Genomic DNA, 56,057 nt, shown 5'->3' on the forward strand with positions numbered 1-56,057 from the left:
GGATACCTTGGCTGAGTTGGGTCGCCAGCTGGGTGCCGACGTACCGGTATTCGTACGCGGGCGTTCGGCCTGGGCGGAAGGCATCGGTGAGCGGCTCACGCCTCTACCATTGCCTCGACGAACGTATGTGGTGCTGGATCCGCACGAATCGGTGCCAACCGTCGCACTTTTCCAGGCATCTGAATTGACACGAAATGCACCGCGGGCGACAATTTCATCCTTTGCTTCTGGCGAAACGACGGAAAATGCCTTTGCACCAGTAGTACGCGCGCGTCATCCGCGGGTGGCCGCGGCGCTCGACTGGCTGGGCAGTTTTGGTCAGGCGCGACTCTCCGGTAGCGGTGGGTGCGTGTTTCTGGAAGTGAAATCATTCGAGCGGGCGGTATCGATCGCCGGGCAATGTCCGGCAGCCTTCACGGCCCATGTGGCGTCAGGTGTCGATGTTTCCCCATTGCAGCAAGCTCTGGCGCGCCATCGGGCGCGTACCGGGTGAAACAATAATTCGGCAATCGCTGGCGGCATGGCGAAGCCAAACGAGTACGAACAAAAGCACAATCGAACACACCTAATACTGGGGCGTCGCCAAGCTGGTTAAGGCACGGGATTTTGATTCCCGCATACGCAGGTTCGAATCCTGCCGCCCCAGCCATTCCTGATGGCTTGAGTTCTGAGGTAATACTGTGGACACGTCCACCCCGATGATGCTGTTTACCGGCAATGCGCACCGCGCGCTGTCGGAGGATGTTGCCCATCGCCTGGGCGTACCGCTGGGCAAGGCGCTGGTCAGCACGTTCAGCGACGGCGAAGTGCAGATCGAAATCGAGGAAAACGTTCGGCGGCAGGAAGTGTTCGTGATCCAGCCCACCGGTGCACCGAGCGCGGAAAATCTGTTTGAGTTGCTGGCGCTGGCCGATGCGCTGAAGCGCGCTTCAGCCATGAGTGTGACGGCGGTGATTCCGTATTTCGGCTATGCGCGGCAGGATCGTCGGCCCCGCTCGGCGCGCGTGCCGATTACCGCCAAGCTGGCCGCCCGGATGATTGGCGCCGCAGGTATCGATCGGGTACTGACGGTGGATTTGCACGCCGACCAGATTCAGGGTTTTTTCGATATTCCGGTCGACAATGTGTATGCCTCACCGGTGCTATTGGCGGATATCTGGCGCCACCACAGCATGGACGACGTGATCGTGGTCAGTCCGGACGTGGGCGGCGTGGTGCGCGCTCGCGCACTGGCCAAGCGGCTGGATGATGCGGATCTGGCCATCATCGACAAGCGTCGGCCGAAGGCCAATGTGGCGACGGTGATGAACATCATCGGTGACGTGAACGGCAAGACCTGTGTGCTGATCGACGACATCGTCGACACCGCCGGTACGCTGTGCGCGGCAGCCGCTGCGCTGAAGGAGCGTGGTGCCCGCAAGGTGGTTGCCTACTGCGTGCATCCGGTGCTTTCGGGCGCGGCAGTCAGCAATATCGAAGGCTCCCAGCTCGATCAGCTGATTGTCACCAATACGTTGCCGCTGAGCCCGCAAGTGCAGGCCTGCGCCAAGATTCGCCAGCTCTCGGTTGCCGAACTGCTGGCAGAAACCATTCGCCGAATCGCCTTTGGCGAGTCGGTGAGTTCGCTGTACGTGGATTGATTCACACGAGTTGATTCACACTATCCGGCTTCAAACGCGGTGACATCGGTCACCGCACCATCGACTTTTCTGGTCGCGGGAAAGTCAATCGGCCGCTGCGAAGCGGTCATTACCCAACTAAGGCAATATCAACATGGCTAAGACACACGAAATCAAGGCGCAGAGCCGCAAGGACGAGGGGAAAGGTGCGAGCCGCCGCCTGCGTCATGCGAGCTTTGTGCCTGCCGTCGTTTACGGCGCTGGCAAGGATCCGGAGAGCATCCAGATCGAACACAACACCATCCTGCTTGCCGCCAAGCATGAGTGGTTCTTCTCCTCGGTGCTCGACCTCAACGTCGATGGCAAGGTGCAGAAGGTGCTGGTGCGTGACTGGCAGAAGCACCCGTTCAAGCAGCTGATGATGCATATGGATTTCCTGCGCATCAACGAGAACGAAGTCATTCGCGTCAACGTTCCGCTGCACTTCCTCAATCAGGAATCCTCGCCCGCCGGCAAGACCTCCGGTGTGGTTATTTCGCACAACCTGACGGAAGTCGAAGTCTCCTGCCTGCCGAAGGATCTGCCGGAGTTCATCGAGCTCGACCTGGGCAAGCTGAAGGAAGGCGACATCATCCATCTGTCGCAGCTGACGCTGCCGGCGAACGTCGAGATTCCGGCGTTGGCGCTGGGCGAAGATCACGATATCGCCGTGGTCACCGTGATGTTCGTGCAGGAAGAAGTGGACGAAACGCCGGAAGCCGCTGAAGGCGACGCTGCTGCTGCCAAGCCGGCCGCCGCCAAGCCTGCTGGCGACGCCAAGAAGGACGACAAGAAGTAAGCCGTTGCAGCCCCGCACCTTCGCTGGTGCGGGGCTGCACTGCTTGCCTTCCGTCATGGCGGGTCTGCGACTCATTGTCGGGCTGGGCAATCCCTGTGCCGAATACCTCCGAACCCGGCACAACGCCGGGTTCTGGCTTGTTGATGCCCTGGCGAATGCCCAAGGCCAGCGTTTCGGTTTCGACGGCAAGCTGCATGGCGAAGCCTGCAAGGTAAGCATTGGCAACGAGTCGGTCTGGTTGTTGAAGCCGGCGACATTCATGAATAAAAGCGGCATCGCGGTCGTCTCAGCGCTGCGCTACTACAAGATCGAGCCGGAGCAGTGTCTGGTGGCGCATGACGATCTGGATCTGCCTCCTGGCATCGTGCGGCTCAAGTTCGACGGTGGTCACGGCGGCCAGAATGGTTTGCGCGACATCATGGCGCATCTCGGACACGGCAAATTTCATCGCCTGCGTGTGGGTATCGGTCATCCCGGACATCGGGATCAAGTCACACCTTGGGTGCTGGGCCGGCCATCGGCGGCGGATGAAGATGCGATGCTTGTCGGCATTGGCCGTGCGCTGGATGTGTTGCCGCTGGCGGTCAGCGGTGAGTTCGAGAAGGCAATGCATCAGCTGCACAGTGCAGAAAACGTCGAGTCGAAAAAATAGGCTTCACTCAATAGCAGACGCGATACGCAAGCCGAGCCACCGGATCGATTTGCGCCTCACGTTTCACGGTACGGAATCATCATGGGCATCAAATGCGGCATCGTCGGCCTGCCTAACGTTGGCAAATCCACCCTGTTCAATGCGCTGACCAAGGCAGGTATCGAGGCGGCGAACTATCCGTTCTGCACCATCGAGCCCAACGTGGGCATCGTGGAGGTGCCGGATGCGCGACTGGCTCAGCTTTCCGAGATCGTCAAGCCGCAAAAAGTGGTATCGGCCGTGGTCGAGTTCGTCGACATTGCCGGACTGGTGGCGGGTGCATCGAAGGGCGAGGGGCTGGGCAACCAATTTCTGGCCAACATCCGCGAGACCGATGCCATCGTCAACGTGGTGCGCTGTTTCAACGATGACAACATCATCCACGTGGCCGGTCGCATTGATCCGCTCGACGACATCATCGTCATCGGCACCGAGTTGGCGCTGGCGGATCTGGCCACGGCCGACAAGGCGTTGCAGCGTGAGACAAAGAAAGCCCGCGCTGGCGACAAGGACGCCAAGCTGATGGTCGCCGCACTGGAAAAAGTGGTGCCACATCTTGATCAGGGCAATCCGGCGCGCTCCGCACCGCTGTCGGATGAAGAGCGGCTCGCGCTCAAGCCGCTGTCGCTGCTGACCATCAAGCCGGCGATGTACGTGGCCAACGTGGCCGAGGACGGCTTCGAGAACAATCCGCTGCTCGACAAGGTGCGCGAACACGCGGCGATCGAGGGTGCGCCGGTGGTTGCTGTCTGTGCGGCGATCGAGTCGGACATGGCCGAGCTGGATGATGCCGACAAGGCGGAATTCCTGCAGGAAATGGGCCTGCAGGAGCCGGGTCTCAATCGGCTGGCGCGCGCCGCATTCGGGCTGCTTGGGCTGCAGACTTACTTCACTGCCGGCGTCAAGGAAGTGCGCGCCTGGACCATCCATATCGGCGATACCGCGCCGCAGGCGGCGGGCGTGATCCATACCGATTTCGAGCGCGGATTCATTCGTGCGCAGACAATCGGCTTCGACGATTTCATTCGCTATCGCGGTGAGCAGGGCGCCAAGGAAGCGGGCAAGATGCGCGCCGAGGGCAAGGACTATGTCGTCAAGGATGGCGATGTGCTGAACTTCCTGTTCAACGTTTGATCTGCCTCAGTCGTAGGTAAATTCTTTTCGATCATCTGCCGGAGTTTTCATGTCAGGCCAGCAGCACGAAGTAACGTTCCGTTTTCTCGCCCAACCCACCGACGTGAATTTCGGCGGCAAGGTGCATGGTGGTATGGCGATGAAATGGATCGATCAGGCCGGCTACGCCTGCGCGGTAGGCTGGAGCGGGGCGTATTGCGTCACCGCGTCGGTCAGTGGCATCCAGTTTGTGGCGCCGATCCTGATTGGCGACCTGGTGACCGTGCGGGCGCGATTGATTCATACCGGCACATCGAGCATGCACATGGCGGTGGATGTGCTGGCGCGCGATCTGCGCAAGGATGAACAGCGTCTGGCGACCAGTTGCGTGATGGTATTCGTGGCGCTGGATAGTCCCGATGGCAAGCCCACGGCTGTGCCGCGCTGGGAGCCGCGCGACGACAACGAGCGCCGCCTGCAGCTGCAGGCAAAACAGCTGCTGGAATTGTCCAAGGGAATGGAGCAGCTGATCGATATCCAGGCGTCGTCAGCAGGCTGATTTCTGCGTTGGCTGGGCTGAAATAGTGCGCCAATCATGCGTATCCGAGTGCGCAAGGTGTTGACAGCTCAAGGCCCGATCCACACAATACGCGTTCTTTGTTGGAGGGATACCCAAGCGGCCAACGGGGGCAGACTGTAAATCTGCTGGCTTACGCCTTCGGTGGTTCGAATCCACCTCCCTCCACCAGCTTGGATACCACTCTGAAAGTTCGAGAGTGGCGAAAAGTTAAAGTTTTCGACAAAGCGACCTTGGTCGCGATGAAGAGAAAAGATTCAACAGGGTTGCATGGAAGCAATCTTGATCGCGACGCGAAAGCGGCGCGGCCCGGATGAAGGAGCTGGGTTGGTTGGTTCGTGGCGGACCAGGCGATCGATCTTTTTTATCAAGCGAGTTCCGCGCAGGGCGGGAGTAGTTCAATGGTAGAACATCAGTTTTCCAAACTGATTACGCGGGTTCGATTCCCGCCTTCCGCTCCATTGGCTCTCGCGCTGCGTTAAAAAACGCTCATGTAGCTCAGTCGGTAGAGCACTTCCTTGGTAAGGAAGAGGTCACAGGTTCGATTCCTGTTATGAGCACCATTTCACTGCGACCGTAGAAGCTTCGGCCATATACGGACGGTTTTTTCCTTCAATTGATTGACTCCATCGGGGTTTAGCGCGCATGGCAAAGGGTAAATTCGAACGCACCAAGCCGCACGTCAACGTCGGCACGATTGGTCACGTGGATCACGGCAAGACGACGCTGACGGCGGCGCTGACGAAAGTCGGTGCAGAACGTTTCGGTGGCGAGTTCAAGGCCTATGACGCGATTGACGCGGCGCCGGAAGAGAAGGCACGTGGCATCACGATCTCGACCGCACACGTGGAATACGAGTCGCCGCTGCGTCACTACGCGCACGTCGACTGCCCGGGCCATGCGGATTATGTGAAGAACATGATCACGGGTGCGGCGCAGATGGACGGTGCGATCCTGGTGTGTTCGGCCGCTGACGGCCCGATGCCGCAGACGCGCGAGCACATTCTGCTGTCGCGTCAGGTGGGCGTGCCGTTCATCGTGGTCTACCTGAACAAGGCGGACATGGTCGACGACGCCGAGCTGCTCGAGCTGGTCGAAATGGAAGTGCGCGAGCTGCTGACCAAGTACGACTTCCCGGGCGACGACACCCCGATGATCCACGGTTCGGCCAAGCTGGCGCTGGAAGGCGATCAGAGCGAAATCGGCGTGCCGTCGATCATCAAGCTGGTCGATGCGCTGGACAGCTACATCCCTGAGCCGGTGCGCGTGATCGACAAGCCGTTCCTGATGCCGGTCGAAGACGTGTTCTCGATCTCCGGCCGTGGCACCGTGGTGACCGGCCGTATCGAGCGCGGCATCATCAAGGTCGGCGACGAAATCGAAGTGGTCGGTATCCGCAACACGCAGAAGACCACCGTGACCGGCGTGGAAATGTTCCGCAAGCTGCTGGATCAGGGTCAGGCAGGCGACAACGCCGGTCTGCTGCTGCGCGGCCTGAAGCGTGACGACGTCGAGCGCGGCCAGGTGTTGGCCAAGCCGGGCACGATCACCCCGCACACGGACTTCGAGGCCGAGGTGTATGTGCTGTCGAAGGACGAGGGTGGCCGTCATACGCCGTTCTTCAAGGGCTACCGTCCGCAGTTTTACTTCCGTACCACCGACGTCACCGGCGCTTGCGAGCTGCCTGAGGGCGTGGAAATGGTGATGCCGGGTGACAACGTGAAGATGGTGGTGAGCCTGATCCACCCGATCGCGATGGACGAAGGCCTGCGTTTCGCCATCCGTGAAGGCGGTCGTACCGTCGGCGCCGGTGTCGTGGCGAAAGTTCTGAAGTAAGCTGCACTTATGAAGAGTCCGGCATGGATGCCGGGCTTAGCTCTGCCATCAGGGATGATGGCTAAAACTAAATCTCTTCACGGGGCGAGCGGACTCAAAGCCGCTCGCTGTCGTGTTTAAAGTTCAAGTCATGTACGCCAGTAGCTCAATTGGCAGAGCAGCGGTCTCCAAAACCGCAGGTTGGGGGTTCAAGTCCCTCCTGGCGTGCCACTTTCCCGAGGATCGATGACGGGTGACGATGGCAAGGCCGCCCGCATGGGCCGGCATGCTGCTGACACTTGATCACTGTGCATGAATACCAAGGCAGAACAGCAGCCCAAAGGCACGAATGCCGCCGATGTTGCCAAGCTGGTGCTGGCGGGGCTGATACTGGTTGGCGGCATCTTTGCCTATTCCTGGTTCGGCAACGACGCCAGCATCCCATCGTCCGTGCGCTTGCTTGGCGTGCTGGCAGCGCTGGTCATTGCGCTGGCCATTGCGGCATTTACGGCGCTGGGCCGGCGGGTGCGCAATTTCATCGGCGAATCGCAGTTCGAATTGCGCAAGGTCGTCTGGCCGACCAAGGACGAGACAATCAAGACCACCGGCATCATCATTGTCGTGGTAGTGGTTCTTTCGTTGTTGCTGGGTCTGATCGATCTGATTCTGAAGTCGGTCATCCTCGACTGGCTGCTCAAGTTGGGTACCTGAGGTGGAAAACATGAGCAAGCGTTGGTACGTGGTGCACGCCTATTCGGGTTTCGAGAATCAGGTGAAGCGTTCCCTTGACGAGCGCATCAAGCGCGCCGAGATGGAAGAGAAGTTCGGCGAAGTGCTGGTGCCGACCGAAGAAGTCATCGAAATGCGCGGCGGCCAGAAGCGTCGCAGTGAGCGCAAATTCTTCCCTGGCTATGTATTGGTGCAGATCGAGACGAATACCGAAGGCAAATCGCCGCGGATCGACGACGAATGCTGGCATCTGATCAAGGAAACGCCGAAGGTGATGGGCTTCATCGGCGGTACGGCTGATCGTCCGCTGCCGATCAAGGACAGCGAAGCCGAGGCCATCCTCAGCCGGGTTCGTGAAGGTGTCGAGAAGCCGCGACCCAAGGTGCTGTTCGAGCCGGGCGAGATGGTTCGCGTCACCGAAGGTCCGTTCAACGATTTCAACGGTGTTGTCGAGGAAGTCAATTACGAGAAGAGTCGCCTGCGCGTTGCGGTGCTGATCTTCGGTCGGTCGACCCCGGTTGAGCTGGAATTCGGTCAGGTCGAGAAAGCCTGATCAAAGCCGGCTTGATCAAGCCGGTCTGATCACCAAAGGCGTGTCTTGGCACGGGGCTTGCTGAAAGCCTTATCAATCTCTATACTGCGCGGTTCACGTCGAGGTCTCACGATCTCGGCGTGCCCGTGTTTCAGGGTTTGCAAGAGGCGAACCTTCCTTCCATCCATGGATCGGTGAACAGCGAGGAGCCGCAAGGCGCCTGGACTCGCGAGGAAAAACGCAATGGCAAAGAAAGTAACTGGTTATATCAAGCTGCAGGTCAAGGCTGGTCAGGCCAATCCGTCGCCGCCGGTGGGTCCCGCCCTCGGTCAGCGCGGCCTGAACATCATGGAGTTCTGCAAGGCGTTCAATGCTGCCACGCAGAAAATGGAGCCTGGTGCGCCGATTCCGGTCGTCATCACCGCTTACTCCGACCGCAGTTTCACCTTCGCGATGAAGACTTCTCCCGCCACTTTCTGGCTGAAGAAGCTGACCAACACGGCCAAGGGTTCGCCCAAGCCGAATACCGACAAGGTTGGCAAGGTCAGTCGGGCGCAGCTCGAAGAGATCGCCAAGCAGAAGAGCGCGGATCTGACAGCGGCTGAACTCGAAGCTGCGGTTCGTACGATCGCCGGTAGCGCCCGTTCCATGGGCTTGGTAGTGGAGGGTTAAGACATGACGAAGCTCACAAAACGTATGAAGGCCGCGCAGGGTGCGGTGCAGCTGGGCAAGTTCTATGGCCTGGATGAAGCGCTGAAGATCATCAAGGACAACGCCAAGGCCAAGTTCGCCGAGTCGGTGGACGTGGCTGTGCGTCTGGGTATCGACGCGAAGAAATCCGACCAGGGCGTGCGCGGCTCCTCGCTGCTCCCGCACGGCACCGGCAAGACCGTCAAGGTTGCCGTGTTCTGCCCACCGGGTGAGAAGGCCGAGGCCGCCAAGGCCGCTGGTGCTGACGCGGTTGGCATGGATGATCTGGCTGAGCGCATGCAGGCTGGCGATCTCGACTTCGGTCGCGTGATTGCCACGCCGGACGCGATGCGCGTGGTCGGCAAGCTCGGCCAGCTGCTCGGTCCGCGTGGTCTGATGCCGAATCCGAAAGATGGTTCGGTCACCGCCGACGTCGCCACGGCCGTCAAGAACGCCAAGGCCGGCCAGGTGAAGTTCCGCAACGACAAGGCGGGCATCATCCACGCCACCATCGGCAAGGCCAGTTTCGAGGCTTCGCAGCTTGCGGACAACCTCAACACGCTGATCGTCGATTTGCTGAAGGCCAAGCCGTCCACGGCGAAGGGTGTGTTCCTGCAGAAGGTTGCATTGTCCAGCACGATGGGCGTTGGCGTTGCCGTCGACACCTCCACGCTGACCACAGCGGCCAAGTAAAAGAATCAAGTCCTGTGCCGGTGTATTCCGGTGCAGGCAGTTTTTGAGGGCAGTTCCGACTTCGCATGAAGGCCGGGACGGCTGTCAAAGACCGCAGGTGTGACCAGCGCACGACGACGACGGGCAGGAGGCTCGCAATGGCAAGGAATCGCCGTTATCGGTAGCGAGGTCGCTTAATCGGATTGTTCAAATCCGGCCAGCGTAGATGGTGCTGCCCATTCTGGAATCGTTCGATTTGTTCTGGAAAGGCCGACACCCGGGGCGCCCGCGCCCCCGACGTCAAGGACGGCGTCGCCCAGGACCGCAAGCGGCAGGAGCCGTAAGCGGAGTTCATTTGGAGGAGTGATATGGCTCTAAATCTTTCTCAGAAACAAGAAGTAGTTGCCGAACTGGCAGAAGTTGCCTCGAAGGCTCACTCCTTGATTGCTGCCGAATATGCGGGCACCACGGTCGCGCAGATGACCGCGATGCGCAAGCAAGCCCGCGAATCCGGCGTGTACTTGAGAGTCGTCAAGAACACGCTCGCTTCGCGCGCTGTGGCTGGTACCGAATTCGAGGTCGTCAAAGACTCTCTGGTTGGTCCGCTGCTTTATGCATTCTCGACAGAGGAACCCGGTGCTGCCGGTCGTCTGATCAAGGAATTTTCCAAGAGTAACGACAAGCTGAAGGCGAAAATCGTCTCGGTCGAAGGCAAGCTGTTTGCGGCTGAGCACGTTGATGTGCTGGCCTCGCTGCCGACCCGCGAACAGGCGCTTTCCATGCTGGCACGCGTGCTGGCCGAGCCTGCTGCGATGTTCGCCCGCGCCATCAAGGCCGTGGCCGACAAGCAGGACGGTGGTGGCGAAGTTGCCGTCGAAGCGCCGGTCGAAGCCGAGCCCGCTTAAGTTCGATTTCTATTCAAACTGAAACCCATTTCCAGAGGTAAATAAAATGTCCCTGTCCAACGAACAGATCGTTGAAGCCGTTGCCGCCAAGTCGCTCATGGAAGTGATGGAGCTGGTCAAGGCGATTGAAGAGAAGTTTGGCGTGTCCGCTGCTGCCCCGGTTGCTGCTGCCGGTCCGGCCGCTGCCGCTGCTGCCCCTGCTGAAGCGCAGACCGAGTTTGACCTGATCCTGAAGTCCGCGGGCGCCAAGAAGGTCGACGTGATCAAGGCCGTCCGTGCCATCACGGGCCTGGGCCTGAAGGAAGCCAAGGACCTCACCGAGGCCGGTGGCGTCCTGAAGGAAGCCGTGTCGAAGGAAGACGCCGAGAAGTTCAAGAAGGATCTCGAAGCTGCCGGCGCCACTGTCGAACTGAAGTAATCGGCGTTTGCGCGCCGATAGTTCGACTTGACGTCAAGCAAGCCTGGGGGCGAAAGCCCCCGGGCTTTGCCTGTTAACGGTGAACTTCACCGAGTCCGTGACATCGAAACCGTGTTCAGGCATCAACACGTAAGCGTCAAGAATCACCAGTAATACCGTCAGAAGTCAGCACTGAGAGATCGACAGCTTCAGTCGCGATCTTTGATTCATGCCTTTTGACGTGCCGGCGGACAAGTCATCGTTTTCCGGTCACCAGCGGCATCCACAGTTCTTACCATTTAGCCGGTGTGTGCACCACCGGCGTCACTGCGAACCGAGGCGCTCCCGATCATGGCCTACTCGTTTACCGAGAAGAAACGCATCCGCAAGGACTTTGGCAAGCGTCCGCCCGTATTGGGCGTACCCAACCTGCTGACCATCCAGACCGATTCCTACCGCGAGTTCCTGCAGGAACATATCGCGCCCAAACAGCGTGGCGAAAAGGGTTTGCACGCTGCGCTGAAATCGGTGTTCCCGATTACCAGCTACTCGGGCAATGCCGCGCTGGAATATGTCGAGTATCGCCTCGGCGAGCCGGCGTTCGACGAACGCGAGTGCCGCAACCGCGGCATGACCTATGGTGCGCCGCTGCGCACCACCGTGCGCCTGGTCATTTATGACAAGGACAGCCCGGCCTCGAAGAAAGTGGTCAAGTACATCAAGGAGCAGGAGGTCTACATGGGCGAAATTCCGCTCATGACCGACACCGGCACCTTCATCATCAACGGCACCGAGCGCGTGATCGTCTCGCAGCTGCATCGTTCGCCGGGCGTGTTCTTCGATCACGACCGTGGCAAGACGCATAGCTCGGGCAAGCTGCTGTTCTCGGCGCGCGTGATTCCTTACCGTGGCTCGTGGCTCGATTTCGAGTTCGATCCGAAGGATGCGCTGTTCACCCGTATCGATCGTCGCCGCAAGTTGCCGGTGACCGTGTTGCTGCGCGCGCTCGGCTACAACAACCAGGAAATGCTGGGCATTTTCTTCGAGCACAACGTGTTCCACCTCGGCAAGAAGGGTGGTACCACGCTGGAGCTCGTCGCCGAGCGTCTGCGTGGCGAAACGCTGAGCTTCGACCTGGCCATTGGCGGCACGGTGCTGGTGGAAGCCGGCAAGCGCATTACGGCGCGTCACGTGCGTCAGCTGGCGGCCGAGAACATCACGGCGCTGGAAGTGCCGGACGACTATCCGGTCGGCCGCATCGTGGCGACCGATATCATTGATCCGGCCACCGGCGAGCTGTTGGCGTCGGCGAACGACGAGATCACGGCCGAGCAGCTGGAAAATTTCCGTAAGGCCGGTATCGAGATCGTGCCGACGCTGTACGTCAACGATCTGGATCGTGGCGCCTACATCTCGCACACCCTGCGCATCGACAACACCAAGACGCCACTCGAGGCGCTGGTGGAAATCTATCGCATGATGCGTCCGGGCGAGCCGCCGACCAAGGATGCGGCACAGAACCTGTTCTTCAACCTGTTCTTCACCTTCGATCGCTACGACCTGTCGGGCGTCGGCCGGATGAAGTTCAACCGTCGTGTGGGTCGCAAGGAAATCCTCGGCCCAGGCGTGCTGTACGACCACAAGTTCTTCAGCGAGCGCAAGGAAGAAGCGTCGCAGAACCTGGTCAAGGAGCAGGGCGAGACGTCCGACATCCTCGACGTGCTGAAGGTACTGATCGACATCAAGAATGGCCACGGTACCGTGGATGACATCGATCATCTGGGCAACCGTCGCGTGCGTTCGGTTGGCGAAATGGCCGAGAACACCTTCCGCATCGGTCTGGTGCGCGTGGAGCGTGCGGTGCGCGAGCGCCTGTCGCTGGCCGAGGCCGATGGCCTGACCCCGCAGGACCTGATCAATGCCAAGCCGGTGGCAGCGGCGGTGAAGGAGTTCTTTGGCTCCTCGCAGCTCAGCCAGTTCATGGATCAGAACAATCCGCTGTCGGAAGTCACGCACAAGCGCCGCGTTTCCGCGCTTGGGCCAGGTGGTCTGACGCGTGAGCGTGCCGGCTTCGAAGTGCGCGACGTGCATCCGACCCATTACGGCCGCGTCTGCACCATCGAAACACCGGAAGGCCCGAACATCGGCCTGATCAACTCGCTGGCTGTGTACGCCCGCACCAACTCCTATGGCTTCCTCGAGACGCCGTACCGCAAGGTTGCCAGCAGCAAGGTCACCGACAAGGTGGATTACTTGTCGGCGATCGAAGAGGGCGATCACGTGATCGCGCAGGCGAACTCGCCGCTCGACAAGCATGGCGGTTTCATTGAGGACTTCGTGTCCTGCCGCTTCCGCGGTGAGTCCGAGCTGCGTCCGGCGTCCGAAGTCGATTACATGGACGTCTCGCCGATGCAGACCGTGTCGGTCGCCGCGGCGCTGGTGCCGTTCCTCGAGCACGACGATGCGAACCGCGCGCTGATGGGCGCGAACATGCAGCGTCAGGCCGTGCCGACGCTGCGTTCGCAGACTCCGCTGGTCGGTACCGGCATCGAGCGCGCCGTGGCGCGTGACTCGGGCGTCATTGCCACCGCCAAGCGCGGCGGCGTGATCGACCAGGTCGATGCGGCCCGTATCGTGGTGCGCGTGAACGAGGAAGAAGTTGGCGACAACGATGCCGGCGTGGATATCTACACGCTGACCAAGTACACCCGCTCCAACCAGAACACCAACCTCAACCAGCGTCCGCTGGTGAACGTCGGTGACGTGGTGGCGAAGGGCGACACGCTGGCCGACGGTTCGTCGACCGATCTGGGCGAGCTCGCGCTCGGCCAGAACATGCTGATCGCCTTCATGCCGTGGAACGGCTACAACTTCGAAGACTCGATCCTGCTCTCCGAGCGCGTCGTGCAGGAAGATCGCTACACCTCGATCCATATCGAGGAGCTGTCCTGTCCTGCGCGTGACACCAAGCTGGGCGCCGAAGAAATCACCGCCGACATCCCGAACGTGGGCGAGCAGGCGCTGGCCAAGCTCGACGAGTCGGGCATCGTTTACATCGGTGCCGAAGTGAAGGCGGGCGACATTCTGGTGGGCAAGGTCACGCCGAAGGGCGAGAGCCAGCTGACGCCGGAAGAGAAGCTGCTGCGTGCGATCTTCGGTGAGAAGGCGTCCGACGTTAAGGACAGCTCGCTGCGCGTGCCGCCGGGCATGGACGGCACCGTCATCGACGTGCAGGTTTTCACCCGCGACGGCATCGAGAAGGACAAGCGCGCCAAGCAGATCGAAGAGACCGAGATCAAGCGGGTCCGCAAGGATCTGGACGATCAGTTCCGCATCCTCGAAGGTGCGATCTACAGCCGCATGCGCACCGCGCTGGTCGGTAAGTCCGCGATGAGCGGTCCGGGCGGCCTGAAGCGCGGTACGGAAATCACCGATGCCTACCTCGACGGTCTGAAGAAGGACGACTGGTTCAAGGTCAACGTCAAGGACGAGGATGTCACCGAGTTCCTCGAGCGCGCGGCCGATCAGGTCAAGCGCCACAAGGAGGAGTTCGACAAGCGCTTCAAGGAGAAGCAGGGCAAGATCACGCAGGGCGACGATCTGGCTCCGGGCATGCTGAAAATGGTCAAGGTGTTTTTGGCCGTGAAGCGCCGCATCCAGCCGGGCGACAAGATGGCTGGCCGTCACGGCAACAAGGGTGTCGTTTCCAACGTGGTGCCGGTCGAGGACATGCCGTATTCCGCCGATGGCGTGCCGGTCGACATCGTGCTGAATCCGCTGGGCGTGCCGTCGCGCATGAACATCGGTCAGATTCTGGAAGTCCATCTGGGCTGGGCCGCCAAGGGCCTGGGCAAGAAGATCCAGAAGATGCTCGAGGCACAGGCAAAGGTGGCGCAGGTCCGCGAATTCCTCGATCAGATCTACAACCACCATGTGGCCGGTGCCGTGCAGCACGTCGACCTGAAGTCGCTCACCGACAAGGAAATCTTCACCCTCGCTACCAATCTGCAGGAAGGCGTGCCGATGGCGACGCCGGTGTTCGACGGTGCCGAAGAGTCCGAGATCAAGGCGATGCTCAGGTTGGCTGATTTGCCCGAGTCCGGTCAGACCATGCTGTACGACGGCCGCACCGGCGAGGCGTTTGATCGCCCGGTCACCGTGGGCTACATGCATTACCTGAAACTCAACCATCTGGTCGACGACAAGATGCATGCCCGTTCCACCGGTCCGTACTCGCTCGTTACCCAGCAGCCGTTGGGCGGCAAGGCGCAGTTCGGCGGCCAGCGCTTCGGCGAGATGGAAGTGTGGGCACTGGAAGCTTACGGCGCGGCATACACGCTGCAGGAAATGTTGACGGTGAAGTCCGACGACGTGCAGGGCCGCAACCAGATGTACAAGAACATTGTCGACGGCAACCACGAGATGTCGGCCGGCATGCCGGAATCCTTCAACGTGCTGGTGAAGGAAATCCGCTCGCTCGCCATCGATATCGATCTGGAAGAGATCAAGTGACCCGCGCGCATACAGGAGCCAAGCAATGAAAGACCTGCTCAATCTGTTCAATCAGCAGCGCGCCACACCGGATTTTGATGCAATCAAAATCGCGCTGGCGTCGCCTGAGCTGATCCGTTCGTGGTCATTCGGCGAAGTCAAAAAGCCGGAAACCATCAACTACCGCACCTTCAAGCCCGAGCGTGACGGCCTGTTCTGCGCCGCCATCTTCGGACCGGTGAAGGACTACGAGTGCCTGTGCGGTAAGTACAAGCGCATGAAGCATCGTGGTGTGGTCTGCGAGAAGTGCGGCACGGAAGTGACGCTGGCCAAAGTGCGTCGCGAGCGCATGGGCCATATCGAGCTGGCCAGCCCGACCGCGCACATCTGGTTCCTCAAGTCGCTGCCGTCGCGCATCGGCCTGATGCTCGACATGACCCTGCGTGACATCGAGCGCATCCTGTACTTCGAAGCCTTCGTGGTGATCGATCCGGGCATGACGGCGCTTGAGCGCGGCCAGCTGCTCAGTGAAGACCAGTATCTGGAAGCGACCGAAGAGCACGGCGACGAGTTCGATGCCCGCATGGGTGCCGAGGCCGTCTTCCACCTGCTGAAGTCGCTCGACCTGCCGGGCGAAGTCATCCGCCTGAAGGAAGAGATCACCTCCACCAATTCCGAGACCAAGCTGAAGCGGCTGACCAAGCGCGTCAAGCTGATCGAGGCGTTCCTGGAATCCGGCAACAAGCCGGAGTGGATGGTGCTGACCGTGCTGCCCGTGCTGCCGCCGGACCTGCGTCCGCTGGTGCCACTGGACGGTGGTCGCTTTGCGACCTCCGATCTAAACGATCTGTACCGTCGCGTGATCAACCGCAACAACCGCCTGAAGCGTCTGCTCGAACTCAATGCGCCGGACATCATCGTGCGCAACGAAAAGCGCATGCTGCAGGAATCGGTCGATGCGCTGCTCGACAACGGTCGTCGCGGTCGTGCCATCACCGGCACCAACAAGCGTGCACTGAAGTCGCTGGCCGACATGATCAAGGGCAAGCAGGGCCGGTTCCGTCAGAATCTGCTCGGCAAACGCGTGGACTACTCCGGTCGTTCGGTGATCGTGGTCGGTCCGACCTTGCGTCTGCATCAGTGCGGTCTGCCGAAGAAGATGGCGCTTGAGTTGTTCAAGCCCTTCATCTTCGCCAAGCTGCAGGCGCGTGGCGAAGCCACCACCATCAAGGCGGCCAAGAAGCTGGTCGAGCGCGAAGAAGCGCAGGTGTGGGACATCCTGGAAGAGGTGATCCGCGAGCATCCGGTGCTGCTGAACCGCGCGCCGACCCTGCATCGTCTGGGCATTCAGGCGTTCGAGCCGAAGCTGATTGAAGGCAAGGCCATCCAGCTGCATCCGCTGGTCTGTACGGCATTCAACGCCGACTTCGACGGCGATCAGATGGCCGTGCACGTGCCGTTGTCGATCGAGGCACAGCTCGAAGCGCGCGCGCTGATGATGTCGTCCAACAACATCCTCAGCCCCGCCAACGGTGAGCCTATCATCGTGCCGACGCAGGACGTGGTGCTGGGTCTGTATTACATGACCCGCGAGCTGATCAACGTCAAGGGCGGCGGCATGGTGTTCTCCGGCATCGCCGAAGTGCGCCGCGCCTACGACAACCGTGCCGTTGAATTGCACGCCAAGGTCAAGGTTCGCCTGAAGCTGGTGAACATTGCCGAAGACGGCACCCGCACCAACGAAACCAAGATCGTCGACACCACCGTCGGCCGTGCCCTGCTGGCCGAGATTCTGCCCGAGGGTCTGCCGTTCGAGCTGGCCAATACCGAGCTGACCAAGAAAGCGATCTCGCGTCTGATCAACTCCAGCTATCGTTTGCTGGGCTTGAAGGAAACGGTCGTGTTCGCCGATAAGCTGATGTACACCGGCTTCCGTTTCGCAACGCGTGCCGGCATCTCCATCGGCATCGACGACATGCTGATTCCGGACGAGAAGAAGCCGATCCTGGAAGAAGCCGAGAAGGAAGTCGTCGAGATCCAGCAGCAGTATCAGTCGGGTCTGGTCACAGCTGGCGAGCGCTACAACAAGGTGGTCGACATCTGGTCCCGCACCAGTGAGCTGGTGGCGAAGGCCATGATCGACGGCATTGGTACCGAAAAGGTCAAGGACGTCGACGGCAAGACGGTCAATCAGAAGTCGATGAACTCGCTGTACATCATGGCCGACTCCGGCGCCCGTGGTTCCGTGGCGCAGATTCGTCAGCTGGCTGGCATGCGCGGTCTGATGGCCCGTCCCGATGGCTCGATCATCGAGACGCCGATCAAGGCGAACTTCCGCGAAGGTCTGAACGTGCTGCAGTACTTCAACTCCACCCACGGTGCTCGTAAGGGCCTTGCGGATACGGCGTTGAAGACAGCGAACTCCGGCTACCTGACCCGTCGCCTCGTCGACGTGGCGCAGGACGTGGTGATCACGATGGACGACTGCGGCACCGAGAACGGTGTGATCATGCAGCCGATCGTCGAAGGCGGCGATGTGGTCGAGCCGCTGCGCGAGCGCGTGCTTGGCCGCGTGGTGGTCGAGGACGTCTACGGCCCCGGCGACGACGATCAGCCGATCGTTACCCGCGACACGCTGCTCAACGAGGCACTGGTCGAGAAGCTGGACAAGGCTGGCGTACAGATCATCAAGGTCCGTTCGCCGATCACCTGCGCCGCGGCGCACGGTGTCTGCAAATTCTGCTATGGCCGTGATCTGGCCCGTGGTCACCTGGTCAACATGGGTGAAGCCGTGGGCGTGGTTGCCGCACAGTCGATCGGCGAGCCCGGTACCCAGCTGACCATGCGTACGTTCCACATCGGCGGCGCGGCTTCGCGTGCGGCGGCGGTGGACAACGTGACGGTGAAGACCACCGGCTCGCTGAAGTTCAACAACCTCAAGTCCGTGCAGCACAAGCAGGGCCATCTGGTGGCCGTGTCGCGTTCAGGCGAGCTGAGCGTGATCGACACCAGCGGCCGTGAACGCGAGCGCTACAAAGTGCCGTACGGCGCCATCATCGCGGTCAAGGACGGTGCGCCGGTCAAGCCGGGCCAGACCGTTGCCAACTGGGATCCGCATACCCATCCGATCGTCACGGAAGTGGCCGGTGTGGTGCGCTTCATCGACTTCCTCGATGGCGTCACCGTGCAGAGTCAGACCGACGACCTGACCGGCCTGGAGTCGGCGGTGGTCACCGATCCGAAGCGTCGCGGTGCGCAGGCGAAGGATCTGCGCCCGATCGTGCGCCTGGAAGACAGCAAGGGCCGCGAGCTCAAGCTGCCGGGTACGGACATCGCCGCGCAGTACTTCCTGCCGGCCGGTGCCATCGTGTCGATCCAGAACGGTGCGGAAGTGGGCGTGGGCGACGTGGTGGCACGTATCCCGCAGGAAACCTCCAAGACCCGCGACATCACCGGTGGTCTGCCGCGCGTGGCCGACTTGTTCGAAGCGCGCAAGCCGAAGGAGCCGGCGATCCTCGCGGAGCGTTCGGGCATCATCAGCTTCGGCAAGGACACCAAGGGCAAGCAGCGTCTGATCATCAAGGACGTCGACGGCAACGAGCACGAGGAGCTGATTCCCAAGTGGCGTCAGGTCATCGTGTTTGAAGGTGAGCATGTCGAGAAGGGCGAAACCGTTGTCGACGGCGAGCCAAGCCCGCATGACATCCTGCGCCTGCTGGGTGTGGAGCCGCTGGCTTCGTACCTGGTCAAGGAAATTCAGGACGTGTATCGCCTGCAGGGCGTGAAGATCAACGACAAGCACATCGAAGCGATCATTCGCCAGATGCTGCGCAAGGTCGAGATCGTCGAGCCAGGCGAAAGCCATTACCTGCGTGGCGAGCAGGTTGAGCGGGTGCGCATCAATGGCGAGAATGATCGTGCGATCGCCAAGGGTGAGCGTCCGGCCGAGTATCAGTCGGTGCTGCTGGGTATCACCAAGGCGTCGTTGGCCACCGAGTCGTTCATCTCGGCCGCTTCGTTCCAGGAGACTACCCGCGTATTGACCGAGGCAGCCGTTCGCGGTACGCGTGACACCTTGCGCGGCCTTAAGGAAAATGTTATTGTCGGGCGCTTAATTCCGGCAGGAACGGGCCTGGCTTACCATGCAGCGCGTCGTCGCCAGGGCGGTTTGACCGATTCGGAACTGGACGCGTTGTCCGGCTCCACCCCGGTCGTATCCTTTGCCGAGGCTCCGGCCGGTAATGATGATGGTGCCGAGTAAGCCTGCTCAAGGCCTTGCTCGCTGAAATACGAAATGAGGCGCATGGATGCGCCTCGTGTTCGGGTCATGGATGGCTGGGTATCTTGGTTGCCTCTGGTGGCCTGCCCATGTTAAATTTCCGCTTCTTGGCAGACCGAGCTTGTTCGGGCTGCCTTTATGTTTTCAGGATCAGCTTCGCATGACGACAGTCAATCAATTGGTGCGCAAATCCCGCAGCCCCAAGACCTATAAGAGTGGGTCGCCGGCGTTGCAGAGCAGCCCGCAGCGTCGCGGCGTCTGCACGCGCGTATACACAACTACCCCGAAAAAGCCGAACTCGGCCTTGCGCAAGGTCGCCAAGGTGCGCCTGACCAACGGCTTCGAAATCATCAGCTACATCGGTGGTGAAGGTCATAACCTGCAAGAGCACTCGGTGGTTCTGATCCGCGGCGGTCGCGTCAAGGATCTGCCTGGTGTGCGCTACCACACGGTGCGCGGCAGCCTCGATTGCGCTGGTGTCACCAAGCGTCGTCAATCGCGTTCGAAGTACGGCGCCAAGCGCCCGAAAAAGTAAAGGACTAGAAACATGTCGCGTAAAGGTTCACATCCCGCCCGTCTGATCCTGCCGGATCCCAAGCACGGCAGCCAGCTCATCGCCCGTTTTATCAACATGGTGATGAAGAGCGGCAAGAAGTCGGTCGCCGAAAGCATCGTCTACGGCGCACTGCAGCACATTGGTGAGAAGAACGGCGAGCCGGTAGCGCTGGTCGAGAAAGCACTGAACAACATCGCGCCTGCCGTCGAGGTGAAGTCACGTCGCGTCGGTGGTGCCACGTACCAGGTGCCGGTCGAAGTTCGTCCGGGTCGCCGCATGGCGCTGGCGATGCGTTGGGTGATCGACGCGGCGCGCAAGCGCGGCGAGACCTCGATGCCGCGCAAGCTGGCTGCCGAGCTGCTGGAAGCCTCGGAAAGCCGTGGTGGTGCTGCCAAGAAGCGTGAAGAAACGCATCGTATGGCTGAAGCCAACAAGGCGTTCTCGCACTACCGTTGGTAAGCGCTGCTGGTCGTCTGCAGACGCTGCAGGTTTTTTGAGGTCAACTCCGTGGCACGCACCACTCCCATCGACCGTTATCGTAATTTCGGCATCATGGCCCACATTGATGCCGGGAAAACCACGACAACGGAGCGCATCCTGTTCTACACCGGTGTCAGTCACAAGATTGGCGAAGTGCATGATGGTGCGGCAACGATGGATTGGATGGAGCAGGAGCAGGAGCGGGGCATCACCATTACGTCGGCGGCAACGACGGCGTTCTGGAAAGGCATGGATCGCTCTATGCCGGAGCATCGTTTCAACATCATCGATACGCCGGGACACGTTGACTTCACGATTGAAGTTGAGCGATCCCTGCGCGTTCTTGATGGCGCCGTCTTTGTGTTGTGCGCCGTGGGTGGTGTGCAGCCGCAGTCCGAGACTGTCTGGCGTCAGGCCAACAAGTATTCGGTGCCGCGCTTGGCGTTCGTCAACAAGATGGACCGCACTGGTGCCGACTTCGACAACGTGGTCAGCCAGCTGAAATCCCGCCTAGGTGCCAATCCGGTGCCCATGCAGGTGCCGATCGGCTCCGAAGAGGGGTTCGAAGGCGTTGTCGATCTGATCAAGATGAAAGCGGTTATCTGGGACATGGAGTCCCAGGGTATGAAGTTCGATTATCGGGAAATCCCGGCCGACCTGAAAGATGCTGCTGACCAGGCGCGCAACTTCATGGTCGAGGCGGCGGCGGAAACGTCCGAAGAGCTGATGAACAAGTACCTGGAAGAGGGTGATCTGGCTGAGGAAGACATTCTCGCCGGCATCCGCGCAGGTACCCTTGCAGCAACGCTGATCCCGGTTTTCTGCGGTACGGCGTTCAAGAACAAGGGCGTGCAGGCCATGCTCGACGCGGTGGTGCAGTTGCTCCCTTCGCCGGCCGATCGCCCGCCGGTCAAGGGTCTGGACGAAGACGAGCAGGAAATCACCCGCACCGCCGGTGATGACCAGCCGTTTGCCGCACTGGCATTCAAGATCATGACGGATCCATTCGTCGGGTCGCTGACCTTCTTTCGCGTCTATTCGGGCGTGCTGAAGTCGGGCGATGCGGTATACAACCCGATCAAGAGCAAGAAAGAGCGTATCGGTCGCCTGCTGCAAATGCATGCGAACGAGCGTCAGGAACTGAAGGAAGTCTGCGCTGGTGACATCGCTGCAGCAGTCGGCCTGAAAGATGTAACAACCGGCGATACGCTATGTGCTCAGGATCATCTGATCACGCTGGAGCGGATGGTTTTTCCGGAACCCGTCATTGCGATGGCGGTTGAGCCGAGAACCAAGTCCGACCAGGAGAAGATGGGTATCGCGTTGGGCCGCCTCGCGTCGGAGGATCCATCCTTCCGCGTGCGCACTGACGAGGAGTCCGGCCAGACCATCATCGCTGGCATGGGCGAGTTGCATCTGGATATCCTGGTCGACCGCATGCGCCGCGAGTTTGGTGTCGAGGCGAATGTCGGCAAGCCACAGGTGGCCTATCGCGAGACCATTCGCAAGCAGGTCAAGCAAGAAGGCAAGTTCATTCGCCAGTCCGGTGGCAAGGGCCAGTTTGGCCACGTGGTGCTGGAAATTGTTCCGCAGGAACGCGGGCAGGGCTATGTGTTCGAGAATGCAATCGTCGGCGGTGTGATTCCGAAGGAATACATCCCGGCTGTCGACAAGGGTATCCAGGAAGCGATGACCTCCGGTCCGCTGGCGGGTTTTCCGGTTGTCGACATCAAGATCCGTCTGATCGACGGTTCGTATCATGAGGTCGATTCCAGCGAAATGGCGTTCAAGATTGCCGGTTCGATGGGCTTCAAGGAAGGTTTCCACAAAGCCAGTCCGGTTTTGCTGGAGCCGGTCATGAAGATTGAGGTGGTGACACCCGAGGATTACATGGGTGATGTCATGGGTGATCTGAGCCGCCGTCGTGGCGTGCTGCAGGGATCCGAAGACACCAACTCGGGCAAGGTGATCAATGCAACGGTTCCGCTGGGTGAGATGTTCGGCTACGCCACGAGTCTTCGTTCGCAGACCCAGGGTCGGGCCACGTACACCATGGAATTCGATCACTACGCCGAAGCGCCGACCAACATTGCCGAGCAGGTCATGAAGCGGGCCTGATGATTCAGTTTTTGCACCATCGTTTTTGCATTCGTCCTTGAATGCGAAGATCAAGAAGCGACCATTCATGGCCGCACTTTTTATAAAATTCCGTTCTTAAAAGTTCCGTGTTTTCAAATTAGAGGTTTTTCGGTCATGGCAAAGGGTAAATTCGAACGCACCAAGCCGCACGTCAACGTCGGCACGATTGGTCACGTGGATCACGGCAAGACGACGCTGACGGCGGCGCTGACGAAAGTCGGTGCAGAACGTTTCGGTGGCGAGTTCAAGGCCTATGACGCGATTGACGCGGCGCCGGAAGAGAAGGCACGTGGCATCACGATCTCGACCGCACACGTGGAATACGAGTCGCCGCTGCGTCACTACGCGCACGTCGACTGCCCGGGCCATGCGGATTATGTGAAGAACATGATCACGGGTGCGGCGCAGATGGACGGTGCGATCCTGGTGTGTTCGGCCGCTGACGGCCCGATGCCGCAGACGCGCGAGCACATTCTGCTGTCGCGTCAGGTGGGCGTGCCGTTCATCGTGGTCTACCTGAACAAGGCGGACATGGTCGACGACGCCGAGCTGCTCGAGCTGGTCGAAATGGAAGTGCGCGAGCTGCTGACCAAGTACGACTTCCCGGGCGACGACACCCCGATGATCCACGGTTCGGCCAAGCTGGCGCTGGAAGGCGATCAGAGCGAAATCGGCGTGCCGTCGATCATCAAGCTGGTCGATGCGCTGGACAGCTACATCCCTGAGCCGGTGCGCGTGATCGACAAGCCGTTCCTGATGCCGGTCGAAGACGTGTTCTCGATCTCCGGCCGTGGCACCGTGGTGACCGGCCGTATCGAGCGCGGCATCATCAAGGTCGGCGACGAAATCGAAGTGGTCGGTATCCGCAACACGCAGAAGACCACCGTGACCGGCGTGGAAATGTTCCGCAAGCTGCTGGATCAGGGTCAGGCAGGCGACAACGCCGGTCTGCTGCTGCGCGGCCTGAAGCGTGACGACGTCGAGCGCGGCCAGGTGTTGGCCAAGCCGGGCACGATCACCCCGCACACGGACTTCGAGGCCGAGGTGTATGTGCTGTCGAAGGACGAGGGTGGCCGTCATACGCCGTTCTTCAAGGGCTACCGTCCGCAGTTTTACTTCCGTACCACCGACGTCACCGGCGCTTGCGAGCTGCCTGAGGGCGTGGAAATGGTGATGCCGGGTGACAACGTGAAGATGGTGGTGAGCCTGATCCACCCGATCGCGATGGACGAAGGCCTGCGTTTCGCCATCCGTGAAGGCGGTCGTACCGTCGGCGCCGGTGTCGTGGCGAAAGTTCTGAAGTAAGCTGCACTTATGAAGAGTCCGGCATGGATGCCGGGCTTAGCTCTGCCATCAGGGATGATGGCTGAAATAAAAGCACGTAACAAAATTATTGCCGGACCACTTCACTAAGTGGAAATTTACCGGTATACTCCGTAGCTCACTTGCTCATCTCGCTACTGGGATGGGTACACCGCGAAATGAGGCGCAGGATGTGCTTCGAGTTCGCAGGCCGGGATGGCCCTCGCAATACCGTGATCGCAGGGGAGACTCTGGTGGTCGTTGTTTTGCTTGATTTTCAAGGTTTTCGCCTAGCGACTCTAAGTGAGTCCGCTTGGCGTTTTTGAGTTGAAGTCACGAGCAATCGCGACTTCCGATGTGGCGGTAAAGGTAAAGGGTTGTGCGAAATGGTGAGAAGCCGTTTCGTTTCACATTACGTTCTTTCGACAACAGGACACGGTTATGGCGAACCAGAAGATTCGGATTCGATTGAAGGCGTACGATCATCGTTTGATCGACCGCTCAGCCAGCGAGATCGTCGAGACAGCCAAGCGCACTGGCGCAACGGTTCTCGGCCCCATCCCACTGCCGACCAAGATCGAGCGTTACACCATTCTGGTGTCTCCGCACGTCGACAAAGACGCACGCGACCAGTACGAAACCCGTACTCACAAGCGCGTGTTGGACATTGTTGACCCGAACGACAAAACCGTGGACGCGCTCATGAAGCTTGATCTCGCCGCTGGCGTCGATGTTCAGATCAAGCTCGGTTGAGCGATAGACAGGATACGAAGATGAGTATCGGATTGGTTGGCCGCAAATGCGGCATGAGCCGACTCTTCACTGAAGATGGTCGTTCGATTCCGGTGACGCTGATTGAAGCGACGCCGAACCGGGTGACCCAGTTGAAGACGGAAGATAACGATGGCTACAGCGCTGTCCAGGTCGCGGTTGGCACCAAGCGTGCAAACCTGCTGACGCAGCCGCTGAAAGGTCATTACGCCTCGGCCAAGGTTGAGCCAGGTCGTGGTTTGTGGGAATTCCGCGTGTCTGCCGATGATCTCGGCAAGTATGCCGTGGGCAACGAGATCAAGGCGGATGAAGTTTTCACCGTCGGTCAGATCGTAGACGTTGCCGGCGTGTCGAAAGGCAAGGGCTTCCAGGGCACGATCAAGCGCTGGAACTTCAAGATGGGTGACGCCACCCACGGTAACTCGCTGTCGCATCGCGCTCCGGGCTCCATCGGTCAGCGCCAGACGCCAGGACGCGTGTTCCCAGGCAAGAAAATGTCCGGCCACATGGGTGCGGTAAACCGTACGCAGCAGGGTCTGGAAGTGATCAAGGTCGACGCCGAGCGTCATCTGATTGCGGTGAAGGGTGCGGTACCGGGTGCAACCGGTGGCGACGTCATCATCCGTCCGACGACGAAGAGCTGAGGAGTACGCCATGGAACTTAACGTTATTGGCGCAAAGCCGCTCAGCGTATCGGACGAAGTGTTCGGTGCCGAGTTCAAGCAGGCCCTGATCCATCAGGTGGTTGTTGCCTACCAGGCTGCTGGCCGTGCCGGTACCCAGTCGCAGCTTTCGCGCGGCGAGATGTCCGGTACCACCAAGAAATTCAAGAAGCAGAAGGGCGGCGGTGCGCGCCACGGCGATTACCGTGCTCCGATCTTCGTTGGCGGTGGCCGTACGTTTGCTGCCAAGCCACGTAGCTATGAGCAGAAGGTCAACCGCAAGGCGTATCGCGTTGCGATCCGTTCGATCCTGGCCGAGCTCAACCGTGCCGGTCGTCTGAAAGTGGTCGAGAGCTTCGGCATCGACAACCCCAAGACCACCACGATGGTTGCCAAGCTGGCCGAGCTGAAAGTGACTGGACGCGTGCTGCTGGTGTCGGAAGATGCCTCGGAGAACGTGTTCCTGGGCGCGCGCAACATTCCGTACATCCATGTGCTGGACGTGATGGCGCTGAACCCGGTCAGCCTGGTCGGTTCGGATCATGTGGTGATGACGGTTGACGCCGTGAAGAAGATCGAGGAGTGGCTGGCATGAACAACGAACGCATTCTCGATACGCTGCGCGCTCCGCACATCTCGGAGAAGTCGGCCCGTCTGGCCGAGCACAACCAGTACGTATTCGTGGTTGCTCCTACCGCAACCAAGGCCGACGTCCGCGTTGCCGTGGAGAAGCTGTTTGACGTCACCGTCAAGCAGGTGAACCTGGTCAACACCAAGGGCAAGGTCAAGGCTTTCCGTCAGCGCGCTGGCAGCCGCCAGGGCAAGCGCAAGGCTTATGTGCGTCTTGCCGATGGTCAGACCATCGACGTTTCCGCCAAGGCCTGAGCCAGGAGTTCTTTGAGATGACATTAATTACTCACAAGCCGACCTCGCCGGGACGCCGTGACGCAGTAAGCGTTCGCACCGAAGGTCTGTACAAGGGCGCACCGTATGCGCCGTTGACCGAATCGCAGTCGCGCACCGGTGGTCGTAACCATCATGGTCGCATCACTGTTCGTCACCGCGGTGGCGGTCACAAGCAGCATTACCGCATCATCGACTTCAAGCGTGACAAGGAAGGCGTGGCGGCGAAGGTCGAGCGGATCGAATACGATCCGAATCGTACTGCACACATCGCGCTGCTTTGCTACGTCGACGGCGAGCGTCGTTACATCATTGCGCCGAAGGGTGTGGCGGTTGGTGACGTGCTGCTATCCGGTCGTGAAGCGCCGATCAAGTCCGGCAACTGCATGCAGCTGCGCAGCATTCCGATGGGTAGCACGATTCACTGCATCGAGCTGCGTCCGGGCAAGGGTGCGCAGATCGCCCGCAGCGCCGGGGCATCGGTGCAGCTGGTTGCTCGCGAATCTGGTTACGCCACGCTGCGTCTTCGCTCTGGCGAAATGCGCCGGGTGCCGGTCGAGTGCCGCGCCACCATCGGTGAAGTCGGTAACGGCGAGCACAGCCTGAAGAAGCTCGGCAAGGCCGGCGCAAAGCGCTGGCTCGGTATTCGCCCGACCGTTCGCGGTGTGGTGATGAACCCGGTCGATCATCCGCACGGTGGTGGTGAAGGCAAGACTTCAGGTGGTCGTCATCCGGTCAGCCCATGGGGCACGCCGGCCAAGGGCTACAAGACCCGTAACAACAAGCGCACGCAGCAGTTCATCGTGCGTCGTCGCAAGTAATAGGAAACCGACATGCCGCGTTCTCTAAAAAAAGGTCCGTTTGTCGACCTCCACCTCGTAAAGAAGGTGGAAGCTGCGGTTTCCGCCAATAACAAGCGCCCGATCAAGACCTGGTCGCGTCGCTCGATGATCCTGCCGGAAATGGTTGGCTTGACCATCGCAATTCATAACGGCCGTCAGCACGTACCCGTACTGATCAACGAGAACATGGTCGGGCACAAGCTCGGCGAGTTCGCGGTGACCCGTACGTTCAAGGGCCATGTCGGCGACAAGAAGGGCAAGTGATGAGCACTGAAGCCAAAGCGATCTTGCGTGGCGCCCGCATTTCGGCGCAAAAGGCACGCCTGGTAGCTGACCTCGTCCGCGGGCTTCCCGTCGGCCGGGCCAGTGACGTGCTCACCTACACCAACAAAAAAGCCGCCATCCTTGTTCGCAAGGTGCTGCTGTCGGCCGTCGCCAACGCTGAGAACAATCTCGGTGCTGATGTTGACGAGCTGAAAGTGTCCAGCATCTTCGTTGATGAGGGTCCGGCGATGAAACGTATGCATGCCCGCGCCAAAGGCCGTGGATCACGCATTCTCAAGCGCACCAGCCACATCACTGTGGTTGTTGGCAACTAACCGAGGATAGAGACGATGGGTCATAAAGTTCATCCCACCGGTATCCGCCTCGGCATTGCCAAGGACTGGAACTCCAAGTGGTTCGCCAACAAGCGTGATTACGCGACGTACCTTGTCGCCGACATCAAAGTGCGCGACATGCTGAAGAAGAAGCTGGCTGCTGCCGGTATCTCCCGCATCCAGATCGAGCGTCCGGCCAAAACCGCACGTGTGACGATTCATACCGCCCGTCCGGGCGTGGTGATCGGCAAGAAGGGTGAGGATATCGAGAAGCTGCGCAAGGAAGTCAGCGACATGATGGGCGTTCCGACGCACATCAACGTCAGCGAAGTGCGCAAGCCGGAGTTGGACGCGCAGCTGGTTGCCGAGTCGATCGCGCAGCAGCTCGAGCGTCGCATCATGTTCCGCCGCGCCATGAAGCGTTCGGTCGGTAATGCGATGCGCCTCGGTGCCCTGGGTATCAAGATCAACGTGTCCGGTCGTCTGAACGGTGCCGAGATTGCCCGTTCCGAGTGGAGCCGTGAAGGTCGCGTGCCGCTGCATACGCTGCGTGCCGACATCGATTACGGTACCGCCGAAGCGAAAACCACGTACGGCATCATCGGTATCAAGGTCTGGATCTACAAGGGCGAGATCTTTGATCTTGCTGCTGCCAGCCAGGAACAGAAGGATGAGCCGGCATCGTCGCAGCCGCGCCGCGAAGGTGGCGAAGGTCGTCGTAATGATTCGCGTCGCGAGGCCGGTGACGGCCGCCGCGAGCGGACGGCCAAGTAAGGAGAGTTGCCATGTTGCAACCCAAGCGAACCAAATACCGCAAGCAGTTCAAGGGCCGTAACGACGGCTTGGCCCAGTGCTCCAATCTCGTCAGCTTTGGCGAGTATGGCCTGAAGGCAACCACGCACGGCGCGCTTACTGCGCGCCAGATCGAGGCAGCTCGTCGTTGCATCACCCGTTTCGTCAAGCGTGGCGGCAAGTTGTGGATCCGCGTGTTCCCGGACAAGCCGATCACCAAGAAGCCGATCGAAGTGCGCATGGGCGCCGGCAAGGGCAGTGTCGAGTTTTGGGTTGCCCCCATCCAGCCCGGCCGTATGCTTTATGAAATCGAAGGCGTCGACGAATTGACGGCGCGTGAGGCATTCCGTCTGGCGGCAGCGAAGCTGTCCGTGCAGACCCAGTTTGTGACCAGGGCGGTGATGTGATGGCCACCAAAGATATCAACAACCAGTCGGCCGACGAGTTGCAGCAGCATTTGCTGGACCTTCGCAAGGAGCAGTTCAATCTGCGCATGCAGAAAGGTTCCGGTCAGCTCACTCAGCCGCACCAGCTTCGCCGCGTTCGGCGTGACATCGCCCGCACGAAGTTTGTGCTCGGCGGCAAGAAGTAAGGACGGCTGACATGAGCGCTAATCAAGAAGTTCAGGTTCAAGAAACCAAGAAACAGGCACGTACCCTCGAGGGTCGCGTGACCAGCAACAAGATGAACAAGACAGTGACCGTGCTGGTCGAGCGTCAGGTTCAGCATTGGCTGCTCGGCAAGATCATCCGCCGATCGACCAAGTTGCATGCGCAGGACGATATCGGTGCGAACGAGGGCGATGTGGTTCGTATCGCCGAGTGCCGTCCATTGTCCAAGACCAAACATCACCGCGTGGTTGAAATCATCACGCGCGCCAACGTCTAAGGGAGGGTGCAGCCATGATCCAGATGCAAAGCACGCTTTCCGCAGCGGACAATAGCGGCGCGAAAGAACTGATGTGCATCAAGGTGCTCGGCGGCTCCAAGCGCCGTTACGCCGCCATCGGTGATGTGATCAAGGTTACCGTGAAGGATGCGATTCCGCGCGGTAAGGTAAAGAAAGGCGAGGTGTACAATGCCGTGGTGGTTCGCACTGCCAAGGGTGTACGTCGTCCCGATGGCTCGCTGATCCGTTTCGACGGCAATGCAGCGGTGCTCCTCAACAACAAGCTCGAGCCGATTGGTACCCGTATCTTTGGGCCGGTCACCCGCGAGCTGCGCAGCGAGAAGTTCATGAAGATCGTCTCGCTTGCTCCCGAAGTGCTCTGAGCGGAGTTTAAGAAATGAACCGTATCCGCAAAGGTGATCAGGTCCTCGTGATCACCGGTAAAAACAAGGGTCAGCGCGGCGATGTGCTGCGTGTTGCAGACGATCGTGTATTCGTCTCCAACGTGAATCTGGTCAAGCGTCACACCAAGCCGAATCCCCAGGCCAATCAGGCCGGCGGTATCGTCGAACGTGAAGCTTCGATCCATCTCTCCAATGTGCAGCTGTTCAACCCCGCCACGAACAAGGGTGAACGCGTCGGCACCAAAACGCTCGAAGATGGGCGCAAGGTCCGCGTGTTCCGTTCGAATGGCGAGGTCGTGGACGCGTAAGGAACACGATCATGACCCGCCTTGAAAATTTTTATAAAGAGCAGGTAGTTGCCAAGCTCACTGAGCAGTTCGGCTACCAGAACGTGATGCAGGTTCCCCGCATCACCAAGATCACGCTGAACATGGGCGTGGGCGAAGCTGCCGGCAACAAGAAGGTGCTCGAGAACGCCGTGGCCGACATGGCGAAGATCGCCGGACAGAAGCCGATCACGACGAAAGCTCGCGTGTCCGTCGCCTCGTTCAAGATCCGTGACGGCTGGCCGATCGGCTGCAAGGTCACCTTGCGCCGCGCTCAGATGTGGGAATTCATGGATCGTCTGATCAACATCTCGTTGCCGCGCGTGCGCGACTTCCGTGGTGTGTCGGCGCGTGCATTCGACGGCCGTGGCAACTACAACTTCGGTATCAAGGAACAGATCATCTTTCCTGAGATCGACTTCGACCAGGTTGACGCGCTGCGCGGTATGGATATTTCCATTACCACCACCGCCAAGACCGATGAAGAAGCGAAGGCCCTGTTGGCCGCGTTCAGCTTCCCGTTCCGTAACTGATAGGCGCGATATCCATGGCTAAGACATCAATGGTGAACCGCGATATCAAGCGGACCAAGCTCGTCAAGAAGTACGCTGCCAAGCGCGGCGAACTGAAGTCGATCGTGCTGAGCGCCACCGCCTCCTACGAGGAGAAGATGGAAGCGCAGGCGAAACTGCAGAAGCTGCCGCGTGACGCCAGCCCATCGCGCCAACGTACGCGCTGTGCTTTGACCGGCCGTCCGCGCGCCGTGTATGCAAAGTTTGGCCTCGGCCGCAACAAGCTGCGTGAAGCAACTATGCGCGGTGATGTGCCGGGTCTGCGCAAGGCTAGCTGGTAATAAAACTCTTACAGAATCGAAGTCTGCTCACGGCAGATTTCGATTCGACTGGTGGTGTGTTTGCCGCCGTTATATGCGACTACCGCACTTGATACTCGCTAAAACCTGGTAATGCTGATATAGTCGGCGGTCTGCGCAAGGCAGGCTGACGTTCTCGGTCGGCTCACAATCTAATTGATTTCCGGTTTTATCGGATATCGGTGCACTCAGGAAGGACTTTTCATGAGCATGACTGATCCCATCGCCGATCTGTTTACGCGCGTCCGCAATGCCCAGGCTATGGGCAAGCCGGTCGTGAGTATGCCGTCGTCGAAACTGAAGGTGGCAATTGCCGACCTTCTCAAGAACGAGGGCTATATCCTCGACGCCAAGACTTCCAGCGAGGAAGGCAAGCCGGTGCTCGAGATCAAGCTCAAGTATTTCGACGGCCAGCCGGCCATCGAGACCATTGCCCGTGTCAGCCGCTCCGGCCTGCGTGTTTATCGCGGCAAGGACGAGCTGCCCAAAGTGCTTGGTGGCCTCGGTATTTCGATCATCTCGACTTCGGCCGGTCTGCTGACCGACGCTCAGGCCCGTGCAAAGGGTCTCGGCGGCGAAGTCATCGGCCGCGTGGCGTAAGGAGACTACGATGTCACGTGTAGCCAAACAACCTATTTCCCTGCCCAAGGGCGTCGAGCTGACTGTCGGTAACGACGACATCTCCGTCAAGGGTCCGAAGGGCAAGCTTTCCATGCATCACCTGCCGGGCGTGTCCATCACGCAGGACAACGGTGTAGCAAACATCAGCCTGGCCGAAGGCACCGACGACAAGTTCGGCGGCACTGCCCGCGCGCTGCTGGCCAACATGGTGAAGGGCGTTTCCGATGGTTACGAGCGCAAGCTTGAGCTGGTCGGCGTCGGCTACCGTGCTGCCATGCAGGGCAAGTCGCTGAATCTGAGCCTTGGCTTTTCGCATCCGGTGTTGTTCGACGCGCCGGAAGGCATCAGCATCGAGACCCCGACGCAGACCGAAGTTCTGATCAAGGGTTCGGACAAGCAGATCGTGGGCCAGGTCGCGGCAAAAATTCGCGGTTTCCGTCCGCCAGAGCCTTACAAGGGCAAGGGCGTGCGTTATGCCGGTGAGAAAATCACGCTGAAGGAAGCCAAGAAGGCGTAAGTGAATTAGTACGCTGTCCCTGCGTGTGGGAGCGGTCATCCATGGCCGCACTCTTCACAAAGTGCCACGACTACCAGCTCAAGCCGATCCGCTTTCGAGGAATTAACCATGAACAAAACCAAGAACGAAAATCGCATTCGCCGCGCCAAGTCCACGCGGAGTCACATCCGCAAGCTGGCCGTGCCGCGTTTGTCGGTGCATCGCACCGGGCAGCACATTTATGCGCAGGTCTTCGACGCTTCCGGCCTGAACGTGGTGGCTGCTGCCTCCACCGTGCAGAAATCGGTTGCCGAAAGCCTCAAGGGCACGAAAAACCGTGAAGCCGCGGCTGCCGTGGGCAAGGCCATTGCCGAGCGCGCTGTGGCGGCAGGTATCGAGTCGGTCGCATTCGATCGTTCGGGCTTTCGCTACCACGGTCGCATCAAGGCTTTGGCCGATGCAGCGCGCGAAGCTGGTCTGAAGTTCTAAGCAACAAAGTTTAGCGGTACCGGAGCGAGGCTGGATTTGCTCCATAGAGTCACCTAAAACTCCAAGCGGCCAAGCCGCAAGCAAAGTCCTGGTTTTGCCGGGCACATGGAAAAGAACATGTCTTCTAACGATCGCGAAAATTCGGATGGCCTGCTCGAGAAGCTGATTGCCGTCAACCGCGTGGCCAAGACCGTCAAGGGTGGCCGCCAGATGAGCTTTACCGCGTTGACCGTCGTCGGCGACGGCGAGGGCAAGGTCGGTTTTGGTTATGGCAAGGCGCGTGAAGTGCCTGTTGCCATCTCCAAGGCGATGGAGCGCGCCCGCCGCCAGATGGTCAACATAGAACTGAACAACGGCACCTTGTGGTACGCCATCAAGGCCAACCATGGTGCGGCCCGCGTCTACATGCAGCCTGCCTCGGAAGGTACCGGCGTGATTGCTGGCGGCGCCATGCGCGCTGTGCTGGAAGTGGTTGGTGTGAAGAACGTGCTGGCCAAGGCGGTCGGTTCGCGTAACCCGATCAACTTGGTGCGCGCGACCATCAAGGGCCTGCAGGCTGTCGCCTCGCCCAAGAAGATCGCCGCCAAGCGTGGCAAGACTCTGGAAGAGGTGCTGGGCAATGGCTAAGTCAAAAGCAACCGCCGAAAAGACGACCGTGCGCGTGCGTCTGGTCAAGGGCCTGCGCGGCGTGCAGGCGCGTCATCGTCTCAGCGTCAAGGCGCTGGGTCTGGGCAAGATCAACGACGTCCGTGAACTGAAGGACAGCCCGCAGGTGCGTGGCCTGATCAACACGGTCTATTACCTGGTCCGGGTCGAGGAGTAAGTCATGCATCTCAATACACTTAAGCCGAATGCCGGTTCGCACAAGACGCGTCTGCGCGTCGGTCGCGGCATCGGTTCGGGCATGGGCAAGACCGCAGGTCGTGGACACAAGGGTCAGCATGCCCGCGCCGGTGGTACCCATAAGTACGGTTTCGAAGGCGGCCAGATGCCGCTGCAGCGCCGGTTGCCGAAGGTCGGCTTCCGTTCGTTGAAGAAGGCTGAGAGCCAGGAAGTGTTCCTGTATCAGTTGGCCAATATCAAAGACGAAGTGATCGACATCGTTGTGCTGCACAAAGCTGGCCTGATCAGCAGCCGCGCGAAGAAGGTCAAGGTTGTGCTGAAGGGTGAAATCGGTCGCGCCGTGAAGCTGACTGGTCTGCTGGCTACCGCCGGCGCCAAGGCAGCGATCGAAGCGGCCGGCGGAAGCGTGGAGTAATCGACGGTGGCTGAAGCCAAGGGCAACTCGCTCGGCAAGCTCGGCAAGCTGACGGAGCTTCGTCAGCGCATCTTCTTTGTGATTGCGGCACTGGTGGTTTTCCGGTTGGGTTCTTTCATACCGGTACCCGGCGTCAATCCGGAGGCGATGAGTAACCTGGTTAACGGCAACGGCTTGATGGACATGTTCAACATGTTCTCCGGCGGTGCGCTGTCACGTTTTTCGGTGTTCGCGCTCGGTGTGATTCCGTATATTTCGGCATCGATCGTTTTCCAGATGATGGGATCGGTGATTCCGAGCCTGCAGGGCCTGCGCAAGGAAGGCGAGTCCGGCAAGCGCAAGATGACGATGTACACGCGCTATGCCACGGTGGGCTTGGCGGCGTTCCAGTCATTCGGTATCGCGGTCGCACTGCAGAGTCAGGTAGCCGCTGGCGGCGCGCCGGTGGTCTATACGCCAGGTTTCGGTTTCATCATGTCGTCGGTTGTGGGTTTGACTGCCGGCACGATGTTCCTGATGTGGCTGGGCGAGCAGATGACCGAGCGCGGTATTGGTAACGGTATCTCGCTGCTGATCTTCGCGGGTATTGTTGCGGGTCTGCCTGCCGCAGTGGTGCATACGCTCGGGATGGCCAGCAACGGCGAATTGACGGTGCTGAAGCTGCTGATGGTGGTGGCGCTGGTGTTGGCAGTGACGGCATTCGTGGTGTTCATGGAGCGCGCCCAGCGGCGCATCACCGTGAACTACGCACGCCGCTCTGGTGGGCAGCGCGCGTACATGAATCAGACGTCGCATCTGCCGCTGAAAATCAACATGGCCGGTGTGATTCCGCCAATCTTCGCCTCCAGCTTGCTGATGTTTCCGGCGACTGCGGTGGCTTGGTTCGGTACGAATCATCAGTCGCGCTGGTTGCAGGATCTGACGCAGCAGCTGAGTCCGGGCAATCCGTTGCACGATATTGTTTTTGCGGTACTGGTTATTGCGTTTGCGTTCTTCTATACGGCGATTGTTTTCAACGCCGAAGAGACGGCTGACAACCTGAAGCGGTCAGGTGCATTGATTCCGGGTATTCGCCCGGGTCGTGCCACTGCCAATTACGTTGACTCGGTAATGACGCGTTTGACCGGTGTCGGTGCTCTGTATCTGGTGCTGGTGTGTCTGGTGCCGTCGTTCATGCAGGCCACTTGGCACGTACCGTTTGTTTTCGGCGGCACATCGCTGCTGATCGTGGTGGTGGTGGTGATGGATTTTACGGCTCAGGTGCAGGCGCATCTGGTCAGTCACCAGTACGAGAGTTTGCTTAAGAAGGCCAATCTGCGCCGCAGCTAGGGCTGCAAACAGACGGCTAAAGGTGGGAGGCGTGGTGGCGGTGAATGCCACAGGGCTTTCCAGTCAGGGTAATTCAGGTTAGAATTGCGCGTTTACCGCGCACGAAAGCATCGGAGATAACACATCATGGCGCGCATTGCGGGTGTCAATTTGCCGGTCCAGAAACATGTCTGGGTTGGGCTGCAGAGCATTTTCGGTATCGGCCGCAGCCGGGCCAAGAAAGTCTGCGTGGATGCCGGAGTGGTTCCGACCACGCCGATCAAGTCACTCAGCGAAGGCGAGGTGGAGAAAATCCGCCACGAAATCGCCAAGTACACCGTCGAAGGCGATCTGCGCCGTGAGGTGGGTATTGCCATCAAGCGTCTGATGGATCTGGGCTGCTACCGCGGCCTGCGCCATCGTCGCGGTCTGCCGGTGCGCGGCCAGCGCACGCGTACCAACGCACGTACCCGCAAGGGTCCCCGTCGCGCGATCAAGAAGTAACGGATTTCGAATATGGCTAAGCCGGTTAAAACCAAGAAGAAGATCAAGCGCGTTGTCACGGATGCCGTGGCGCACGTGCAGGCCTCCTTCAACAACACCATCGTCACCATCACCGATCGTCAGGGTAACGCTCTGTCGTGGGCCACAGCCGGCGGCGCCGGGTTCCGTGGTTCGCGCAAGTCGACTCCGTTCGCTGCTCAGGTTGCTGCTGAAAAGGCAGGCCGCGCCGCTGGCGATTACGGTGTAAAGACGGTCGAAGTGCGCATCAAGGGCCCAGGCCCGGGTCGCGAGTCGGCCGTGCGTTCGCTGAACGCGTTGGGCTACAAGGTGCTCAACATTATTGACGTTACGCCGATTCCGCATAACGGCTGCCGTCCCCCCAAGAAGCGTCGAGTCTAAGGAGCATACCCATGGCCCGTTATCGTGGAGCTACCTGCAAACTCGCCCGTCGTGAGGGTGCAGATCTCAGCCTGAAGAGTCCAGCGCGCGCGCTGGATTCCAAGTGCAAGCTGGAAAACAAGCCCGGCCAGCATGGCGCCAACAAGCGCATGCGCATGTCGGACTATGCTGTGCAGCTGCGTGAAAAGCAGAAGGTCAAGCGCATCTATGGTGTGCTCGAGCGTCAGTTCGCCAACTATTATTCCAAAGCCGCAACGACCAAGGGCAACACGGGTGAGAACCTGCTGCAGCTGCTTGAGAGCCGTCTGGACAATGTCGTCTATCGCATGGGTTTTGCGGTTACCCGCGCCCAGGCTCGCCAGCTGGTTGCCCACAAGGCGATCTTGGTGAACGGCAAGAAGGTCAACATCCCTTCGTACCAGGTTCGTCCGGGCGACGCGATTGCATTGACCGAGCGTGCCCGCACCCAGCTGCGTGTGCAGGAAGCGTCGACGATCTTTGACACCATGGATCTGCGTCCGATCTGGGTCGAAGTCGATGCCAAGAAATTTGAAGGTACGTTTAAGTCGGTACCGGATCGCAGTGACCTGCCGTCCGATATCAATGAAGCCCTGATCGTCGAGCTTTACTCGAAGTAATTTTACCGGAGCTCTGCATGGCAGTTTCGTCAACTAGTGTGCTGCGGCCTCGGGGCCTCAGCGTCGAACAGCTCGGAGCCAATCGCGCCAAGGTCGTGGTAGAGCCGCTCGAGCGTGGCTTCGGCCATACCCTGGGCAACGCGCTGCGTCGCGTGCTGCTCTCTTCGATTCCTGGCAGCGCCATCGTCGAAGTTGAAATCGACGGCGTGTTGCATGAATACACCACGCTTGAAGGTCTGCAGGAGGACGTGATCGAAGTCCTGCTCAACCTCAAGGATGTCGCAATTCGCCAGCATTCGGGCGATGAAGTCACTCTGACCTTGTCCAAAAAGGGCAAGGGTGTGGTCACGGCCGGCGACATCGTGGTCGATCATACGGTTGAAATCATCAACCCGGAGCACGTGCTTTGCCACCTGACCAAGGACATTGCGCTCAACATGCGTTTGAAGGTGCGTCGCGGCGTCGGCTATCAGCCCGCCAGCACGCGTCAGCATCCGGATGACGAGGCACGTCCGATCGGTCGCCTGCAGCTCGACGCGTCGTTCGCGCCGGTGTTGCGCGTAGCTTACGAAGTGGACGCCGCTCGTGTTGAGCAGCGCACCAATCTCGACAAGCTGGTTCTGGACATCGAGACAAACGGCACGATTGGCGCTGAAGATGCAGTCCGCAAGGCGGCTGAAATCATCAACGACCAGCTGTCCGTGTTTGGTGACTTTTCGCGTCGCGAAAGCGCGACCGACAAGGCCGAGAAGAGTGGTTTCGACCCGCTGTTGCTGCGCCCGATCGACGATCTGGAGCTGACTGTGCGTTCGGCCAATTGCCTCAAGGCCGAGAGCATCTACTACATCGGTGATCTCGTTCAGAAGACCGAAGTGGAACTGCTCAAGACGCCGAACCTTGGCAAGAAGTCCTTGACCGAAATCAAGGACGTGCTGGGCGGACGTGGTCTTGCTCTAGGCATGAAGCTTGAGAACTGGCCGCCGCCGGGCTTGTCCCACGGTATGCAGTTGGGTTGATATTTGATTTTTGCGATCGTTTTTGATCGCTGCGGTACCGGTGTTTTGGCGAGTTTGAGCTTTGCTCTCTCGCCAGGCGCCAGAAGCGTTCATCCATGGGCGTGATTGTTTTTTGCGATCCTTCTTGATCGCTGAATTATTTCGGTTAGGCGACTCGCTTTGCCAACCGCCAAAGGTGGCCATCCGTGGCCGCACTCTAATTAAGAGCCTGTTCTAAAAAGGCTCCTCATAGCGGGTAACCGCGGGAAGCCGGACACAAGCGCCGGTTTTTCATAACAACAGACATCAGAGAACTAGCCATGCGCCACCAAAAATCCGGACGCAAACTCAACCGCACCAGCTCGCACCGCGAAGCCATGTTCAAGAACATGGCGTCCTCGCTGATCAAGCATGAGCTGATCCGTACCACCCTGCCCAAGGCGAAGGAACTTCGCCGTGTGGCCGAGCCGCTGATCACGCTCGCCAAGGCCGACGGCGTTGCCAATCGCCGTCTTGCCTTCTCGCGTCTGCGTGACAAGGAAGCGGTAGGCAAGCTGTTCGTCGAGCTGGGACCGCGTTACCGCGAGCGTCCCGGCGGCTATCTGCGCATCCTGAAGTGCGGCTTCCGCCCCGGTGATAATGCGCCGATGGCGTACGTCGAACTCGTCGGTCGCCCGCAGGTTGAGGCAGTCGACGCCGAGTAATCGGTGGGGCTATGGAGCCCCAGTTGTGTCGATATAGAAACCCGGCAGGGCAGCTTGCCGGGTTTTTTGTTGATTGGATTTGCCGAGCAAAATTCAGCGCGATATCGCTGCGCTGCTGACAGTGGGACAATGAGCAGGTAATGTCGTCATCCCTGCAACACGCCTATATGCCATGAATCCATTTCGCTGGTCGTATCGCCTCAGTTTTCTGCTCGGATTTCTCATCTGCATCGGGTTGCTGGGTTTCGCGCTCTATGCGGAACACGAGTGGGGCATGAATCCTTGTCCGCTGTGCATTTTCCAGCGCATCGCCTTTATGGTGATGGGCGCTTTCTTTTTGTTGGGCGCGATTTTCGGTCCTCGAGCGGGTGGCCGATGGATCTGCACGGGCGGCGCGCTGCTGGGGGCGATCTTCGGCATCGGCGTGGCCAGCCGGCATTTGTGGATCCAGTCGTTGCCAGCCGACCAGATCCCCTCATGCGGCCCTCCCTTGGATTACATGTTCGGCGCCTTTCCATTCGCGAAAGTGCTGAAACTGGTTTTTACCGGTTCCGGTGAGTGCGCCAAGGTCGAGCCGATTCTCGGTTTGCCGATGCCCGCATGGAGTCTTCTGTGGTTCGTGTTGCTGGCCATACTGACGATCTTCGCCACGCGTCGGCGGAGTGTTTTGAGATGAATGTCCGACAGTTGAACGCGGCGTCGACGGATTCCACCTTGCCGGCTTTGCCCGAGGCGTCACACTGGGCACCCGATTCCTGGCAGCAGCATGAGGCGTTGCAGCAGCCGCGCTACGAGGATGCTGCCGAACTTGCAGAGGCCGGAGCTCACCTTGCGCGTTTGCCACCGCTGGTGACCTCATGGGAAGTACTTTCGCTGAAGCAGTCGCTGGCAGAAGCACAGGAGGGTCATCGTTTCCTGCTGCAGGGCGGCGACTGCGCGGAAAGCTTCGGCGACTGCACGAGTCCGATCATTTCCAACCGTCTCAAAGTGCTGCTGCAGATGAGCCTGGTGCTGGTGCATGGACTGAAGAAGCCAGTGCTGCGCGTGGGTCGTTTCGCCGGGCAGTACGCCAAGCCGCGTTCGACCGATAGTGAGACGCGCGATGGGGTGACGCTACCCAGCTTTCGCGGCGACCTGATCAACGGTCAGGCGTTCACGCCTGAGGCGCGCCGCGCGGATCCGCAGCGTCTGATCCAGGCGCACGCGCACTCGGCACTGACGATGAACTTCGTACGTGCCTTGATCGACGGCGGCTTTGCCGATCTGCATCATCCGGAGTACTGGGATCTGGCCTGGGTCGAGCGCTCGCCGCTGGCGGCCGAGTACCGGCAAATGGTCGCCAACATTGGTGATTCGCTGCGCTTCATGGAGACGCTGGCGGGACCGATCGCCGGGTTCTCACGCGTGGATTTCTTCACTTCGCACGAAGCCTTACTGCTGCATTACGAGCAGGCATTGACGCGCCAGGTGCCACGTCATCGCGGCTGGTTCAACTTGTCCACGCACTTCCCGTGGATAGGCATGCGCACGGCTGCACTCGATGGTGCACACGTGGAATATTTCCGTGGTATCAGCAATCCGATCGCAGTCAAAATCGGTCCCAGTGTCACGCCTGAGAGGCTGCTGCCACTGATCGACGCATTGAACCCGCATGACGAACCGGGCCGGCTTACGCTCATTCATCGGATGGGCAACGCGCAGATTGCTAATGCACTGCCGCCGCTGCTCGATGCAGTGAAGCGTGAGGGGCGCCGCGTGCTCTGGGTAGCCGATCCGATGCATGGCAACACCGAGAGTACCTCGAACGGTCACAAGACCCGTCGCTTCGACAATATTGCGGGCGAACTTGATCAGGCGTTCGATATCCATGCCGCCGCGGGAACCCGGCTCGGTGGTGTGCATCTGGAACTCACCGGTGAAGACGTCACTGAGTGCATGGGCGGCGCGCGCGATCTGTCGGAAACCGATCTGGATCGCGCCTACAAGTCGATGGTCGACCCGCGTCTGAACTACGAGCAGTCGCTGGAACTGGCCATGCTGATCGTGCGCAAGTCCGGCGGTATGGGCTGATAGCTTGCCCTGCGCCTGTCAGTGCGCAGGTGCTTCAGCGGCTTCCTTGGCTATCCGCTTTTCCAGGTTGTCCTGGCCAGTCGCCGCGTAAGCTTTGCAGGCTTGCGGATCAATCAACGGGTCAGTTTTTTCGCCAGGTCTGCGACGCATGGCGCGCGTCAGGAAATCGATGGCGTCTTGGTGTGGAACCATCAGGATGTCGCAGGGTAGGGCCGCAATGGTTTTCAATGCCTGACGAAATGCATCCAGTCGCTCCGGATGCGCCGGGTCGTTATAGCGATATCCATCGGCACTCAACAAGCTGAGGCTGTCCGCGTAGACCATCGAGAGGCAGCGTTTGCCCTCGCATGATGTCCATGTCCATGTGGTGCTGCCCGGCGTATGTCCCGGCGTGTAATGGGCCTGTACAGCGAGAGAACCTACATGCACCGTTTCGTTATCTGCCACGCTGCGTACGCTGTCGACCTTGGGATAAAGCGGTGCGTCACCGTGCTGCGGATCATCCGGGTCGTCACCGCCGAGCATGATGGCCTTGGCACCCTTCACGCTTGCCGCAACCGGCGCACCGCTGTCGCGCGCAATCGCGGCGATTCCACCGGCGTGATCGGAATGCGCGTGTGAATTTAGGATCAGCTTGATGTCTTTCAGCTTGAATCCAAGAGCACGGATATTCGCTTCGATCATCGGCGCGTTTTTCGCCAACGTGCCGTCTATCAGGATCTCGCCATCCGGCGAGGCGATCAGGATAGCGCTCAAGCCTTTGCTGCCCACGTAGTACGTATTGCCGTAGATGCGAAATGATTTTTGCGGCTGCTCCCAGGCAGTCTTGTCGAAGACTTCTGGTTTGGTTTTTAGCGCGGCATGTGTGATACAGCACGCGGACAGCGTGATGATGCCCAGAGCGATTCGCACATTCATAGGTTTCCCCAAAAAGAAAGTGAGGCGATTGTGCTAGTCAGGGGTGGCGCTGAGTCGTCGCATTTGGGGCGTTAAACGGGCACGCGTCGCGACCGAAGTCGCTCCACTCGGATCCCGCGCTGCAGCGGGAATGACTCTGATCGAGGCATGGTACGGATGATCAGTCGGTGACCTGCGCTTTGCCGGCAACGGTAGCGAGAAACTTCGGCGGCTGCCAAACATGTGTGTGCTGTTCGAAGCCATAGCCGATGGCAATCAGCGTTGGCTCGCTCCATTTCGCTCCAAACAACACGATGCCCACAGGCAAACCGTGCGCCCAGCCCGCCGGTACGGTGAGTGATGGATAGCCGGAAACGGCTGCCGGTTGCGAGGCTCCGCCCACGGTGGGATCACCACTGACGATGTGGTCACCCAGCACTGGATCGGTCATGTAGGCCGGCCCCCATGACGGCGCCAGCAGTGCATCGAGGCGATCCGCCTTCAGCGCCGCATCAATACCTTCCGGGCCTGCCAGCCGCTTCGCTTTTTCCAGAGCCTGCGTATATGCCGTTTCGGTGAGAGGGCCTTTTGCTTCGGCCTGCTCGAACAGCTCCTGCCCGAACCAGGGCATCTCGCGTGCCGCTTCGCGTTTGTCGAAGGTGATCAGATCGGCCAGCGTGTGTACGGTGAGGCCGCTGCGCGTCGCCAGATAGGCATTGATGTCGTGCTTGAAGTCATACAGCAGCACGGTCGTCTCCGGCGCGCCCAGCTCGCTGAGATGCGGCAGCGTAACGGGGTCCACGATGATGGCGCCGTTTGCCTTCATCACCGCAATCGCCTGATTGAGCACGCGATCGGCGTTTGGCTCCGCACCACCGAGCTGTCGCACCACACCGATGCGCTTGCCGCGCAGGCCGTTCGGATCGAGGAAGCGGGTGTAGTCGGTGGCGTGCTTGTTCGAATCGATCGTGGCCGGGTCTTTGGCATCGCTACCGGCGATGACGCTGAGCAGGGCCGCGGCATCGGCGACGTTGCGTGCAATGGGGCCGGCAGTGTCCTGATTGTGGCTGATCGGCACGATGCCGCTGCGACTGACCAGACCTAGCGTCGGCTTGATGCCGACGAGACCGTTCATCGATGCCGGGCAGATAATCGAGCCGTCGGTTTCGCTGCCGATCGCCACCGTGGTCAGCCCGGCGGCCACTGCAGCGGCCGAGCCTGCGCTAGACCCGCAAGGGTTGCGATCGAGCGCATAGGGATTGCGCGTCTGCCCACCACGACCACTCCAGCCGCTGCTGGCGTGGTCGGAACGATAGTTCGCCCATTCGCTGAGATTGGTCTTGCCCAGGATCAATGCACCGGCATCGCGCAGCCGCGTGACTAAGGCGGCATCGTGCGTCGCTGGTGCACCTACCAGCGCCAGTGAGCCGGCGCTGGTCTGCATGTGGTCACCGGTGTCGATATTGTCTTTCAGCATCACAGGAATGCCGTAAAGCGGGCCGTGTTTTTTTTTGCGCTCCTTGTCGAGCGCAGATGCAAGACTCGCTGCATCCGGATTGACTTCCAGCACGGCACGCAAGCTTGGTCCGCTCTGATCGATCTGTTGAACGCGTGCGGTAAATTGTCGAGTCAGAGTTGCGCTACTGAGTTTTCCAGCGTCCATCTGCTGCTGCAGTTGGGCGATCGATGCATAGGCATCGGTTTCATCCTGCACAGCGGAGGTGGTGCTGGCCAAGGCCGCACCACTAAACAGGGCACAGACGAGAATCGAACGGATCATGACGCACTCCGGATATTGTTGATGGCACAGGCTGTTGCTTCGCTGCATGCCTGCGCTCCTTTTACGCGGGTACTCGCGTACTTTATCGATGAAAATGCACGGATGAATGTTCACGTCAAATTGAATGTGCCCTCGAGCGCCATTAACCGCCGAATTTTCACCGCCGTGATTTTAATGCTGCCAGCCATGCGTCCGGTCAGATGATGCGGGAACGGGAGGTCGGCAAGGGGCGTGCTCGGTCGCTGGATTGATCTTTTGCGATAGTGTCCGGCTGTCCGCCGCAGGTGTCCGCGGACTATGTCGAAGTCGGCGATTTATTTGCAAATCACCGAAATCAAAGGACTATTTTTGGCTTGCTGGCTGGTACGGCTCTTGCCTTAGACAGTTGTTATGCCCGCTGGGGCACCTCTTCCGAAACCGGAGTCTTCCATGTTGCGCACCCTCCTCTTTCTCGCTTGCCTTGGCGCTTCCACCGCAGCGATCGCCAGCGATGCCGTTACCAGCGACCAGACGAAGCGGATCGCCGCGGATGTCATGGCGATCCTGCATGACAGCACGGCCCCTGGCGCCAGCATCGCTATCGCCAAGGATGGCCATATCGTCTACAGCCACGCTTACGGCCTGCGCAACCGTGAGCAGCGCTTGCCAGCCACCGTAGACACTCACTATGAGATCGGTTCGATCACCAAGCAGTTCACCGCTGCAGCGATCCTGCAATTGCAGGAAGCGGGTAAGTTGCGCATCGATGACAAAGTGGCAACTTATCTTCCTGATGTACCGCATGCGGCCGAGGTGACGCTGCGGCAACTGCTCTCGCATACCAGCGGCCTGCCGGAATATCTCGATGCGATGGATGCCGACCACACGATTGGCAAGCCGGCCAGCTTCGACCAGCTTATGGCGCATATCGCCGGCAAGCCGCTGGACTTTGCGCCGGGCAGCCATTGGACTTATTCCAATACCGGCTACGCCATGCTGGGCCGCATCATCGAGCTGGTCTCGCACGAATCCTTTCGGCACTATGTGCAGACCCACTTGCTCGATCCGGCAGGGATGACGCAAACCTTCACCGTGGGGGACGAGGCGCACCTGCCAGACATGGCGCTCGGCTACAGCCGCGAGAACGGGCGCATCGAGCGCGCAGGGACGATCAGCGATTCAGTGGGTGGGCCGGCAGGTTTCCTGGTCTCGACCGTCGGTGATCTGCAGAAGTGGAACCTGGCGTTGCAAGGCGGCCGGATCGTCACCCCGGCGGACTATGCCTTGATGGGTACCTCGGTGAAGACTACGGATGACGGTAATGCCGGTTATGGCTTCGGCCTGTTCATCGATACAACCAATGGTCAGCTGCGCATCGGTCATACCGGCGGTTCGCTCGGTTTCACCACAGCCAATGAGTACTACCCCAAGCAAGGCGTACAGATCATCGCCTTCACCAATGGCAAGGACGCCCCCGAGCCCGGCGAACGGATCACTACGGCGGTGTTCGAGGAGCTTTATCCCGAACTAGCAGTCGCGGCGGCGCGCCCGGCTGCTGGCGAGGACGTCGCCGCGACGGCGGCGGCGAAGGCGGTGTTCCTGCAGTGGCAGCGCGGGGAGCCGGACGCGGCGCAATTGTCCGCGAAGCTGGCGGCCAAGATGCAGGCCGGGCTGGCCAAACGGATGGGCGATAAGCTGCTTCCGTACGGTCGGCCGTCGGCTTTCGTCTTCAGGGGGAGGCGCACGGAAGGCAAGCGGCGCTGGTCCGACTACGTAATCTATTTCGGTCCGGGCAGCCGGCTGAAATTCTCGCTCGGACTGGATGCCGACGGCAAAGTCGCGTCGCTGTCCCTCGGCTGATTGCGTAGGCCTCGTGGACGTCAGCACGCCTGGCGTAAAGGCTGTCTTCGAATAACTACGGCAAGGGAGTGCAGATGCCACGCACGCGAATGCCAAGTTGGATGGGACGATGAAGGCTGGCCTGGCGAAACGGCTGGTTGGCGAGTTGGTGCCGTACGGCATTTCGTCCATGCCCGTATGCAAGGACCAGCGATCGCAGGGCGGCTTGAAATGGTTCGACTATATGATCCATTTCGGGCTGGGCAGGGTGCCGAGATTTGGCGTTGGCTTTGACGGGGCTGGCAAGCTCAGTGGACTGTCGTTTGGCCCACGCCGTTCACACGATTGCTTGAGCTGGCACCGGCTGGTGCAGCAGCTTAGCCAGTGCCAGCCACGGCGCGATATTCCAGTGGCCGCGCGCCTGTCCCGACGGTGACGGCAGCACAAATATTTGCGTTTCGCCGATAGTGCCTGGCTGCAGGCCGTAATCGACGGCGTGGCCGAGCGCGGCGCGCGCGCCGTTCTTGCTGGTGAAGGCGAGCAGGCGCGGTGCGTAATATTCGATCTTGGCGACAAGTGCGGCGGCATCGAAAGCATCGCGCGGCAGCTGATTGTCATTGCCGATGTGATGTTTGGCCAGATCGGTAAGGCCGATGCCGTAATTCGGCAGCTGTGAAAATTCCGCCGGCACCAGCAAGCGTGGCGTCAGCTCCGACTGATGCAGCGCGCGCCAGAACAGGTTGCCGGGATGGGCGTAGTACGCGCCTTCGGCGGCCGAGCGCCTGCCGGCGGCAGTGCCGCAGAACACCAGCGTGAGTCCCGCCTGCAGCACGTCGGGTAGCACATGGTCGTCATCCGCGTGCATGGAATTCTGCATCGTCAATCATCAAGCCTGATATTAGGCGGCCTGACACCATCAAGCAGGAAATCAGTGAACTGGAAACGTCCGTCGCGCAGCACGGACTCGCCTCGGCGCAGCTTCAACAGCTCGGCAAACAAGGGGCCACCAAAAGCGAGCGTATGGAATTCACCACGTTCACCGCAGGCATCGGTGCCGGAAGGTAGTTCGTCGAGCAGGGCCGTGTTGTACTCGCGGCCACAATACGCAGCATCCAGTTGCTGGGTATCCACGCAGCACAGCATCGCGCGATGTCCCTCACTGACAAAGCGTCGCGACAGTGCGGCGGTGTCCTCACCCCACAATGGGAATACCGCGCGCCAGTTGTCGCGACCGAGCTGGCGAACGCGGTAATCACGCACGTCCTGCAGGAACAGGTCGCCAAAGGCGCAATGGCGAATACCGGGCCAGCGCATGCGCGCTTCGACCAGCCCTTTGGCGTGGGCTTCCTCATAGGCGTCGTTGCTGCCGGGCCAGTCCAGCAATACTTCGATCAACGGCAGCCCGAGCGCGGCCGTTTGCGCCAACAGGATGTCACGATGGATGCCGTGCATGGCCACGCGCGAATAATTGCGATTGACCGTAGTCAACAGGCCAACCACCCGCCACTGCGGATCGGCCAGCAGCCGCTGCAGCGCCAGCAAACAGTCCTTGCCACCGCTCCAGGCCAGTAATGTCGGAGTTGCCGTCATGGCGCTACTTTACGCGATGCGGTGTCGGGAATTGAACGGGCTATGTACCCGTTGCCTACACCCCATGTACGCCCCAGCCGCCAAACTGCGCTTATGTCAATCATGGATGTCCGGGATCAGGAACGTTGGGTGCAGTTGGGCATGATGCACCGGGCTGGCCCGGGTGTTGTTGGGTAGATTGGGTGCTGTAAATCACTATGTTGCCGGTTGCCGTGAAAATGGTTCATCGACAGTCAACCGCCGCAGCCGCTATAAAGAAGCTCAATTTGGGGAGTATCTGGTGAGTGAAGAAATTCTGATCAACGTGACGCCGCGCGAGACGCGGGTCGGCGTGGTCGAGAACGGCATGTTGCAGGAGGTGCACGTTGAACGGGCCTCCAAGCGCGGCTACGTCGGCAACGTCTACAAGGGTCGCGTGCAGCGCGTGATGCCTGGCATGCAGGCAGTGTTCGTGGAGATCGGGCTGGAGCGTGCGGCGTTTCTGCACGCCTCGGACATCGTGCGCCCGATGTCGGCGCCGTCGGTTGATGGCGCCGAGTCGGCCGGCAACGGCCACACGCCCTCGATCAATGAGCTGGTGCACGAAGGCCAGGAAATTGTCGTACAGGTGGTCAAGGACCCGATCAGCACCAAGGGCGCGCGGCTGTCGGCGCACTTGTCGATTCCCTCGCGCTATCTGGTGCTGCTGCCGTACGCGCGTACCTTGGGTATTTCCACCCGGATCGAGGACGAAGCCGAGCGGCAGCGACTGAAGGACGTGCTGACACCGCTGATTGGCGAAAACCCATTGGGTTACATCGTGCGCACGAACGCGGAGGGGCAGAGCGCCGAGTCACTGGCGTTCGACGTGACCTATCTCAGTAAAGTCTGGCGCGTAGTGCAGGAAAACATCGCCAAGGCCAAGGTCGGCGAGAGGGTCTACGAAGAACTCTCGCTGCCGCTGCGCAGTTTGCGCGACATGCTCAACGACGATATCGAAAAAGTACGCATCGATTCGCACGCAACGTTCGAAAAAGTGGTGAAGTTCGTGCACAAGTTCATGCCGCATCTGGACGACCGCATCGAGCATTACGACGGCGAGCGGCCGATCTTTGACCTCTACGGCGTCGAAGACGAGATGCAGCGCGCGCTGAAAAAGGAAGTTCCGCTGAAATCCGGCGGCTATCTGATCGTGGACCAGACCGAGGCAATGACCACGATCGACGTCAATACCGGCGCCTATCTGGGTACGCGCAATCTCGAAGAGACGGTTTACCGGACCAACCTCGAAGCGGCGCAGGCGGCGTCGCGGCAGCTGCGCCTGCGCAACCTCGGCGGCATCATCATCATTGACTTCATCGACATGATCGATGAGGAGCACAAGCGCCAGGTGTTGCGCATGTTGAACAAGGGGTTGGCGCGCGACCACGCGAAGACCACGGTATATCCGATGTCGGCGCTGGGTCTGGTCGAGATGACCCGCAAGCGCACTACGGAAAGTCTTGCGCGCCAGCTGTGTGAACCCTGCGCCACCTGCAACGGTCGTGGGCAGCTGAAGACCGCCGAAACGGTGACCTACGAAATTTTTCGCGAAATCACCCGTGCGGTGCGCCAGTTCAACGCCGAGAAATTGCTGGTGATGGCCAGCCAGTCGGTAGTTACCCGCATTCTCGAAGAGGAGTCCGGCGCAGTGGCTGAACTGGAAGAGTTCATCTCGAAAAGCATACGCTTCCAGGCCGAAGAACATTATTCGCAGGAACAGTTTGATGTGGTTTTGCTGTAAGTCTGTCCCGAAATCCGGCCCGGATTACTGCGCGTGAAGGCGTTGTGGCAGCGGCGGCTGCATGGTTGCGCGCGTGCAGTGGGCTGGATCAGCGGTGTCGCGGTGATCCTGCTGGCGGTGGTGATGGCGTTGACGCAACTGCTGCTGCCGCTACTGGCCCGTCACCCTGAATGGGTGGCTGCGCAGCTCAGCGAGCGGTTGCAGCGGCCAGTCAGCTTTGCCTCGATGGAAGGGCGCTGGACGCCGTCCGGGCCGCTGTTCGTGATGCATGGTGTGACTGTCGGTGCATTGAAAGGCGCAACCGATACGCCGCTGCAGATTCCCGAGTCCGAATTGAAGCTGGATTTTGGCGGCTGGCTCGCGCCATCGCGGCACTTGGTCAACCTGCACGTGCGCGGCCTGGAGCTGGATCTGGCTCGTGACGCCGACGGTGGTTGGCACGTCAACGGTATCGGCGTGGCAGGTGGCGGAAATCAGCAGCCGCTGTCGATGGGTCCGCTGTCGATGGATATCTGGCTGGAGAATCTGCGAGTTGTCATCACCGATGCAAAGCCCGCTAAAAGCTACACGCTGCTCGCTCAGCAGTTGCGTCTGAGCCGCCAGGGCGACCATATTCGTTTCGGCGGCGTTCTGCGGCGTGACGGTGCTGCTACCGTGTTGCATGCGGCGGGGCGTTTTCGCGAGGACGGCAGCTCAGGTCATCTGTGGCTCGGTGCTCATGGCGTCGATCTCAAGCCGTTGCTGCAGGGAATCGATCTGGACGGCTATACGGCTGAGCAAGGTCACGGTCAATTGGCATCATGGCTCGACTGGCGCCGCGGAAAGCTGGTCAGCAGTACGATCCGCTTCGACCTCGATCAGCTGGCGGTGTCCCACGCCGACGGAGCACGTGCCAGCGTTTCGGCCTTGCACGGGGTTGCCGGCTTGCGCCGCATCGCCGACGGTTATGACCTGCGCTGGGCCGGCGACGACGGCAGCCTGCTGGCGCTCAGCCTGCATCAGCCCCAGGGTCAGCCAGTCAGCGTGGGCATTGCCGCCCGTGAACTGCAGCTGGCGCCGCTGTTACCTTGGCTTGCATTGAAGCCGGACCTCGGGCTACCGATGGCCCAATGGCTGGGCAGCGGACATCCGCGTGGCGATCTCAATCGCGTTGCCTTGCACTGGAATCAGACCGACGGCGTGCAGGCAGTCGATCTGGCGTTCGCTGGCTTGGGCATCGATGCCGTAGGCAAGTTGCCCGGAGTGAGTGGTCTGCATGGCGAACTGCGTGGCGACGACGAAGCGTTCTCGTTGGAGTTGCCGGCGCAGGCAACCACCCTGCAATTTCCACAGAGCTTCCGCCAGCCGTTTTCCCTGACCTCGTTGGGCGGCACGCTGGCGTTCTGGCCAGACAATGGCGACTGGCATATCGGCGTGGATGCACTGGACTTTGCCGGTACTGGCTATGCCGGTGACGCGCGTGGCGAGGTGACTTTGCCTGCGCAGGGTGGGCCGCCTTTCGTGGATATGTATGCGAATCTCGACCATGCCGACTTGCCGGTGGCAAAGCAGTATTTGCCCATCAATGCGTTACCGCCCGCCACGGTTGCGTGGTTGGATAACGCCTTGGTGGCGGGCAATATCGATCAGGCGCAGGCGCTGTTGCGCGGTAGTCTGGCCGATTGGCCGTTCCGACATAACGAGGGTCGTTTCGAGGTGCGCGCAGCGATCAGCGATCTGACGTTCGACTATGGCAAGGATTGGCCGCGTGCAGAAGGCCTGGATCTGGTCGCCAACTTCGTCAACAACGGGCTGTTGGTCGAGTCCAGCGCCGGTCATGCGCTCGGCGTCAAATCGGACAAGGCGGTTGCGTTGATCCCCGACTTTGCCACGCCCTTGCTCGACCTGAACGTGCAGGGCAGCGGTAGCGGTGCCGACCTGATGGAGTTCGTGCGCAAAAGCCCCATCGGCAATCGTCAAGCCGATATCCTGACCAAGTTGAACCTTGGCGGCAGCGGCACCGTCGATTTTCATCTTGCGTTGCCTTTGAACAAACCCGCCGACGCGCAACTGAACGGTATAGCGCAGCTGAAGGACACGGACTTCACCGCGCCGGAATGGAACCTCAAGTTGGACAAGATCAGCGGTCCATTGCGCTTTGACCTGCATGGCCTGGAGGGTGGTCCACTGGATGCCAGCTTCCGCGGACAGCCGTCCAAGCTGCAGCTGGCCATCGCCGGCGGCAACACCGATCCGAACACGACTTTTTCAGCGCAATTGACCGGCAGCTATCAGTTCACCGAAATGCTGCAGGATTATCCCTCATTGAAGTGGATTGCACAGCTGGCCGATGGCCGCAGCGATTTCACCGTAGGCTTCACGATTGCGCATGCCCCCGGTAGCGATGCGCTAACGCAGAACCTCAGCATTGATTCCCCCCTCAACGGTATCGCACTGAATCTGCCCGTGCCGCTAAAAAAGTCGGCCGATGAAACCCTGCCTCTGCACGTGGCGATTCGTCTGCCGGTTGCAGGGGCTGATGTGCAGTTGGGGCTTGGCCAGGCGATGCGCGGACACCTGCGTTTGAGCGACGGCGCGCAGAAACCGCTGGCGGCCACCCTGGCCTTGGGCAGCGTGATGCCGGATGACTTGCCTGCGCAGGGTCTGCGTATTCGCGGACATACCGATCAAATGGACGTTACCGGCTGGGTGCAGCGCGCAGTGGCCGGCGGTAGTGGCGATGGTCCGTCACTGGAGAGTATCGACATCAGTGCGGGGCAGGCTACGCTGTTTGGTTACTCGTTAGGCGCAATGCAGATCAAGGCCAAGCCACAGGCCGATGCGCTCAGCGTGGACGTCGATGCCGCCACGATGAGCGGCAATTTCAATATACCGACCCGCGAACTGGACAAGCGCGGCATCACCGCCCGGCTGCAAAAGTTGTACTGGCCCAAGGATGCGGTGGCATCGGTTGACGCAAAAGGACGTCCAATTATTGTGCCGCCCGTCAGTGCGTCGACAACCGCCGCAAACGGATCAACCGCGGCAACTACGGCAACAGCGAATACGCCGCTGAGCAATCCGGCGAACACTGGCATCAATCCCGCTGCGCTGCCACCGTTCCATCTGTGGCTTGGAGACCTGCGTCTGGGCGATGCCAAGCTCGGTGAAGCGCGCTTGGAAACCTGGCCCACACCAGCTGGGCAGCATATTGAGCAGTTGCGTGCGCTGTCCAGCCGCGTGCAGATAAACGCCAGCGGCGACTGGAATGGCACGGCTACCGATAGCCACACCCATATGAAAATCAGCTTCGCGGCGGAAGACCTCGGTGGCATGCTCAGCGCTTTCGGTTTCGAAGGCTTGGTCAACGGCGGCAAGACCAATGATCAACTCGATGCGAGCTGGCCTGGCGCGCCAAACGCTCTGACACTGGCCAGCATGGACGGTACGCTGAGCGTGCATGTGAATGATGGACGTATTCCCGAGGTGTCGTCACCGGGCGCGGGGCGTTTATTGGGTCTGGCTTCGCTGGCCGAATTGCCCCGCCGCATGACGCTGGATTTCGGTGACGTGTTCGGCAAGGGGCTGGCGTTCGACTCGATGATCGGTGATTTCCGTTTGGCCAACGGCACAGCGACCACCAATAACTTCAAGATCCATAGCCCTGCAGCGGAAATCAGCATTACCGGCCGTACCGATCTGCGCGCGAAAAAATTCGATCAGCAAATTGTCGTGGTGCCGCACGCGGGCAACAGTTTGCCGATTGTCGGCGCAGTAGTGGGCGGTCCGATCGGTGCAGCAGCAGGCTTCGCGGTACAGGGCTTGCTGGGTCACGGTTTGAACAAGGCGGTCGGCGCGCGTTACAAAATTACTGGTAGCTGGGATAAACCCGTAATGACCCTGCTCGAAAAGCATACGGCGCCGGTGTTGGGGCCGGCACCCGTTGCGCCGATGCCGATCAATGCATCCAAAGATGTCGAGCCGGCATCGGCGCAGTCAGCGGGACACTGATCAGGCCAGCTCTGATCAGGCAGATCAGGATCAGGCGACCGGCTCAGCCGGTTTGGTGCTGCCGCGGAACGGAAACAGCTGCTGGTTGATGAAACCGTCCGGCATGTAATCGCCGACTACGCCGTAACGGGCTGGAAACTTGTCGCTCGTCTTCACCGCGGTACCGAACAGGTAGTCGATAAAGGCGTAATGCGCGGCATAGTTCTTGTCGATCGCGATATCGTCGGAGGCGTGGTGCCAATGGTGGAAGTTGGGCGTCACGAATAGGTACTTCAGTGGCCCCCATGGCAGGTGCACGTTGGCGTGGTTGAACACCGCCTGGAAGCCCACGATCAGGATGTAGCCATTCATCACTGACTCGCTGAAGCCCAGTATGTACAGCGGCGCCAGCACGCAGACGCGGGTGGCGATCAATTCAAGCATGCTCTGGCGCGAGCCGGCCAGCCAGTCCATCGTCTTTACGCTGTGGTGTACTGAATGGAAGCGCCAGAGGAACGGTACCTCGTGATACGCGCGGTGCGTCCAGTACTGCGCCATGTCCGCTACCAGTACGCAGAGCAGCAGTTGCGGCACGAACCAGATGTGCTGCACGAATTGTTGGAAATCGCTGCGTACCAGCCAGCCGAACAAGTGGTGCAGCAGGAAATTCACTGTCAGCAACGCCAATCCCACGATGAAATGATTCACCGCGAAATGCTTCATGTCGGTTTGCCATTCAGGCCGGAAAATCGCCTGGCCCTTGTACAGCGGAAACAGTTTTTCGATCACCACGAAGATCAATGTGGAACCGAGCAGGTCGAGGATGAACCAGTCCAGGCCGATATACGGCGTGTGATCCGGAAAATTGCCGACTGGCACGCGCGAGCCGCCCAGCGCCACTGCGGCGATTACGAGCACAAACGACGTGATATTGATGTTGCGCTGGCGGTTGAGTATCAGGTTGCCGAGCGACAGTGCGCCGGCAATCAGCAGTGCGCCAAACAGTGCCTGACGCAGCACATCTACCGAGTATTTGACGCGTAGCTCGGGCGTGGTGAGGTACTGCGGAAAGTGGAAAGCCAGTACGCCGAGCAGGCACAGGATCGCCAGCGACATGGCGATCGCAGTGGTGACCATCGCCTTGCCGGGCGCGAGCTCACCGCTGCCGCGGAACATTTCGCGGGTGTCGTCGACCACGATGCCGATGCGCTCGGCGGGCGCGATCACTGCAACATTGACCAGCTTGTGTGCGAACTTGCGTCGTGAGGGATGCGTCATCAGCGTTCCTGCGTCAAAGAGTGCATGTGCGACGGCCTATCCGGCCGTCTAGCGCATGGTAGCGCCAAGTTTGGGCAGTGGTCATGTCAGTGCAGGCCGCGATATCGATGCTGACCGGGCTTGCGGCGGCAGGCTTTAAGCCGCAGGATTTGACCTTATCTAGTAAGCAATTCAACTGCACCAGAAACGGCAGGACCCCATGGATTCACTGATTGCCCAGGCCGAGCGCCGCCTGCTTGCGCCAGGCGGCATTGCCGCCACCGACCTCGACCGCGTGTTCAACCAGCTGATGGGCCCGTCGATCGACGCGGCCGACCTGTATTTTCAGCATTCGCGCAGCGAGTCGTGGCTGCTGGAAGAGGGCATCGTCAAGGACGGTAGCCACTCGATCGAGCAAGGCGTTGGCGTGCGCGCCATCAGCGGCGAGAAAACCGGCTTCGCCTATTCCGATGAAATCGTGATGCCACAGCTGCTGGATGCTTCGCGCGCGGCGCGCGCGATCGCCCACGATGGCAACGGCGCCGGCAAGCCGCTGGCCCTGAATGGCGCGCGTCAGCTGTATCCGGCGATCGATCCGGTCGACAGCCTGCCCAATCCCGAGAAGATCGCGCTGCTGCGCGAGGTCGATGCGTACGCGCGCTCGCGCGATCCGCGCATCAAGCAGGTGATCGTCAGCATTGCCGCCACCATCGACACCATTCTGATTGCCGCCTCAGATGGCACCCTGGCCGCCGACGTGCGTCCGCTGGTACGCCTCAACGTGCAGGTGATTGCCGAGCAGAACGGCCGCCGCGAGCAGGGTCATTCCGGCGGCGGCGGCCGCTATGGTTATCGCGAGCTGATCGAGAACGGCCGCGCGCTGGCCTTTGCCGACGAAGCCGTGCGCCAGGCGCTGGTGAACCTCGATTCCGTCGATGCACCGGCTGGCAACATGACGGTGGTACTCGGTCCCGGCTGGCCCGGCGTGCTGCTGCACGAGGCGATCGGCCATGGCCTGGAGGGCGACTTCAACCGCAAGGGCAGCTCTGCCTTCTCTGGCCGCATCGGCCAGCGCGTGGCTGCCAAGGGCGTGACCATCGTCGACGACGGCACGCTGCCGGGTCGCCGCGGCTCGCTCAGCATCGACGACGAAGGCACGCCGACCGAGTGCACCACGTTGATCGAGGACGGCATCCTCAAGGGCTACATGCAGGACAAGCTCAACGCACGACTGATGGGGATGGCGCCCACCGGCAACGGTCGCCGCGAATCATTCACGTCGTTGCCGATGCCGCGCATGACCAACACCTACATGCTGGCTGGCCAGCACGATCCGGCCGAGATCATCCGCTCGGTCAAGAAGGGTCTGTATGCGCCCAACTTCGGCGGCGGTCAGGTCGACATCACCAGCGGCAAGTTTACCTTCACCGCCAGCGAGGCCTACCTGATCGAGGACGGCAAGATCACCCGTCCGGTGAAGGGTGCCACGCTGATAGGCAGCGGCCCCGAGGTGCTCAACCGCGTCTCGATGATCGGCAATGATCTGAAGCTCGACGAAGGCGTCGGCGTCTGCGGCAAGGATGGTCAGAGCGTGCCGGTGGGCGTTGGTCAACCGACGCTGAAGATCGACGGTATGACGGTAGGCGGCACGGCGTCGTAACGCATATGGAATTTGGTTTGTCTTGAATTTAAGCGCAGTTGAAGAGTGAGTGCGATGCCGGGGGCCTTATGGCAATTTGCGGATTTCGGCGCTTGCCTCTGTTGCTAAGAATGCCCGCAATTGCTTGATGTTCCGTCAAAGCTTCATCAACGTTTCGCTATAAGCGGAGTTACCGTTAGCGTCGACAAAATTCGCGTCCCACCGTGCCACTATCCTTCGCCTAACGAGATCGAACGGCGTGACCGCGTCTTTTCGTTCTGGAAAGCGTCTGATATTTGCGGCCTGCAGCGCGAGAATATCTCGATCCTGGTTAGCGACCCTGCGAATCAGTGGCCATACGAATAATCGAACGGCCCATGCCGGCGCCCAGCGGCCATCGATATGCAGTGTGCCAAATACGTTGGTTCGATGGCTGGACTCCGGGGACACATGGATTGATATGCGTACGCGGCTGCCGTTGCGGTAACCATAGTCCAGTTGAACGGAACCCGGCTCGTAGAAGTGCGCGCGCTCGAACTCGCGTGGTGATTCAAACAGTCGATAAATCAAGCCCGATTGCTGCGCATTGCCCTTGTAGTCGACCGTAAAGCCGCTGGCTGTTGTCGAGCACGACGCGACCGTATCGCGTCGTGTCGCGGAAAAGCGGATAAGGCCGCGGTGGACAAAGTGCGTATGCAGGGGATCAAGCACATTCTCCAGGATGTCCGCTGCGCCCGCGTGCCATGTCGACTGCCATATAAATCGTCGATTTTCATCTGCAAGGCTCTGAATGGCTGGAGGAATGCTAGTGTCGTTGTTGCGCTCCAGTCTCGCCCATACGAACCCGCCGTTTTCCATGACGTCGATCGCACGCGCGCGAACATTGGGCAGACAATTACCGACGGGCATTCCCGGAAGTTCGACGAGCGTACCCGATGGATCAAAACGCCAGCCGTGATAGGCGCATTGCAGCGTGCGGT

59 protein-coding genes and 5 tRNA genes (2 of these 64 running past the window's edge) are annotated in these 56,057 nt (G+C 60.1%); 58 read left to right on the top strand and 6 right to left on the bottom strand.

Features of this window, described 5'->3' with window-relative positions; genetic code table 11:
- From ispE to HDE79_RS06120, 53 genes are all read left to right on the top strand, one after another.
- Positions 1-493, top strand: partial view of a 4-(cytidine 5'-diphospho)-2-C-methyl-D-erythritol kinase gene (gene ispE / locus HDE79_RS05860; RefSeq protein WP_184600922.1) — the final stretch only. Its footprint begins 914 nt before the window's first position; only the last 493 of its 1,407 coding nucleotides appear in the window; the start codon falls outside the window, past its left edge; its stop codon occupies positions 491-493.
- Between the two features lie 79 nt (positions 494-572).
- Positions 573-649 (top strand) — tRNA-Gln (locus HDE79_RS05865).
- Positions 650-698: 49 nt separating this feature from the next.
- Entirely contained in the window at positions 699-1,640 is a 942-nt protein-coding gene (locus tag HDE79_RS05870; protein ID WP_184601145.1) for a ribose-phosphate diphosphokinase, read from the top strand.
- A gap of 133 nt (positions 1,641-1,773) precedes the next feature.
- On the top strand, positions 1,774-2,457 hold the full coding sequence (locus tag HDE79_RS05875; RefSeq protein WP_184600923.1) for a 50S ribosomal protein L25/general stress protein Ctc: 684 nt from the start codon (positions 1,774-1,776) through the stop codon (positions 2,455-2,457).
- A gap of 55 nt (positions 2,458-2,512) precedes the next feature.
- Positions 2,513-3,109 (top strand): aminoacyl-tRNA hydrolase, encoded by a 597-nt coding sequence (pth, locus tag HDE79_RS05880; protein ID WP_184601146.1) that lies wholly within the window; start codon positions 2,513-2,515, stop codon positions 3,107-3,109.
- 81 nt (positions 3,110-3,190) lie between these two features.
- On the top strand, positions 3,191-4,282 hold the full coding sequence (gene ychF / locus HDE79_RS05885) for a redox-regulated ATPase YchF (RefSeq protein ID WP_184600924.1): 1,092 nt from the start codon (positions 3,191-3,193) through the stop codon (positions 4,280-4,282).
- A gap of 49 nt (positions 4,283-4,331) precedes the next feature.
- Positions 4,332-4,820: an acyl-CoA thioesterase gene (locus HDE79_RS05890; RefSeq protein ID WP_184600925.1), complete on the top strand. Its 489-nt coding sequence runs from the start codon at positions 4,332-4,334 to the stop codon at positions 4,818-4,820.
- A 103-nt stretch (positions 4,821-4,923) separates the two neighbouring features.
- A tRNA-Tyr gene (locus HDE79_RS05895) sits at positions 4,924-5,009 on the top strand.
- Between the two features lie 216 nt (positions 5,010-5,225).
- Positions 5,226-5,299 (top strand) — tRNA-Gly (locus tag HDE79_RS05900).
- 26 nt (positions 5,300-5,325) lie between these two features.
- Positions 5,326-5,401: transfer RNA gene (locus HDE79_RS05905), tRNA-Thr, on the top strand.
- 82 nt (positions 5,402-5,483) lie between these two features.
- Positions 5,484-6,674: an elongation factor Tu gene (gene tuf / locus HDE79_RS05910; protein ID WP_184600926.1), complete on the top strand. Its 1,191-nt coding sequence runs from the start codon at positions 5,484-5,486 to the stop codon at positions 6,672-6,674.
- 134 nt (positions 6,675-6,808) lie between these two features.
- Positions 6,809-6,884: transfer RNA gene (locus HDE79_RS05915), tRNA-Trp, on the top strand.
- 81 nt (positions 6,885-6,965) lie between these two features.
- A complete protein-coding gene (secE, locus tag HDE79_RS05920) occupies positions 6,966-7,364 on the top strand; it encodes a preprotein translocase subunit SecE (protein WP_184600927.1) in 399 nt (132 codons plus the stop codon).
- Between the two features lie 10 nt (positions 7,365-7,374).
- Positions 7,375-7,935 (top strand): transcription termination/antitermination protein NusG, encoded by a 561-nt coding sequence (nusG, locus tag HDE79_RS05925; RefSeq protein ID WP_184600928.1) that lies wholly within the window; start codon positions 7,375-7,377, stop codon positions 7,933-7,935.
- Positions 7,936-8,157: 222 nt separating this feature from the next.
- Complete coding sequence (gene rplK, locus HDE79_RS05930) at positions 8,158-8,586, top strand: 50S ribosomal protein L11 (RefSeq protein WP_184600929.1); 429 nt, start codon at positions 8,158-8,160, stop codon at positions 8,584-8,586.
- 3 nt (positions 8,587-8,589) lie between these two features.
- Complete coding sequence (gene rplA, locus HDE79_RS05935) at positions 8,590-9,297, top strand: 50S ribosomal protein L1 (protein WP_184600930.1); 708 nt, start codon at positions 8,590-8,592, stop codon at positions 9,295-9,297.
- A 347-nt stretch (positions 9,298-9,644) separates the two neighbouring features.
- Positions 9,645-10,181: a 50S ribosomal protein L10 gene (gene rplJ, locus HDE79_RS05940; protein WP_184600931.1), complete on the top strand. Its 537-nt coding sequence runs from the start codon at positions 9,645-9,647 to the stop codon at positions 10,179-10,181.
- 46 nt (positions 10,182-10,227) lie between these two features.
- Positions 10,228-10,599 (top strand): 50S ribosomal protein L7/L12, encoded by a 372-nt coding sequence (gene rplL / locus HDE79_RS05945; RefSeq protein WP_184600933.1) that lies wholly within the window; start codon positions 10,228-10,230, stop codon positions 10,597-10,599.
- A 327-nt stretch (positions 10,600-10,926) separates the two neighbouring features.
- A complete protein-coding gene (rpoB, locus tag HDE79_RS05950; protein WP_184601147.1) occupies positions 10,927-15,090 on the top strand; it encodes a DNA-directed RNA polymerase subunit beta in 4,164 nt (1,387 codons plus the stop codon).
- A gap of 25 nt (positions 15,091-15,115) precedes the next feature.
- Positions 15,116-19,330: a DNA-directed RNA polymerase subunit beta' gene (rpoC, locus tag HDE79_RS05955; RefSeq protein WP_184600935.1), complete on the top strand. Its 4,215-nt coding sequence runs from the start codon at positions 15,116-15,118 to the stop codon at positions 19,328-19,330.
- A 178-nt stretch (positions 19,331-19,508) separates the two neighbouring features.
- Complete coding sequence (rpsL, locus tag HDE79_RS05960; RefSeq protein ID WP_056386848.1) at positions 19,509-19,883, top strand: 30S ribosomal protein S12; 375 nt, start codon at positions 19,509-19,511, stop codon at positions 19,881-19,883.
- A gap of 12 nt (positions 19,884-19,895) precedes the next feature.
- Entirely contained in the window at positions 19,896-20,363 is a 468-nt protein-coding gene (gene rpsG, locus HDE79_RS05965; RefSeq protein WP_184600936.1) for a 30S ribosomal protein S7, read from the top strand.
- Between the two features lie 48 nt (positions 20,364-20,411).
- Positions 20,412-22,502: an elongation factor G gene (gene fusA / locus HDE79_RS05970; protein ID WP_184600938.1), complete on the top strand. Its 2,091-nt coding sequence runs from the start codon at positions 20,412-20,414 to the stop codon at positions 22,500-22,502.
- A gap of 135 nt (positions 22,503-22,637) precedes the next feature.
- On the top strand, positions 22,638-23,828 hold the full coding sequence (tuf, locus tag HDE79_RS05975) for an elongation factor Tu (RefSeq protein WP_184600926.1): 1,191 nt from the start codon (positions 22,638-22,640) through the stop codon (positions 23,826-23,828).
- A 438-nt stretch (positions 23,829-24,266) separates the two neighbouring features.
- The gene (gene rpsJ / locus HDE79_RS05980; RefSeq protein WP_017461875.1) at positions 24,267-24,578 is read left to right on the top strand and encodes a 30S ribosomal protein S10; all 312 of its coding nucleotides are present in this window, start codon (positions 24,267-24,269) and stop codon (positions 24,576-24,578) included.
- A 20-nt stretch (positions 24,579-24,598) separates the two neighbouring features.
- Entirely contained in the window at positions 24,599-25,240 is a 642-nt protein-coding gene (gene rplC / locus HDE79_RS05985; protein WP_179479264.1) for a 50S ribosomal protein L3, read from the top strand.
- 10 nt (positions 25,241-25,250) lie between these two features.
- A complete protein-coding gene (gene rplD, locus HDE79_RS05990; RefSeq protein WP_184600941.1) occupies positions 25,251-25,853 on the top strand; it encodes a 50S ribosomal protein L4 in 603 nt (200 codons plus the stop codon).
- Positions 25,850-26,143 (top strand): 50S ribosomal protein L23, encoded by a 294-nt coding sequence (gene rplW, locus HDE79_RS05995; RefSeq protein ID WP_179479268.1) that lies wholly within the window; start codon positions 25,850-25,852, stop codon positions 26,141-26,143. Before rplD ends, rplW begins: the two co-directional genes overlap by 4 nt.
- Positions 26,144-26,160: 17 nt before the next feature.
- Positions 26,161-26,982, top strand: a complete 822-nt coding sequence (gene rplB, locus HDE79_RS06000) for a 50S ribosomal protein L2 (RefSeq protein ID WP_184600942.1) — start codon at positions 26,161-26,163, stop codon at positions 26,980-26,982.
- A 12-nt stretch (positions 26,983-26,994) separates the two neighbouring features.
- Positions 26,995-27,267: a 30S ribosomal protein S19 gene (rpsS, locus tag HDE79_RS06005; protein ID WP_007082178.1), complete on the top strand. Its 273-nt coding sequence runs from the start codon at positions 26,995-26,997 to the stop codon at positions 27,265-27,267.
- Positions 27,267-27,602, top strand: a complete 336-nt coding sequence (rplV, locus tag HDE79_RS06010; protein WP_184600943.1) for a 50S ribosomal protein L22 — start codon at positions 27,267-27,269, stop codon at positions 27,600-27,602. Before rpsS ends, rplV begins: the two co-directional genes overlap by 1 nt.
- Before the next feature lie 15 nt (positions 27,603-27,617).
- Complete coding sequence (rpsC, locus tag HDE79_RS06015; RefSeq protein ID WP_184600945.1) at positions 27,618-28,376, top strand: 30S ribosomal protein S3; 759 nt, start codon at positions 27,618-27,620, stop codon at positions 28,374-28,376.
- A gap of 11 nt (positions 28,377-28,387) precedes the next feature.
- Positions 28,388-28,801, top strand: a complete 414-nt coding sequence (gene rplP, locus HDE79_RS06020) for a 50S ribosomal protein L16 (RefSeq protein WP_056386829.1) — start codon at positions 28,388-28,390, stop codon at positions 28,799-28,801.
- Positions 28,801-28,986, top strand: coding sequence for a 50S ribosomal protein L29 (rpmC, locus tag HDE79_RS06025; protein ID WP_179479283.1), 186 nt, complete (start codon positions 28,801-28,803; stop codon positions 28,984-28,986). Before rplP ends, rpmC begins: the two co-directional genes overlap by 1 nt.
- Positions 28,987-28,997: 11 nt before the next feature.
- The gene (gene rpsQ, locus HDE79_RS06030; protein ID WP_184600947.1) at positions 28,998-29,282 is read left to right on the top strand and encodes a 30S ribosomal protein S17; all 285 of its coding nucleotides are present in this window, start codon (positions 28,998-29,000) and stop codon (positions 29,280-29,282) included.
- A gap of 14 nt (positions 29,283-29,296) precedes the next feature.
- Positions 29,297-29,665, top strand: a complete 369-nt coding sequence (gene rplN / locus HDE79_RS06035; RefSeq protein WP_007513359.1) for a 50S ribosomal protein L14 — start codon at positions 29,297-29,299, stop codon at positions 29,663-29,665.
- A gap of 14 nt (positions 29,666-29,679) precedes the next feature.
- The gene (gene rplX / locus HDE79_RS06040) at positions 29,680-29,994 is read left to right on the top strand and encodes a 50S ribosomal protein L24 (protein WP_179479286.1); all 315 of its coding nucleotides are present in this window, start codon (positions 29,680-29,682) and stop codon (positions 29,992-29,994) included.
- A gap of 8 nt (positions 29,995-30,002) precedes the next feature.
- Positions 30,003-30,545: a 50S ribosomal protein L5 gene (rplE, locus tag HDE79_RS06045; protein ID WP_179479735.1), complete on the top strand. Its 543-nt coding sequence runs from the start codon at positions 30,003-30,005 to the stop codon at positions 30,543-30,545.
- Positions 30,546-30,559: 14 nt separating this feature from the next.
- Positions 30,560-30,865, top strand: a complete 306-nt coding sequence (rpsN, locus tag HDE79_RS06050) for a 30S ribosomal protein S14 (protein ID WP_184600948.1) — start codon at positions 30,560-30,562, stop codon at positions 30,863-30,865.
- 222 nt (positions 30,866-31,087) lie between these two features.
- Complete coding sequence (rpsH, locus tag HDE79_RS06055; protein ID WP_184600949.1) at positions 31,088-31,483, top strand: 30S ribosomal protein S8; 396 nt, start codon at positions 31,088-31,090, stop codon at positions 31,481-31,483.
- 10 nt (positions 31,484-31,493) lie between these two features.
- Positions 31,494-32,021, top strand: coding sequence for a 50S ribosomal protein L6 (gene rplF / locus HDE79_RS06060; protein WP_184600951.1), 528 nt, complete (start codon positions 31,494-31,496; stop codon positions 32,019-32,021).
- 108 nt (positions 32,022-32,129) lie between these two features.
- On the top strand, positions 32,130-32,489 hold the full coding sequence (gene rplR / locus HDE79_RS06065) for a 50S ribosomal protein L18 (RefSeq protein WP_184600953.1): 360 nt from the start codon (positions 32,130-32,132) through the stop codon (positions 32,487-32,489).
- A 117-nt stretch (positions 32,490-32,606) separates the two neighbouring features.
- Positions 32,607-33,116 carry a 30S ribosomal protein S5 gene (rpsE, locus tag HDE79_RS06070; protein ID WP_007082191.1) on the top strand — a complete coding sequence of 170 codons (510 nt, stop codon included), beginning with the start codon at positions 32,607-32,609 and terminating at the stop codon, positions 33,114-33,116.
- Entirely contained in the window at positions 33,109-33,312 is a 204-nt protein-coding gene (rpmD, locus tag HDE79_RS06075) for a 50S ribosomal protein L30 (RefSeq protein ID WP_184600955.1), read from the top strand. Before rpsE ends, rpmD begins: the two co-directional genes overlap by 8 nt.
- 3 nt (positions 33,313-33,315) lie before the next feature.
- A complete protein-coding gene (gene rplO, locus HDE79_RS06080) occupies positions 33,316-33,747 on the top strand; it encodes a 50S ribosomal protein L15 (RefSeq protein ID WP_184600956.1) in 432 nt (143 codons plus the stop codon).
- 6 nt (positions 33,748-33,753) lie between these two features.
- Entirely contained in the window at positions 33,754-35,076 is a 1,323-nt protein-coding gene (secY, locus tag HDE79_RS06085) for a preprotein translocase subunit SecY (RefSeq protein ID WP_184600958.1), read from the top strand.
- Positions 35,077-35,202: 126 nt separating this feature from the next.
- Entirely contained in the window at positions 35,203-35,559 is a 357-nt protein-coding gene (rpsM, locus tag HDE79_RS06090) for a 30S ribosomal protein S13 (protein ID WP_179479306.1), read from the top strand.
- Between the two features lie 12 nt (positions 35,560-35,571).
- On the top strand, positions 35,572-35,958 hold the full coding sequence (gene rpsK / locus HDE79_RS06095) for a 30S ribosomal protein S11 (RefSeq protein ID WP_007513384.1): 387 nt from the start codon (positions 35,572-35,574) through the stop codon (positions 35,956-35,958).
- Positions 35,959-35,969: 11 nt separating this feature from the next.
- On the top strand, positions 35,970-36,596 hold the full coding sequence (rpsD, locus tag HDE79_RS06100; RefSeq protein ID WP_184600960.1) for a 30S ribosomal protein S4: 627 nt from the start codon (positions 35,970-35,972) through the stop codon (positions 36,594-36,596).
- Positions 36,597-36,613: 17 nt separating this feature from the next.
- Positions 36,614-37,612 carry a DNA-directed RNA polymerase subunit alpha gene (gene rpoA / locus HDE79_RS06105; protein ID WP_184600962.1) on the top strand — a complete coding sequence of 333 codons (999 nt, stop codon included), beginning with the start codon at positions 36,614-36,616 and terminating at the stop codon, positions 37,610-37,612.
- Positions 37,613-37,911: 299 nt separating this feature from the next.
- A complete protein-coding gene (rplQ, locus tag HDE79_RS06110; RefSeq protein ID WP_184419205.1) occupies positions 37,912-38,295 on the top strand; it encodes a 50S ribosomal protein L17 in 384 nt (127 codons plus the stop codon).
- A gap of 172 nt (positions 38,296-38,467) precedes the next feature.
- Complete coding sequence (locus tag HDE79_RS06115; RefSeq protein WP_184600964.1) at positions 38,468-38,971, top strand: disulfide bond formation protein B; 504 nt, start codon at positions 38,468-38,470, stop codon at positions 38,969-38,971.
- A complete protein-coding gene (locus HDE79_RS06120) occupies positions 38,968-40,365 on the top strand; it encodes a 3-deoxy-7-phosphoheptulonate synthase class II (RefSeq protein WP_255488259.1) in 1,398 nt (465 codons plus the stop codon). The genes HDE79_RS06115 and HDE79_RS06120 overlap by 4 nt, the downstream gene beginning before the upstream one ends.
- A gap of 18 nt (positions 40,366-40,383) precedes the next feature.
- Here the strand turns inward: HDE79_RS06120 and bla are convergent, their stop codons facing one another.
- Together bla and HDE79_RS06130 are read right to left on the bottom strand one after the other, a co-directional pair.
- Positions 40,384-41,283, bottom strand: a complete 900-nt coding sequence (bla, locus tag HDE79_RS06125) for a subclass B3 metallo-beta-lactamase (protein WP_184600966.1) — start codon at positions 41,281-41,283, stop codon at positions 40,384-40,386.
- A gap of 160 nt (positions 41,284-41,443) precedes the next feature.
- A complete protein-coding gene (locus HDE79_RS06130; RefSeq protein ID WP_184600968.1) occupies positions 41,444-43,042 on the bottom strand; it encodes an amidase in 1,599 nt (532 codons plus the stop codon).
- Between the two features lie 21 nt (positions 43,043-43,063).
- Here HDE79_RS06130 and HDE79_RS06135 point away from each other — a divergent pair, with 21 nt between their 5' ends.
- Entirely contained in the window at positions 43,064-43,246 is a 183-nt protein-coding gene (locus HDE79_RS06135) for a hypothetical protein (RefSeq protein WP_184600970.1), read from the top strand.
- A gap of 225 nt (positions 43,247-43,471) precedes the next feature.
- Positions 43,472-44,881, top strand: coding sequence for a serine hydrolase domain-containing protein (locus HDE79_RS06140; protein WP_184600972.1), 1,410 nt, complete (start codon positions 43,472-43,474; stop codon positions 44,879-44,881).
- Positions 44,882-45,197: 316 nt separating this feature from the next.
- Here HDE79_RS06140 and HDE79_RS06145 read toward each other — a convergent pair whose 3' ends face one another.
- The gene (locus HDE79_RS06145; RefSeq protein ID WP_255488260.1) at positions 45,198-45,737 is read right to left on the bottom strand and encodes a mismatch-specific DNA-glycosylase; all 540 of its coding nucleotides are present in this window, start codon (positions 45,735-45,737) and stop codon (positions 45,198-45,200) included.
- Between the two features lie 2 nt (positions 45,738-45,739).
- Positions 45,740-46,450 carry an ATP-binding protein gene (locus HDE79_RS06150; RefSeq protein ID WP_184600973.1) on the bottom strand — a complete coding sequence of 237 codons (711 nt, stop codon included), beginning with the start codon at positions 46,448-46,450 and terminating at the stop codon, positions 45,740-45,742.
- Positions 46,451-46,730: 280 nt separating this feature from the next.
- On the opposite strand from HDE79_RS06150, the gene rng reads away from it, so the two are divergent.
- Positions 46,731-48,212 carry a ribonuclease G gene (gene rng, locus HDE79_RS06155; RefSeq protein WP_184600974.1) on the top strand — a complete coding sequence of 494 codons (1,482 nt, stop codon included), beginning with the start codon at positions 46,731-46,733 and terminating at the stop codon, positions 48,210-48,212.
- 33 nt (positions 48,213-48,245) lie between these two features.
- A complete protein-coding gene (locus HDE79_RS06160) occupies positions 48,246-52,202 on the top strand; it encodes a YhdP family protein (protein WP_184600975.1) in 3,957 nt (1,318 codons plus the stop codon).
- A gap of 30 nt (positions 52,203-52,232) precedes the next feature.
- Here HDE79_RS06160 and HDE79_RS06165 read toward each other — a convergent pair whose 3' ends face one another.
- Complete coding sequence (locus tag HDE79_RS06165) at positions 52,233-53,459, bottom strand: sterol desaturase family protein (RefSeq protein WP_184600976.1); 1,227 nt, start codon at positions 53,457-53,459, stop codon at positions 52,233-52,235.
- A 199-nt stretch (positions 53,460-53,658) separates the two neighbouring features.
- Between HDE79_RS06165 and tldD the strand changes: the two genes are divergently transcribed.
- The gene (tldD, locus tag HDE79_RS06170) at positions 53,659-55,098 is read left to right on the top strand and encodes a metalloprotease TldD (RefSeq protein ID WP_184600977.1); all 1,440 of its coding nucleotides are present in this window, start codon (positions 53,659-53,661) and stop codon (positions 55,096-55,098) included.
- A 135-nt stretch (positions 55,099-55,233) separates the two neighbouring features.
- Here tldD and HDE79_RS06175 read toward each other — a convergent pair whose 3' ends face one another.
- On the bottom strand, positions 55,234-56,057 hold the 3' portion of the coding sequence (locus HDE79_RS06175; protein WP_184600978.1) for a Rieske 2Fe-2S domain-containing protein. 196 nt of this gene lie beyond the right edge of the window; the window shows 824 of its 1,020 coding nt (coding positions 197-1,020); the start codon falls outside the window, past its right edge; it ends in the stop codon at positions 55,234-55,236.

Origin of the sequence: Rhodanobacter sp. MP1X3 (genome assembly GCF_014207165.1) — a bacterium.
Lineage (GTDB): Bacteria > Pseudomonadota > Gammaproteobacteria > Xanthomonadales > Rhodanobacteraceae > Rhodanobacter.

Coding starts and splice junctions, on each gene's coding strand:
- HDE79_RS05870 (WP_184601145.1), top strand. CDS start 699: ATGATGCTGTTTACCGGCAATGCGCACCGCGCGCTGTCGGAGGATGTT.
- HDE79_RS05875 (WP_184600923.1), top strand. CDS start 1,774: ATGGCTAAGACACACGAAATCAAGGCGCAGAGCCGCAAGGACGAGGGG.
- pth (WP_184601146.1), top strand. CDS start 2,513: ATGGCGGGTCTGCGACTCATTGTCGGGCTGGGCAATCCCTGTGCCGAA.
- ychF (WP_184600924.1), top strand. CDS start 3,191: ATGGGCATCAAATGCGGCATCGTCGGCCTGCCTAACGTTGGCAAATCC.
- HDE79_RS05890 (WP_184600925.1), top strand. CDS start 4,332: ATGTCAGGCCAGCAGCACGAAGTAACGTTCCGTTTTCTCGCCCAACCC.
- tuf (WP_184600926.1), top strand. CDS start 5,484: ATGGCAAAGGGTAAATTCGAACGCACCAAGCCGCACGTCAACGTCGGC.
- secE (WP_184600927.1), top strand. CDS start 6,966: ATGAATACCAAGGCAGAACAGCAGCCCAAAGGCACGAATGCCGCCGAT.
- nusG (WP_184600928.1), top strand. CDS start 7,375: ATGAGCAAGCGTTGGTACGTGGTGCACGCCTATTCGGGTTTCGAGAAT.
- rplK (WP_184600929.1), top strand. CDS start 8,158: ATGGCAAAGAAAGTAACTGGTTATATCAAGCTGCAGGTCAAGGCTGGT.
- rplA (WP_184600930.1), top strand. CDS start 8,590: ATGACGAAGCTCACAAAACGTATGAAGGCCGCGCAGGGTGCGGTGCAG.
- rplJ (WP_184600931.1), top strand. CDS start 9,645: ATGGCTCTAAATCTTTCTCAGAAACAAGAAGTAGTTGCCGAACTGGCA.
- rplL (WP_184600933.1), top strand. CDS start 10,228: ATGTCCCTGTCCAACGAACAGATCGTTGAAGCCGTTGCCGCCAAGTCG.
- rpoC (WP_184600935.1), top strand. CDS start 15,116: ATGAAAGACCTGCTCAATCTGTTCAATCAGCAGCGCGCCACACCGGAT.
- rpsL (WP_056386848.1), top strand. CDS start 19,509: ATGACGACAGTCAATCAATTGGTGCGCAAATCCCGCAGCCCCAAGACC.
- rpsG (WP_184600936.1), top strand. CDS start 19,896: ATGTCGCGTAAAGGTTCACATCCCGCCCGTCTGATCCTGCCGGATCCC.
- tuf (WP_184600926.1), top strand. CDS start 22,638: ATGGCAAAGGGTAAATTCGAACGCACCAAGCCGCACGTCAACGTCGGC.
- rpsJ (WP_017461875.1), top strand. CDS start 24,267: ATGGCGAACCAGAAGATTCGGATTCGATTGAAGGCGTACGATCATCGT.
- rplC (WP_179479264.1), top strand. CDS start 24,599: ATGAGTATCGGATTGGTTGGCCGCAAATGCGGCATGAGCCGACTCTTC.
- rplD (WP_184600941.1), top strand. CDS start 25,251: ATGGAACTTAACGTTATTGGCGCAAAGCCGCTCAGCGTATCGGACGAA.
- rplW (WP_179479268.1), top strand. CDS start 25,850: ATGAACAACGAACGCATTCTCGATACGCTGCGCGCTCCGCACATCTCG.
- rplB (WP_184600942.1), top strand. CDS start 26,161: ATGACATTAATTACTCACAAGCCGACCTCGCCGGGACGCCGTGACGCA.
- rpsS (WP_007082178.1), top strand. CDS start 26,995: ATGCCGCGTTCTCTAAAAAAAGGTCCGTTTGTCGACCTCCACCTCGTA.
- rplV (WP_184600943.1), top strand. CDS start 27,267: ATGAGCACTGAAGCCAAAGCGATCTTGCGTGGCGCCCGCATTTCGGCG.
- rpsC (WP_184600945.1), top strand. CDS start 27,618: ATGGGTCATAAAGTTCATCCCACCGGTATCCGCCTCGGCATTGCCAAG.
- rplP (WP_056386829.1), top strand. CDS start 28,388: ATGTTGCAACCCAAGCGAACCAAATACCGCAAGCAGTTCAAGGGCCGT.
- rpmC (WP_179479283.1), top strand. CDS start 28,801: ATGGCCACCAAAGATATCAACAACCAGTCGGCCGACGAGTTGCAGCAG.
- rpsQ (WP_184600947.1), top strand. CDS start 28,998: ATGAGCGCTAATCAAGAAGTTCAGGTTCAAGAAACCAAGAAACAGGCA.
- rplN (WP_007513359.1), top strand. CDS start 29,297: ATGATCCAGATGCAAAGCACGCTTTCCGCAGCGGACAATAGCGGCGCG.
- rplX (WP_179479286.1), top strand. CDS start 29,680: ATGAACCGTATCCGCAAAGGTGATCAGGTCCTCGTGATCACCGGTAAA.
- rpsN (WP_184600948.1), top strand. CDS start 30,560: ATGGCTAAGACATCAATGGTGAACCGCGATATCAAGCGGACCAAGCTC.
- rpsH (WP_184600949.1), top strand. CDS start 31,088: ATGAGCATGACTGATCCCATCGCCGATCTGTTTACGCGCGTCCGCAAT.
- rplF (WP_184600951.1), top strand. CDS start 31,494: ATGTCACGTGTAGCCAAACAACCTATTTCCCTGCCCAAGGGCGTCGAG.
- rplR (WP_184600953.1), top strand. CDS start 32,130: ATGAACAAAACCAAGAACGAAAATCGCATTCGCCGCGCCAAGTCCACG.
- rpsE (WP_007082191.1), top strand. CDS start 32,607: ATGTCTTCTAACGATCGCGAAAATTCGGATGGCCTGCTCGAGAAGCTG.
- rpmD (WP_184600955.1), top strand. CDS start 33,109: ATGGCTAAGTCAAAAGCAACCGCCGAAAAGACGACCGTGCGCGTGCGT.
- rplO (WP_184600956.1), top strand. CDS start 33,316: ATGCATCTCAATACACTTAAGCCGAATGCCGGTTCGCACAAGACGCGT.
- rpsM (WP_179479306.1), top strand. CDS start 35,203: ATGGCGCGCATTGCGGGTGTCAATTTGCCGGTCCAGAAACATGTCTGG.
- rpsK (WP_007513384.1), top strand. CDS start 35,572: ATGGCTAAGCCGGTTAAAACCAAGAAGAAGATCAAGCGCGTTGTCACG.
- rpsD (WP_184600960.1), top strand. CDS start 35,970: ATGGCCCGTTATCGTGGAGCTACCTGCAAACTCGCCCGTCGTGAGGGT.
- rpoA (WP_184600962.1), top strand. CDS start 36,614: ATGGCAGTTTCGTCAACTAGTGTGCTGCGGCCTCGGGGCCTCAGCGTC.
- rplQ (WP_184419205.1), top strand. CDS start 37,912: ATGCGCCACCAAAAATCCGGACGCAAACTCAACCGCACCAGCTCGCAC.
- HDE79_RS06115 (WP_184600964.1), top strand. CDS start 38,468: ATGAATCCATTTCGCTGGTCGTATCGCCTCAGTTTTCTGCTCGGATTT.
- HDE79_RS06120 (WP_255488259.1), top strand. CDS start 38,968: ATGAATGTCCGACAGTTGAACGCGGCGTCGACGGATTCCACCTTGCCG.
- bla (WP_184600966.1), bottom strand. CDS start 41,283: ATGAATGTGCGAATCGCTCTGGGCATCATCACGCTGTCCGCGTGCTGT.
- HDE79_RS06130 (WP_184600968.1), bottom strand. CDS start 43,042: ATGATCCGTTCGATTCTCGTCTGTGCCCTGTTTAGTGGTGCGGCCTTG.
- HDE79_RS06135 (WP_184600970.1), top strand. CDS start 43,064: ATGGCACAGGCTGTTGCTTCGCTGCATGCCTGCGCTCCTTTTACGCGG.
- HDE79_RS06140 (WP_184600972.1), top strand. CDS start 43,472: ATGTTGCGCACCCTCCTCTTTCTCGCTTGCCTTGGCGCTTCCACCGCA.
- HDE79_RS06145 (WP_255488260.1), bottom strand. CDS start 45,737: ATGCAGAATTCCATGCACGCGGATGACGACCATGTGCTACCCGACGTG.
- HDE79_RS06150 (WP_184600973.1), bottom strand. CDS start 46,450: ATGACGGCAACTCCGACATTACTGGCCTGGAGCGGTGGCAAGGACTGT.
- HDE79_RS06165 (WP_184600976.1), bottom strand. CDS start 53,459: ATGACGCATCCCTCACGACGCAAGTTCGCACACAAGCTGGTCAATGTT.
- tldD (WP_184600977.1), top strand. CDS start 53,659: ATGGATTCACTGATTGCCCAGGCCGAGCGCCGCCTGCTTGCGCCAGGC.